This is a genomic window from Bacillus sp. AC266, from assembly GCF_979253805.1.
The window spans coordinates 101,956-159,626 of the sequence record NZ_CEEDEC010000006.1 but is presented as its reverse complement, the minus strand read 5'-3'; the positions used below and the strand labels follow the sequence as shown (position 1 = coordinate 159,626).

Sequence of the window (57,671 nt, the reverse complement as noted above, 5' to 3'; positions counted from 1 at the left end):
TCAATCTCACACTTCATGTAATTCACATTTTAACAAGGATTGATTTACTATCATGACTACATGAAATGAACATATCAAAAAATAGCTCTATTTTATTAACATAAAACTTATAAATTATCAATCCAAAACCTTGTGCATTTTATATATACACTTTGTATATACAGCGTACATTAAACAATATATATATCAATAAATTTCATTCTTATATATATCAATTTCACATCAACACTACAAAGTAAGCGGTACATATAAGTTGCATGTACAAGACTTATATGTACCGCTTATATAATAATGAGGGAAAAGTTCTGTATTTTAATAATTAACATTGCACTCATCTATTTATATTGATTAAAAGCTTCCATTAAGTTTCTTTAAAAATTCATACTTCATTTTTCCTTCATTAACAATTTGCTTTTACATGATTCATCTCTTGTTAGAAAAGGGATTGTTAATGTTATGTTAATGTATTTCTTCACTTAACTCTGTTATTAATTCGCATAACTGTGTATGCAGTAAAAACAAGGGTGCTGCATGTGAATCCAATTTCTTATCAATTTCTTATCAATTTCAGTCATTCCTAAAAATCTATTAGGGAAGATTGTTAATTTCATATCCACAAAATCACTCGATTATTTCGTTAAACACTTTGTAGGTTAAAATGATTGAGAAGTTTACTTCGATCGTTCTGACATTTTTACTCCATTATTTTCATATGAACAAAAGACGGTATCTCAAAATTTATTATGTAGTTTTATGGTTTAGTGAATGGGGAGTCTATGAAATCTATATTAAGGTAAAGAGCCCATGGACGTATTTATACCGTGCCGTTGATTCAGAAAGAAATAACATTAATTTTCATCTAAGTAAATTGATGATTCAACACAAAAGGAAAAGCCTAAAAAAAATGGAATCTCGCACTGAACCAGTAGTAGAAGTAGACACTCAATCACAAAAAAGAAATTAATAATCTAATAACGAGGAAAGAAAATCACTCTTTGTTATCAAAATCCTTTTTATAATTCTTGAATAATTTCAATCCATAAAAATCTTAATATTCCTATCTACGTCTTGTTAGGACGGTATAACATCACTTTATTAGTGATTTTTCTTTTGAATGCTTGTTAGGTATCTAGCAGTACCCCGTCCTAACAATCAGAACAATCTCGTAAATCCCATTAAATCAATAATTTTCTACAGATTTATAAAGCAAGTTATCATCCCAACTTTGGAGTACAAGAGTAGGTATCTCTAGAAGGCAAATCCACTCATTCATTTTTTCTTGTTTTACAACCAATATTTAGATGTACTAGTATATATAAAATGATACTTATTTAGTTTTAGTTTAATTTAAGATACGAGGTGTATATAGTGTTCAAAAAAGTGTATAAATATAAACGACCAGGTACCCAAAAATATTTTCATCTAAAAGAAGCAGACATATTTGTTTTTACAGTTTTATATTACAAAAGAGCCCTTACAACACGTCAAATCACTACGTTATATAGTGCATTTGAGGGGAGGGAATGTTCAGAAGCAAGCGTATTTACAAAACTCGACCGATACTCCCAATATGGTGCTATCCTAACTAAAAAAATAGATAAAAGGGATGACAGTATAACAAAACGCGCTTTATTTTCCTTGAAAGAGAAAATAATTGAATTCTTAAAAGAGATAGGGAAGCTCCCACCTGGCGCTTCAAAAAAAAGATATTCACGTATAAATTCACTTCACACTTTATGTTCACGTGAGGTTCTTGTTCGTACTCTACTAGCTACTACAGAGAAGACACAAAACAATGAGATATTATATAAATTAGATATCCGCTCTTATTACCTGAAGAAAAATATGAAAATTGAGGATGGCCAGTTACCGGTGATACCTGATGAACACATTTCATATCAAGATAAAAATATCTATATTGAAATGGATATGTGTAAAGAAACCAATTCTACCTTAGTTGAAAAAGTAGGGAAGTATGTAGAATATGCTCAAAAAACGAAGGACAATGTTTCAGTTATTTTTGTCATGTACGACAAATCAATGTTCCTTGCAGAAGAAGCAGAACCACCATACGTACGTATGAAGAATCTATTATTTTCTATGCGGGAGTATCACGAACTTTTAATGACAATACCTAATCTAAATATGTACGTCTGCTCACTTAAAGATGCTGGAGACCTTATTTCAGATATCATTCTTGGAAAAGATGACAACCAAAATTTCGAACAAGATATTCTTGTGCCTTTATCTCAACGTACAGTAGGGGATGCTGAGTGGCGTTATGCATTTGTTGAGAACGTACAAACATTTAAGGAACCAATAGATGGCGGTCTACGTCGAACTTATAGGAGAGACAAAGACGTTATACAAGATTTCTTCTTTATTTTTGGGAACGAAAATGATTACCGAATGATCGCTAGATTAGATGACGTCGTGTTTTCAAGAAGAGAAGGGGATGACGGTGTTCCACTTGTAGTTATCTATCCTAAACGTGAAAAGCCCAGAGATATTCTTCTGATGGACACTTATGAAAATGTACGACTGCTATCAATCCAAAATGAAAGTATCCATATAGACACGGATGAACAGATCATGGTACGTACTGCAAATAACGTTCATCCGAAAAGACGTAAACTTGTTGAGTTATATTAATCTATTATTTTTTATATAACACTATATAATTTTATTGATTTTCATTATTTAAAGTGGTAGAATAGCGTTTGAACATATAATTAAAACTACAATCAAATCAGAACATATGAATTAAGGCAAGCGACACACGCTGTTTTTACAGTGGGTGTCGCTTGCCTTTTTTTCATTTGGAGAAAGGTGGAAAATGAAAATGAATTTGCAATTTACAACTGCATCAACAGCCAATGGGGGAGTGCTTTCTGTGAGAGAGGCATTAGCAAATCCAGAACTAGTACTTGAACATATTACAGAAGAAGGTGCGGAGTTCAGCGTTTCACTACAAGATATTCAAATACCTGGTAAGCCTAATTATTATTGGTACGACGTATTGATTGAAACTGCAGCTGCTAAGAAAATAGAAGTGAATATTGCTGTACTTTCTCAAGAAGAATATGACAAGCTTTGTGAAAAAGCTAGTATCGACCTATATTTAAAACAGACTGAAGATACAGCGAAGTTCTTTCTAGAAAAATCAAAAGAGCGATTTAATCCAGAGTTACAAGATCGTTTTACATTCCGCCATAAAGCTCAGCTGTTTCTGTAAGGAATAGGTGAGCCTATATGGATACGTTTAAGCAAAGGTTACCTTTATTTACAACTATTACACTAATTAGCGCATTTATTATTTCTTTTGGAGTCGGTTTAATAAACTATATAAAGTTACTATACTATGCATTTGAACCACCGTCTTATCCTATAGAAATTACATATGTACCACTTATCTTAATGTTCTTCTCTTTATTTCTAGGAGAATTTAGTTTTCGTTTCTACAGCCGTATTCCAGCTCTACATGTGAAAAATGGGAAACTTTTCATTCTAATTGCTTCACACATCGCAGTTGATATCCAATTCTTATGGTTTTCAACTGCTCCAATTCACGCAAAAGTTATCCCTTATCTCACGGATAAAGCAACGCATGTTAATTTTGGTGAATATCAGGCAGTAGGCCAAGTATTAACGGGGAATTTCCACACATTAACCATGATATTTGTGTTTTTACCGACTGTATTTATGATCTTGTTTACTCTTTGGTATAGCGGGCATATTGTTCGTTACCGGGAAGAAATTTTAAAATGGGTACAAAAATATGAATACAAAAACCATAAGTTACAAAAATGGTTTAATAGTCAAGAACAACAAATATATCCTGATGTAGAAATTGGTCCTCATATTGAGCATAAAGAAATGGTTCGTATCAAAGGGAAAGATAGAACACTAAACGTAATCATTATTGGTCCGATTGGTTCTGGTAAAACATCTAGTTTAATCATTCCGATGATTAATCAAGATTTACACTGGATGGTACGTTTCATTAATAAGTTCGAAAATGCTTATAAAAAAAATGATTATGATACGGAAGAAGTAAAAGGGACCTTTTTAAATGGTGTTACTGTAATTGAACCTAGTAATGATTTATGTCAGAAAGTATACAAATTAGTTCAAGCACACAAAATTCCTGAAAGCTCTGTTTACTATATTGATCCAACTAATCCAGATACAAAAAACATAAACATTCTGCGTGGACCAGTTGATAAGGTAGCAGAAGTGTTCGCGATGGTTATTCAAGGTTTATCTGAATCAAACAATGCATTCTTTGAGCAAGCACAGCGTAACCACCTTAAGCAACATATCTATTTATTAAAGCTGCACAACCCGCAAAAAGATGTAACCTTCGATGACTTGATAGAGATGTATGATGATGTAGAACGTGTCCATCGTATGCATAAACTGTTAAAAGTACAGGTGGAAAAGTTATACGATTTTGTTCAAACTGGCGCTGCTTCGCGGGACCAGAACAACGAATATAAAATTATAAAAGGGATAGATGAGTGGTTTGATAATACCATTCGAGAAAAAACAGATTCTCAAGGCGAACCTGCGGTTTATAAAAAAGGGAAATACCGCGGGCACCCCATGCATTATGATAGAGAAGAAGAATATGTAAAAGGATTACGTAATATTTTAAAAGACCTTGCTTCGAACGTACTAATACGACGAGTTTTATTTGGTAAATCCGATTTCGATTTTGATGTACATTTAGAACAAGGTGGAATTTTACTAGTAAATACGGCAAAAGGGGAATTGGCAGACCTTTCTAACGTATTAGGAAAATTCGTCTTACTTAGTATGCAGAATGCTGTATTCCGCAGAGAACCAAACGTTTCACCATACCACCATATAATTGTCGATGAATTCCCAGATTACGTTGTCCGCCCGTTTAAAGAATTCCCTGCACAATCTCGTAAATATAAAGTAATCCTGACAATTGCAAGCCAAACACTATCTCAATTAGCTCTCGATTTCACAGAGCAGTACATGTTTACCTTACTGGGCTCATTCCGTAACAAAATGATATTTGGAGATGTTACGCCATATGATGCAAAGATTTTCTCTGACATGTTTGGCGAAAAAGAGGAATTTAAAGAATCTGAATCTGAACAAGGCATTTCTCCTATGCAAGAGAATCCCGTTAGTCGTTTAGGATCAACCTATCAAAAAACAAAAGAAGTGGTTATGTCGCCAGGGGATATTATGGCACAAGGTGCATTTATTTGTGCTGCTCGTATCGTACAAGATAATCATGTGCAGCCTGTACAACAAATCACAAGTAATTTTGTACCCAAAGAAGAGTTTGCTAAAGCGATTATTCAAGTTGACGAAAAACTAGGGCAATATTGGGGAAATGAGCGTCTCATTCTAATTAAGGAATCTATTACTAAAGCAAATCCAATGAAGCACGTAAATGCAGAGAATATGAAAACAATAGAACCATTACCACCTATACAGAATGATACGATGGAGCAGAACAATTCTATAGGAACAGACGAGGGACAACAGCACATTGTCTCATTGGATAATTATAAGGTGAATAAATCTGAACCTGAAACAAAAGAAGTCGAAGATATAGTTGTATCAAATACATCCATTGCTAATGAACAACAGACAAGCCACAACGAGAAAGATGAAGAGGACACTTCTCTATATGAAGAGATTAAAAGCTTCGTAATTGAATCACAGCAAGTCTCGCCATCCCTGCTGCAAAGAAAATTTAGGATTGGCTATATGAAGACAGCGCGATTAATTGAGAAGTTAGAACAAAATCTAGTTGTCAGCTCCTATACAGGAAAAGAACCTCGTAAAGTTCTAATTTCAAAAGACAATAGTAGTCCACTATCGCCAGAGGCGTCTGATATAAATTCTACCGTCTTGTACGAAACAAATTCCGATAAAAGTATTCCTCAAGTAGTAGCCATTCCAAGCGAAGACAAGGAGGCCGTGCTTGAAGAGACAAGCTTTTTTAAAGATATCTTATATGATGATGTTATAATTTTTGTGAAGCAATCCAGGGCGGCTTCCCTATCGGCATTGCAGGATAAATTTAATATTGGTTCTACACGTGCCTCACGCTTACTAGATGCCTTACAACGTCATGGAGTCTTAAATGACATAGACACGCAACAAAAGTTGGAATGTGTAACACCTGAAATACATGAAGAGGTAGTTGAAGAAATAATCACGGAAGTAATTGAGCTAAAGCCAGAGGATATAGTAGATTCCTATGAAATAGATATGGATGTGGCCGAACTTAACAAAGGTTTATCCATTTCTATAATGGAACAAGAGTGGAACACAGATGCTTCAATTGAGACGGAGCTTTCAATTAAAACCGAACCATTCCAAGAGGAGTTACAAGAAGAAGTAAATACACTGCAAATAGCGGAAGAATCAGAAACAGATATTGGTGAAAAGCTGATTCCAGTTATAGAAGCAGTAGATTTTACAGAAGAAAACAAACTAGATGACGAAGTTGCAAAAGTTTACGAATCAATTAGTGCTACTGTTCATAAAAACTTAGAAAAAAACATGGTAGAAAACACAAAAAACACTGAAGAGCAACAAGAGTATAGCCGTATGACCTATAAAGAACGTCAAGAACGTCTCAAGGCTCAACAGAAAAATAAGTATAGTGGTGCACAGCCACTGTCATATAGAAATGAACAACCTAAGAAAAATACATCTAACGTGATGAGTAAGGAATTAAACGATATATTTGATTAATATAGCCTTTCAATTAGAACAATACTTTGAAATTAATGAGAGATGTTGACTTGTAATAAAATCACGATGTTATTACAAAAGCTTTATTGCCGATTAATAAAAGAATTGTTTCTAAAAATGGTGTGAATTGGAATTTCACACCTGTACCTTTGAAATAAAATCGTACTGTTTATAAGAATGAGGTACCTTTTTTAAAAAAGTTATACCACTTTATCCCTTTGTATAAAGGGATATTTTTTGTGCGTATTTTTAATTACAAAAAACATTTTGTCAAAAATACTTTACGAATTGTAAGAAATAAATTACAATCTTTTCAAGAGGTGTTGCTATTGTTACATAATAAAATTGTGGTATGTCGAGCAGAAAAAAGTTGGACTCAAGAAGAACTGGCAAAAAGAGTGGGTGTTAGTCGTCAAACTATCGCTACTCTTGAAAAAAATAAATATAATCCTTCTCTAATTCTTGCTTTTAAAATTGCAAATATATTTGAAAAGTCAATAACTGACGTGTTCGATTATCAGGAGGAGTGAGACATATGTTGTGGTTAAAATCTTTATTTTTAGTTTTAATATTCATCAGTCAGATGTATGTAATAAAATTTCAATCAAGTGATGAAGCAAAAGACGAAAGAGGAAGAGAAATTCAATATAAAACAAATAATGTGTTGTACAACATCCTATCTTTAGGTATCATTGCCATTATTATTTTTCAATCGATAGATATTGTTCCTTCAGAATTTCTACCTGATTTATTGTTATATTTTGTACTTTCATTAAGTGTGCTAGGCAGTATTATTATATTTATCAACAGAAACAGGAAAAATTACTGATATATTGTACTAGTTAGTTGTTTTATAATGTTCTGTTAGACGATTGAACAGTATGTTTCTTTAAAAATGAATTTTATTAATATCCTTAAACCAACAGTTGCATTTGCTTAAGTGGACAGCATAAAATATTTGAAGTTGATCCAAATAACACTTGCATAAATCCCCTAATACCATTATATTAAAATTAATAATTATATAAACAAAACATAACTTACGTGAAGGACACACCTTACGTACCATTCCAACGGTACAGGTGTGTCCTTTTTTACATTCTAGGAGGAAAAATAGGATGACAGTAGAGAAAGAAACAACACACGTTGCAGAAGAACTAGGGATGGCTTTTGAACAAGAAATCACAGTAGGAGACACACAAGTAGAAACAAACTTTAATCAATTTGAGCGAGTACGTGAGCATGAATTAGAAGAGTTAGCTCGTATGAAACGTGAACGTATTATAGGTAAAGGCTTAATTACAGTAGTCTCTGAAAAGTTGTTCCCAACTAAAAATGGTAAATCAGAACGCATACCCGTACTTACGATGCAAATTGGTACCCATACAACTGCATACTGCCCAATTACAGAGGCGGGGATAACAATTCCTAAGAATCCTCAATGGCTAGTTGGTAGAACAAAACCTGTTATCATTGAGCATTTCCAAAAGACAGAGGAAGGGAACTTTGCTGTTGTATCAATCACAGCAGGAGAGCTCGCATTACAAAAAAGATTATATGATGAAGTAACCTCACAAGGTGGGAATAAAGTATACACAGGAACAGTTTCAGGTCATATTCCAACTGCACAAACCGTTCTGGTTGAAGTCCATGGTGTAACTATAGGAGTAAGGTACTCACATTGGTCACATTCATTTGTACGTCCGGAGGATATTATTATTGGTGATGTTGTAGAGCTCATTATCGATAAAGTAGTAGAAAAGAACGGCCGCTATGAATTTAGAGGAAATAAAAAGAAACTAGAAACAGATCCAATGGAAAAGCTATTAGATCTTAAGAAGCGACGTGACCGTTTTGTAGGTAAAATTGTAGGTGTAGATGCCATTGCTGGTATTTTCGTAGAAGTTGCACCTGGTATTCAATTTAAAGGATTAAAGAGCCGTAATCTTGCTAATCCAACTCCAGAAGATGCAATTAACCAAACAATCGTTACATGTGAGCTGCTTAATATTGATCCAAAAAATCGCAGAGGAACTGTACGTATTTTAAATTATCCTCAAGGCCAAAGTAAAAAATCTAGTTCTGCAATCTTTCAATTTTAATGAATGACTATGCGTACAATAGAGAATCAAATGTCTCCATATCTCCCTTCCGTCCCACATTTATCAAATGAGGACGCACAGGGACTTCAGGTATATCGGATACATAGTCTGGATAAAACCTATGTATTCCATTCCTATGACGAATTAGTTACGTTTAAGCAGCGTTTAACAGAAGAACAGCATGCAATACTAACTTTCATCGGTATTCATACATCTGTTCGTTTTAATCATTTATTATATCTATTCAAAGATAAGTTTTCGCGTAAGAGAATTAATGATGCACTTCAAGGACTACTTTACTATCGTCTCATTGAAAAATGGCAAGTAGAGATTTTTGATATGGAAATTCTTGAGGAGGCTTATACGTTATCCGATAATGGGTTTAAGCTCTTAAAGTACTGGCAAGGAAATATGTTTTACTTTGCTCCAGAGCGCCTTGATAATCACGGCAAATACGTTCACCTACGTTATTGGCATGATATAGACTTACTTTGCCATTTACGCTATGCTCCGTCCTTTGTGGGGCATATTATGCATCCATCTATAAGTAAAGGGGTTTTTACCCCTCCTTTAAGTTTTGTAGTAAGCGGTGGAGAAGATCGTAAGTTTAATTTTGTTGTATACTCCACCTTATTATCAGATACAAAGGATCGATTAAAACGGATTATTGCTAGATGGAAGACTTTTGTAGAGTCAGGGAAAGATGTTATTATGCAAGACCTGGGGAATAACCCTACAATCTTAGTTATTTATGTTTCTACTGAAAAACAGGCAAAACAAATTAATAATGATTTACTACTTGATTTAATTCCTGGTAAAGTATTGCTATGTATAGGAGAAACCTTACATTCTCAAGGATTACAACACGCTTTTTATCAGCCTCTTGCAGAAGGGGAGATGAAGCAATTAAATACAAAGTTATTCAAAACAAATTAAGCCACCCTTGCAAGCTATTGCTTTCTTTTAAAGGGTGGCTTGTTTACTTTTACAAATAGAGATGATTTGCGTGCTTTATCATTTGAAATCATCAAAAACCACGATGTTATCGGTATAGAAGATTTGCAAGTATCGAATATGCTAAAGAATCATAAGTTAGCAAAAGCAATTAGTGAGGTATCATGGTCACAGTTTCGAACCATGTTGGAATATAAAGCAAAATGGTACGGCAAACAAGTCATTATCGTATCGAAAACATTTGCTTCAAGCCAATTATGTTCTTGTTGTGGATATCAAAACAAAGACGTTAAAAATCTAAACCTACGTAAATGGGACTGCCCTTCTTGTAGTACACATCATGATAGAGATATTAACGCAAGTATCAATCTAAAGAATGAAGAAATAAAGCTTCTAACCGCAAGGACTGCGGGGATAGCCTAATAAATTAGAGTTCGATAGAACTCTTTACTTAGGAATCCTCCACTTCTAAACGAAGTGAAAGTGGGGGTAGTTCAATGCTTTGTATTCGCTGCTTAAACTCTTTCGGTAAACAGTTATTTTCTTTTTTAAACAACTTATAAAACTGTGACATGTTTGCAATTCCAACTTCGCATCCGACATCTGTAATACTAAGGTCACTTGTTATTAATAAACTCTCAGCTTGTTTGATGCGCTTATAATTCACATAATCTAAAAAGGAAATACCCATAATTCTTTTAAAGTATTTGATGAAATAATGATAGCTTAAATTTATTAATGCACATGCTTTGGTTACGGTTATCTTTTCTCCTAAATGATTTTCTACATAATCAAGTACTGGTTTTAAACGAGCAAAGTCGTCTTGTTCACTATAATTTAATATATTATGTGTGTCGTTTCTTACTAGTAATAAAAGTAATTTCTTAATGGCAGCACTAATTGCGATTTCATATCCGTTCATTTTCATTTTTGATTCTGTAAAGATTTCTGTAATAAGAACATAAGCCTCATGTTTCACCACTTCATTTTGTTCAAAAATATAGTTTAACTCATTTAAGGATTTTGTTTGTTCTGAAAAGCAATGTAAATATTGTATAATGCTTCGGTCAAAGTGTTGTTTTAAATTTACTTGAAACACAACGTAGTGTAACGAACCTGCAGAAGGTTTATGTGACCGATGCAACTCAGATTTCCCCAAAATAAAAACATCTCCAGGGCCAAGAACAATATACTTATCTTTATTTTGTATACCTAAATATCCTTCTATAATTGCTAGAAACTCAATCTCTTCATGATAATGCCAAGGGGCACTCTCAATTTGATTATTATAAGAGGTTTCCATAACAATGTCCCATACCTTTAAAAATAGTAATGGATTTTGATAAATAACCTTTTCTTCAATTGCTTCAGCAAGCTTATTACAAATTCCTTCTGACATAGACGTTTACACCTCCTTATTAGCAATATAACACCTTTATCAAAATGCAATAAGTAAGTTGCCTTATTTCTTATAGAAAAAGGCAACTTTTGATAAAAACATAACGATATATAGCATATTTTTTCAGTAAAAAAATTTCTATAATAATTTCAAATCAAGCAAAAGGAGGATATGATAGTGAATATTTTAAAAGTAGGTGTTATTGGCTGCGGAAGCATCGCGCAGTATCGTCATTTACCAGAATACGAAGCAAACCCATATGTACAGATTGTGGCTGTTTGTGACAGTAATAAAAAACGCGCAAAAGAAATTGCCAATAAGTATGGTGTAAATATGTACACTGACTATAACGAGCTTATCAATTGTGAAGAGTTAGATGCAGTGAGTGTATGTACACCAAATGATTTACATGCATCAATTTCTATCCTTGCTTTACAATCAGGTATCCATGTACTATGTGAAAAGCCAATGGCGACGTCAAAAAAAGATGCGGAAATGATGATTGAAGCTGCTGAAAAAAGCGGTAAAAAGTTAATGATTGGTCATAACCAGCGATTTGTTACTTCTCACCAAAAGGCAAAACAATTGATTAAAAATGGAGAAATCGGAAAAATATATAGCTTCCGTACAGCATTTGGTCATAGTGGTCCTGAAAATTGGAGTGTAGATGGAAAAGAGAGCTGGTTCTTTAAAAAAGATGAAGCGTTTCTTGGTGCAATGGGTGATTTGGGTGTACATAAGGCGGATTTAATTCGGTATATTCTTAATGAAGAAATGACGGAAGTTGGTGCCTTTGTTGAGACGAGTGCAAAAACATTTTCGAATGTAGATGATTGTGCAGTATGTATGTTGAAAACCGAAAGTGGCATTATCGGATCACTTGCAGCAAGTTGGTCTTACGTTAGCAAAGAAGATAATTCAACAATTATTTATGGTGAAAAGGCCACTCTTCGCTTAGAAGATGATCCAACTTACTCACTCATTCTTCAATATAAAAATGGTGAAGTTGTAAAATATGAGCTTGATAAAATTCAATCGAATGCTGCAGTTGGTCAAAGTAATTCACATGTGATTGAGCAATTTGTAGAGTCTATCCTTTCTGATAAAGAGCCGTTAATTAATGGTGTAGAAGGAATGAAATCGCTAGAAGTCATTTTAGCAGCCATACAATCTAGTGAAACAAAACAAATTGTTACAATCCCATTATGAGAAAAGGTGAAGACATGAAGAAACTACGCATTGGAATAATAGGGGCCGGAGGAATCGCACAAGGTCGCCATATCCCTGCATTTGTAAAGTTACATGAATATTGTACGATTACGGCTATACATGATAGAAACATAGAACGCGCAAAACAAATCGCTGAAACATATAACATTCCTTATGTATTTGAAACGTATGAAGAAGTCTTTAAAGAAGTTGATGCTGTTTGTATTTGTACACCTAATAAGTTTCATGCTGAGATTTCTATCGCAGCATTACAAGTAGGGAAACATGTATTATGCGAAAAACCGATGGCTTTAACAGCGGCAGAATGCGAAAAAATGATAGAATCTGCAAAAAACAACGGTAAAAAACTTGCTATCGCTTATCATTATCGTTACATGAAAGAGTCGCAAGTTGCAAAACAAATGATGATAGGTGAGATTGGCACACCTCTTGTTGTTCGTGTAAAAGCACTCCGTCGCCGAAAAGTACCAGGCTGGGGCGTTTTCACAAATAAAGAATTACAAGGCGGAGGAAGTTTAATAGATTACGGTTGTCATCTTCTTGATTTAGCACTTTGGTTAATTGGAAATCCAAAACAAACAGAAGTCATTGGTAGTGTCTATAATGCCGTTAGTAAGCAACCAAATCAAGTAAATATGTGGGGAGAATATGATTATAAAACGTTTCAAGTTGATGATCATGTTACCGCATATATAAAGTTTGAAAATGGGGCATCATTGTTATTTGAAACTTCTTGGGCAGCAAATATTAAAAATGATGAAGAACATGTGAGTATCTCCGGAGTAAACGGTGGAATAAATATTTTTCCAATTGAGTTATATACAATAAAACATAATATGATATTAAATAGTGAACCGGTTTGGATAGCAAATGACGGTGATCCTGGAATTTTGCAAGCAGAAAACTTTGTAAAAGCTTGCTTATACGATGAAGAATTAATTGTAAAGCCTGAGGAATCGCTGCAAGTATCGCAAATTATTGATGCAATTTACGAAAGTGGGAACACACATGAAGAAGAGACGGGAAGATAAATGAAATTAGGAGTATTTACAACACTTTTCTCTCACATGGAATTTGAAGAAATGCTAGATTATGTACAAGCAGCCGGTTTGCATGCAGTAGAAATTGGTACAGGTTGTTATCCTGGAGGTTCGCACTGTAACTTAGATGTATTATTAGAAAGTGAACAAGGCAGAAGCGTATATATAGAACATGTACAAAAAAGAGACTTAATCATTAGCGCTTTTAGTTGTCACGGAAATCCATTATCCCCAGATGCTGCTTTTGCAACAGAATCTCATGAAACATTGTTAAAAACCATTCAACTAGCTTCACTACTAGACGTACCTGTTGTGAATTGTTTTTCAGGCGTAGCAGGTGACCATGAAGACGCAAAATACCCGAATTGGCCTGTTGCACCATGGCCAAATGAATACAATGATATTTTAAAATGGCAATGGGAAGAAAAGCTCATTCCTTATTGGAAACAAGTTGGTGAATTTGCAAAAGAACATGGTGTAAAAATTGGTTTAGAACTTCACGGTGGTTTCTTAGTACATACGCCATATACATTACTAAAACTACGTGAAGAAACATGTAACGCGATAGGTGCTAACTTAGACCCTAGTCATTTATGGTGGCAAGGAATTGACCCTGTCGCCGCTATTAAGTTATTAATGAAAGAAAATGCAATTTATCACTTTCATGCAAAAGACACTTACATCGATCAAGATAATGTAAATATGTATGGTTTAACAGACATGCAGCCCTACGGTAAAGTGAAAACAAGAGCTTGGACGTTCCGTTCTGTTGGTTGTGGCCATAGCTTAGAAGAATGGTCGCAAATGATGAGTGCACTTCGTACATATGGATATGATTATGTTGTAAGTATTGAACACGAAGATCCACTCATGTCTATTCAAGAAGGATTTAAACGTGCCACAAAAAATCTTCAATCTATTTTAATTGAGGAAAATCCTTCACAGATGTGGTGGGTGTAACTTCCTTTAAAAAAAGCAATAAGTAACATTTTTTTCAGAGAAGCCATTCGTAAAAGAATATTAGCTTCTCTTTTTTTTAAAAGAAACGTTAAAAAAAGGACGAAATATTCAAAAATAAATTACAAAAACTAATTATCCTGTATCTACCTCTATACAAAGTACGGATTTTACGAAATAATATTGTTTGATAGCTCTTTCAACGATAATGATATATATAAATATAATTATTTTTAGGAAGAGAATATATAAGAAAGGAGTAATACATTGCTACGTATACAAAGAGGGTACATGTACGATCCAGATGATAATAAAGTAATTGTTAATGAAATTTTCTATGATGCTACATCTGAACAAAAGCTAGGAAGCAAAATGGGTGTGTTCGATGCAGTTAAACTACCTACTGCTATTTTTCAAAAAGTTCAAGAAAATGAAAGTATGTCCTACATGGAAAGTATAGAAGTAGAAGAGGGAAACCTAAAAGAAATACTTTGTTATTTAGAGAAGAATCAAAAGCCAGACAAACTCTATTTTGAACTGCAGTACATGAAGTAACACAAAGAACTGAAAATAAGAGGGGATTTATAGCAGGGGAAACAGGGGCATTATTAAACAATACATATAACAGCTGCATATAAAATTCCTTCTTAGCTTCATTCAATTAAAAACAATTGAATATAATATAAAAATAGCTTAATATAAACGTATATTTATTGTTTATTTGATTCCGTTTATTCCCACACCTTACGTGTTGTGGTTGAGTTGTAGAAACAAGTTGTGTTCTTGTTTCAATTGTGAAAGGGCTTCTTTGAGCCGATTAGTGTATATATAGCTTATTTTGCTATGCACATTTTAATCGACTTAAAGAAGCCCTTTTTGTGTTGTCTTCGAGTTCGGAATCACTTATACATAGACCCTCAGGGCTAATAATATGCTAAATGGAATAAGCACATCGATTGTGCTTTTTTTGTTTAATTTAGAGGAGAGATCATATGGAGTTTTACAGAGTATGGCATAAGAAAAAGAATATAAGAGTGATTTGTGCTCGTAATTCTTATGAAGCTGTAGGTTTTTATTTAATGGAGACGTACCACGATTGCGATTGTGTGGAATACTTAAACGTACAAAAATTAAGTACATCCGAACAAATTAAAGTTATGCATAATGGACATGAAGTGTTAAGAACATTACAAGACATATGTAGTGAGAGGAAATTTACTAACATCCCTTGTACCGTAGTAGAGATACTAAAATAATCAAGGGTGAGAGGGGTCTAGTATTTAGGTATTACAACTGAAAAAATAATGTGAATAAATAGCACATAATTTGTGCTTTTTTTATTTGGAAAAGGGGATATTTATAATGAAATATGAACATGCAATTACATTAGATAAACCAGTATTATCACTAGGGGAAATTATATCAATTTTTCAAAAGAAAGAAGTCACCGAACCAATTAGAAGACGTGAACTTATTATTTGTAAAGATACTGTGAGTATTATTGAGGATCGAATGAAAAACTTCGATATCAACTATTATGATTATAGGGACTTTATTATGGAATAAGAGTTTCATGATTGTGATGATGACTATGATTTCGAATTTCAAAGAAGAATTTTTGAATATATATATGGAAATCCGTGCGAAATAGAGGATTGTTTCCAAGAATGGGGGCACTTTCTTATTAAAGCAATGGAATCAAAGAAAGAAATAGTAAAATTTGAATATATAAGACCTTCATCTATACCTCCTACAGACAAAGAACTAGAGCGAGTAGAGCATTATAAAAGAAAAGCAATAGAATGCAGTGAACTATTTAATATTCCATATGAAACATTAAAAACTATATTAAAAGAATCCCCCCATACTGTTATTGAGATCATTCAAAACATAGAATTGGAGGAAACAAGGATAATAGAGAAACTACCTGCACATTTAGACGTACAATTTGCTTATAAAGAAGAATCGCAGGAATTCTATATATACTATGGAGAAAAACACTTACCAGGTCTTTATAGTCTCTTACAATTGTTAAAGATTTTTGAATTTGACAGCAAAGAAAGAGATTAATTTCTAATTTATAGTAAACTAGATAAAGAATGGAATATGAAAATTAAGAACTAGGGTATTTATATACGTAAGATACTTGTTGCAATGCTAAAAGCACAAGGGATTAGAATGTGAAACTTGAGAGGAGTACTTTAATATGATTACAGTTAACCGAGGATATATGTACGATCCGGAAGATAATGAAGTCTTAATTACTGAGATTTATTATGAAGCTGCTACAGATACTAAGCTAGGAAGTAAGATGGATAACTTATCTTACACAGTTGTACCTAATGAAATTAAAGAAAAAATAGAAGCAGCTGCTTCCTTATCCTATATGGAGAGCATTGAGATGTCAAAGCAACTAGCTGTTGTATATCAAAATGAAATTAACATGTATGGAAAACCGGGGAAATTGTACTTTGAGTATACAAATATTTAAGAGGGGAAAAGACATTGAACGTATTTGTTCAATGTCTTTTTTAATTATAAAATCTTCTTTTAAATAATTAATATGGTTTTAATCCAAAAAAATTATTGAAGTAGTATTTTATTTACAATATCAAATTCATCCAATCTCATATGTTTTAAATAGTTAGACGTAGCTGGATGATTTATTACTTCAGAACAAAAGTGACAATTATTAACATATTGTTTATCTTTAAACAATCTCTTAAGTTCGTTTGGTAATCTATCGTAAACTCCTTTTGGCCCTTCATGTTCAATTATTTTGTAGAGATCATTGTTCCTTTGATTAAGTAGTTCTTCAAAATTATTTTGATTTAAGTTACCTACAGACAGATTTTTACTTGTCCCAACTGAACAGCACGTTAACACTTCACCATTTGGCCACATAGTGAATATATTTTGTGCTGAACAGCAATTAGGTAAATCCTCAATTTTTTTGGTATCCGTTGTCTTTAATTTGGAGTTTCTAGGTGGTATTACCCATCTATACATAACCTTAAAATTAGTTTTACTTTGTAACTCTTTTATTAAAGCTTTCGTCTTCTGCTCCGTAGCCGTTGATAAAGAAGAATACATTACAACATCTAGCTCCAGTTTATTGCAAATCTTTATAAACATAAAAATATTATCAAGCGGAATATACTTCGAATGAAAATAGTCATAACTTATCGTGATTAGATCTAAATCATTAGCAATTAATTCAACTAGCCGTTCATATATTAATTCTTCGGAATCACACCACTTACAATTTGTAATCACTCTAGATTTTAAATTTAAACTCTTATTAAATTGGATAGCCTCTTTTAAAAAATCATATCTCAAAAATGGCTCTCCGCCTGTAAAATTAATATGTGTCAGCTTATATCTAGACGACATAAATTTAATGAGTTCCAATGTTTTATCAATAGATAAATTGTAATTTACATGTTCTTGAAAACAGTGAGCACATTTCGCATCGCAATCCCATGTTATTTGAAATGATAAATTCTTGTTTATCATTTTAATTGCCCCTTTCACAGCATTGACAAACAGAGAATCAATTACAACTGATTCTCTGTTTGTCAATTTTATTAATTGGATGGAGTTATGCCGGAGGATCTATAATAGGATCTCCACCACCTTCATCAGGAGGGTCAATACTCGAGGATATCTGATCCTCTGGAATTTCTTCTGATATTGCAAGTTGTATATTCGCTAGTAAAATAGGTGTTACTGTTACTTTATGTTCCCTCAAAAGTCTTGAAAGCATCGCTACAAACTCAACTCTTAAAAAACGATTTTCTCTAAATTCTTGTCTCAACTCCATGATCTCTTTCGGAAGATTATTATCCATAAACAAACGCTCCTTTCATCTGAATACAAGCCACTTAATACCATTAATTACCATTTTTTTTTTTAAAATCATGTTGATATGTAATCTAAGATTAAAATCTTGTTACAATAGCAAGTTGAACGTATAAAAAAGGTTTAAACGCATCATTTACAATACCTTCATATTTACTACGAAAGAGTGTGATTCTTGTTTCACTCTTTTACTTGCATTAAAAATAAAGATAGTATAATATACAGATATATTTATTGTTTAATTGATTCCGTTTATTCCCACACCTTTTTGTGTTGTGGTTGAGTTGTAGAAGCAAGTTGCGTCTTGTTTCATTTTTGAAAGGGCTTCTTTGAGCCGATTAGTGTATATATAGCTTATTTTGCTATACACATTATTAATCGACTTGAAGAAGCCCTTTTTGTGTTGTCTCCAAGTTTGGATTTATTTTAAAGCCAGCACTGTAGGCGATTATGTTATTACTTAGGGGGAACATCATGAAAATAATCATGGAAAAATCACAAGGATATTTACAAAACAATACTCATTTACATGGCATCATTGACGAAATTAAAGAACTAGCTAATCCATTATGGATCAGTTCTGTTGCAATGCTGCAAGCGCACAATCAAAATTTCAATACGAAAGCTACGACATTTAAGGATATTACCATTTCTGATTTAAGAGATTTGAAAGTAGGCTTAAGTCTCATTTATGCAGCAAGGAATATCAGTCGTGCAAGTATAGAAGAGTTGAATCAGCGCTTATCCATTCAATCCGGAAAGAATATTACTTCCTATGAGGATTGGCTGCTTCATGAAAACAGAGGAATTATATGTGAAATGATTGATGAATTTCGAAAGAAAGAGTGGATACACCCAGATTCGAAATAACAATTAATACAGGAGGATTATTATGACGAATATAATGGAAAGTTTACAAGCCGAATTTCCATTCGAACAATTAGGATGGAAAATTACACATGCATTCGAAAGCCAAGGGCGTTTTTTCGCGTATGTAGCTCCATTTGTTGACGCTCGCGCCATTCAGGACCGATTTGATGAAGTCTTTGGTATCGATAAATGGCAAGTGTCTTATGAAAAATGGGGTGAGAACGCAACGAAGTGTACCATCTCAGTGTTTTTGAATGAACGCTGGATATCAAAAGAGGATGGAAGTGAAGAGTCTGACTACAGTTCTGTAAAAGGCGGCTTTTCGAATAGTTTAAAAAGAGCTGCTGTACTTTGGGGCGTAGGAAGATATATCTACAATATAAAACCTTGTAAAGTAGAACTTACTACACGTAGTAATGGTCCAAATAGTATCTATGTTTCTTATCAAAAGAAAGGATATTATTTCACACCGCCTACTATGCTACAACTAAAGAATAAACAAGGAAGTTCACAGAAGGAACAATCAAACAGCCAAGCAAACCTAGAATTTTTAATTCAAGAAATGCAAAAGCTAGCCAAACCATTAGGAATCACATCTAAGGATATTCTGCGTGCTTATAATTATAATCATAATGCACAAGCAAAAACATTCGAGGATACAACGACTGGTGGATTAGAGGACATTATAACTCGTTTACGGTTGGTTCATGAGGCGATAGATATTAGTCATGGGAATGAGGAACAGCTTAATCGCTGGTTATCTACCTATATAACTGGCGATATCACGTCTTTTAGAGAATGGTTACTTCATAATCATGCAGAAGCCATTCATCAACTTATAGAACAGTTAAAAAAACAACAAAGCGCGTAAAGCTTTGTTTTATAGCAGGGAAACGAATGAACAGGATATGAGGTCTGTTCTTTTTTTATTACATTTTTGGAGGGAAACATTATGAAATTTACTATTAACCGTACTTTATTTATTGAAAAATTAGAGAAGGCTAGTGCTACTGTAGACGTTAAAAACCCAATGCCAGCATTACAAGGTGTTTTATTAGATTGTAACCAACAGGGAATGATTCTAATGGGTTCAGACGGTACAGAAACAGTGACATTAGTAACTCGCTTTAATGTAAACAGTGGGGATTGTACTGAACCGGGGAAAGTGCTTTTTTCAGCTGCTCCGGTCCTTAAAACGATTAAGAAATTCAAGAGTGAATTCATTGGTTTAGAACATAAAAACAACGAGCTGAAAATTGTAGAAAGTATGAAGAAACAGTTTAGCTTTTGTACCATGGATCATGAAGAATATCCTGAAATCAAAATTGAAGCAGGGGAAGACTGGATTTCACTTTCGCAAGAACAATTTGTATCAATGGCCAACGGAACATTACATGCTATTCCTGCAATGGATACACGTAAGATCCTAACCGGTGTGAACTTAAAATCAGTAGATGATAAGTTCTTTAGTACAGCAACTGATGCTCACCGTTTGGCCCGTTTACATTTTGATTGTACGAAGATCACTATCGCAAAAGATGGTGAAGTCTTGTTACCAATTAAGTCTCTTAAAACAGCTCTTAAGCTCTTTAATCGTGAAACAAATTTACAATTAAAGCTCATTAGTGATACACAGCTGTTAATACGTGGCGAAAGTATTATCTATCAGTCTAGATTACTAGCTGGTACATATCCCAATACGGCACGTATGGTACCCGACCAATTTAAAAGTGAAATACAACTATCACGTGAAGAATTTAAAAACACGTTGGAGCAGCTTTCAGCATTTTCTTCCCTAATCGTGCTTACGTCAGAAGGAAAAGAAAGTATCCATCTTAAACCACAAAATTCACAAGTAGGTACTGCAAGTGTAGAAATTCCATGTAATCAAGTAGAGTCATTTACATTGGCCTGTAATGTGGAATATCTGCTGCAAGCACTACAAACGATATCTTCTGAAACAATCGCGATAAAAATGATTAGTAATCAGAGACCTATCGTAGTAGTGGGAGCAGAGGATACAACTCACTCTAATCTGCAGTTAATTCTACCGGTTCGAGTGTAAGGGGGCATTCAAATGAGTATGGATCACAGTGACTTCTTTGACTTATTACAGTCAAAAGAAGTCCTTCCTAATAATCAAGAACTTCGTCAATCCTTTGAATCGCTTATAAATGGATTTATTGCGAACGAAATGCCTGATTTAGAAAACATATCATTAGAACATATAGATGAATTTGAAAAGCAATTTGAGCAGCTACGACATTATGTCACGTTTTATAGTGGTAATTCATTTCGGATAAGTGGCCCAGATTGTGTATTAAAGGAAATGCTACATTTACATCTTTTCACTGAACAACTTGAAGATGTAGAAAAGCAGGGGCTAGAAGATGAGATATTTATTTAATCAGGGAAATGAGATGAAAGTATACATTCGGATGCTACGCATACAAAAATTAATTCGCAAATATAACATCCCATTCTTAATCAATATCAATGATTTTCACAGGGACAGGTTGCATATAACAAGTGAACTATTATTCGAGTCGCTTGCGCGTTTTAACGAGCAAACACGTATATTTTGTCACTTTGCCTTCGGAACTGAAGAAGACCTGTTAGATGGGACGTTATTTAGCTCAGAAGACATGTATTCGAATTTCGCTTCGGATATTAGTTCTATGGCTGCGGAAGGATGTTACTTCGACACAGCTGGTTACTATCTATGTATAGGATCGAAACATATAACACAATCCGATTTTCAATTCGTGTTACATGAAATTTCGTTTAACACCTATCAAAGTGAAGCGTATCCCAGTCATATTTTGATTGAATTTCTAGAGGATGGTTATGAACAGTACTCATTTGATGAATGGGTACTTTCTTATTATGAAATTATAATCCGTCTTGCGGCAATGATCCGAGAAAAGACGAAGGGGAACCAGGTATGAAATTATTATTTACATACAATCAGCAGAAAGTAAGAAAGTATCTACTTTCGTTAAAAATACAAAAAAATGATCACTTACTGCATGAATTATTTGCAGATAAGAAACATCATGAAGAAATTTATATATTAGATTACTTAGAGAACTATAGAAAAATAGACTTCAGTAAAATTTCAGAACGCTCCATTCATCATGTAATGGCTGCTGTCTCCTATTTAGAAGAAGACTCAAATTTTTCAAATGAATTAATTGATTCACAATTACTACTAGAAATTTTTATGATTGTGCAAAATTCATTAGATATTGACCTTTCCTGCTTCTATTCATCGCAACTATATATTTTAGAACTTTTTATGCGTAAATATAGACTAGGAATTCCCGTATCTGAGTATTTTCCAACATATTTAGAACGAGATAATTTCGAAGAACACGATTGTGAGGAGTCATTTAACCGATGGGGTAATGATTTAATACAAGATATGAAATTAGGTCATGAAGAGGTAGACAACGATGATAAAAATCATCTAGCCAAATATTCGGATTTATTTCATACCTCCATGGAAGATTTAAACGGCATTGTTGCAAATGCTTGGAGTTCAATTGGAGAAATGTTTTCTAATATCAAGATAGAGGATCAAAGTTTCTTTCGTGCAATTCAAAATCAGTTTGATATACGTATGCTTTACCAAGCTGAAGAGGAAAAACTTTACCTTTTCTATGATGATGATACATATTTTCCAGCAATTAAACGAATTGAAATGTTACTTCGTATCTTTGAAGAGATACAGTTAGCAAAAAATATAGCAAGTTAGTACAGAGGGCCTGAAAATGAAGAAATTATTTGGATATTCATCTAATGTAGCGATGTCAAATTATTTACTATCACTTAAGTTAAACAAAACTTATAGCATCGTAAATTTGGAACAAATTAAGCAAAGATACCAAGAGGAAATATATATATTAGAAAGTCTTTCAAAAGATATAGAGATAGAGATAGAGATAGATTTCGACAAAATCTCTCATGAGGCAATCGGTAAAATCCTAACTTGTGTGGATTTTTTAGATGCAAATCAAACATTAAGTTGGGAGGACGTAGAATCCACAGATACGATTGTTATCTTCTTACTTTCTATGAACCTGTTACACATAAATCTATCTTGCTTTTATCCGTGTCAATTTCATTACTTACATTACTTTAAAAGAATGCATTCGCTTTCGATTAATGTAACACAGTATTCTCCTGTGTACTTAGAGCAAGAGAATATTTATGAATTAGACCATGAAGAAGAATTTGTGAATTTGGGTACGGACATGATCGAAGAAATGGGCTTAGAAGCTTTTCCTATTGAAGAGGAAGAAGAGTATGAAACGCTCTCTACACTATTCGACATACCATTAAAGGAAGTACAGAAAGTAGCAGAGGACACATGGGGTGCTATAGCTGAAACAATAGAAGGCATATCACCAAAACATAAAGAAAAAATTTCTAAATTACTAGATTGTTATCCAGTAAAGTATTCTTACCAAATTGATGAAGAATCTCTTTATCTCTATTATGGCGAGGAACCATTATACGGACCATATAAATTTGAGATGTTACTAGATTTATTGGAAACAATCTTTACGCAGGGGGAACCAACACATGAAGACAGTAGCAATATTTGATGCTTTAGAGCCAAAAGGAATTGTAACCATTCAACAATTTAACAATGAATTATCGCGTGGTGAAACTGCCGTTACTTTTAAGGACTTTTATTTAGCTTTAAAAGAAGTGATGGAGCAAGGTACACAAGATAATACCCATTACTCTAGTGGTGTACTCCCAAAAGGGTGTGTAAAACACGAGGTGTTGTCCAAGAGTGGTGATAAACAAGCTGTTTGGATTGAAGTACCAAAGGCTCAGTGGGATATTCAATTTTTTGAACGGCCGTTTCAACAAGTAGGCTTTCCACGTCTATTATTTCGTTATACGGTGTATCAAAAACGAGTTACGAATATCTCTGTCTTTGCTGTAAAAGAAGACATGGAATTAGAAGAAGGAATGAAACTATACCAATTTCCTTACTCTAATGTTCATGCTAATGGATCTGTATGTACGGGTAGAGTTATGATTCCTGAATTCCGGACTTTAAAAGATTTAGAAACATTTCATGTTTTATTCTTTGCAAGTTCATTCAACCATGACCTTACAAACACTCATACGGAACCAGTAGGAGAGTTATTTAAACGATTTGAAAACCAAAGTTTTTCTGATTCCATTCTAATAGAATCAGAAAAGACTTTTTAAAAAATAGCAGGATCAATTACAAGCAAATATACTAGGAGGATTATTTATTATGACAAACTTATTCGATTTTTTTGATATGGAAACAAAAGTAGAGGAAACAACAGTACCGGTGAAAAAAGCTGCATCAGAGCAAGCCACTGCTAAGAAGGAAGAGAAGAAGGAGAAAGCAAAAGATAAGACAAAGAGTGGTAAGAAACCTAAGGCTTCAAAAGCTACAGATTGTCTAGATAAAATCAATACAACAACGGTGGTTCGTCACGTAGTATTTGGAGATATACCGTTAGTAGATTGGTTTACAGAAGAAGAAATTACACATGGAATTGCTGTTCAAAATGGAGATTCCACAGATGTAAGAAAAATAGAAGCAGAGGACATTCGCGTGAAATTAGAGCAACGTTATCCTTCGTTCGTTAAAGACTTAACAGTCATTAAACATCACGAAGATACAAATGCATTAATTCCGATTTTAACTGTCGGTGCTAAAGGAGCAAGTACTGTAGAGGGACAATCCATTTCAGATTGTCCTTTTTCTTTTCTAAGTACTTGGCGTGATCACTTTTTACCTGAGGATTTTATTCCGAGGACTCTATTAATGGACTTTATTATTATTGCACAGTCCATTTCTCGTAAATGTGATTGCGAATTGCATGCTGATATCTATTTCAATAAAGAGCGTGGTTATTTTATGGACTTCCCACGCCAGCAGGTAGCGACTGAAATTGTAATCCCAGAAACGAATATAGAGATGCAGTCTATTGCTATGAAAGTAATGGAGATACACAGCCATCATCGTTTTACTGCTGAACCAAGTGATTTAGATGATCAAAGTGAACGGGCTCCTATTCTCTATGCAATAATCGGCAGAATAGAGGATGTTTTCCCTGAACTACGTGTACGCACTTGTATCGATGGGGAATTTCATTCTATTAACCCTAACTTTATTTTTGCAGGAGAATATGCAACGAAAGGGTTAAGCCAAAATTACGATCTAAGCGGGATTACACTTTTAAAATAAATACACAAGGGGGCGTAAAGGAGACATATTTTCATGTCTCCTTCTTTATTATGACAACATTAAAAACGTTTCACGTATCGATGTTTACAAAGATAAAACATTACATGTTATTTCTTACAAAGGATGAACGTGTTTTAGGGGAACCACATCATGACTATGAGCTATTTCAATTTATGTGCCAGTTAGAGATGAATAACATATATGAAGCACTAGAAGAACAAGGGAATGATACCTATATTGATTTAAACGCGCATCAAGTATATGTACATACACTTATTGAGCAGGTGAATTTACTTCAATATGCTGTATCCATTGTGCAAGAGAAAGGAGTCGTTCATGCTGCATCGATACTATTGATGCATTCATTTGACTTGTATACCGTGCATAGGATTACAAATTTATCAATTCCATTTCTACGAAATTTAGAGAATACACAATCAAAAGAAAATTAGGGGGATATAAAATGAGTATTGTTATTGATATTGCAGAAGGAAAGAAGATTGTACCGCATATTGTATTAGTAGGTGCTGGAGGAAACGGAGGCTTAATTTTACAACATATTGCTCAAATGATGAGTATTTTCCAACTAGATGGAGAAATTGTAGTTGCAGATCCAGACATAATTGAAACCAAGAACCTTGGAAATCAACTCTTTATTCGACCTGATGTTGGTAAATACAAAGCGGAGGTACTGGCTCGTCGATATAAAGCTGGCTATAACGTTCCTATCTCTTCCTATACGTCACAGTACATAGAAGACATAGAAACAATGCAGCAGTTGTTTGGTAATAAATACGATTTATTAAAAAAACAACATAAAGACGACTTTTTGTATCTGCCAATTGTGATTGGAGCAGTAGATAATATGTTTTCTCGTGAGGTCTTTCATCAATTCTTCCATCAATCGGATAATCTTATTTACATCGATATAGGGAATACAGCTGTAACCGTTCCTGATAATTGGAGAGAAGTAGATAAAAGACATTGGACATCTCAACAAATAGCCGATTATAAAAACAGTGGTTATAACGGTCAAGCAGTATGTGGGATTAAACTGAATGGCGAGGTCATTCTTTCTCCGCTTGGCGACTTATTCCCAGACGCTTTTATGAAGAAAGAAACGGCACCAAGTCAATTAAGTTGTTCCGAATTAGCTGCTTCAGAACCACAGCGCGTTATTACAAATAAATTCGCTGCCATGACTGTTGCACAATTCGTCAACGAACTCTTTGATGAAGGTACCGTATCGAATCACTATATCATTTTCCAAGCTCAAAAGGCTTTTATGAAAGCAGCACCAATTGGGGAGTAATGATATAGGAGGGGACAAAATGAGAGTGTATCAATTAGATTCCACTCAATTACAACGTACATTAACACCGACAAACATGTGTAATGGTGTTCTACAATACTACCAATATAAACAGTATACCGTTGTATCTGTACTGGATTTATCAAAGTATGATTCTGAAATGATACCATTGCTTCTGGCTTGTTTAGCAGAGGCCTTGATTCATTTCAATCCGGATTCTTTTTTTGCTAAGGATGAATCTAGCCTCTTATATTGGTGTAGAAAGAACTTCAAAGGATTTCATAGTATCTCTGACGATGGATTTTTACAAGATTTCAAGCAGGTATACGAATGTTATCAAGCATTGCAGAACGTTGGGAAACAAGAGGGAAATATAAAAATAAATATGTAATAGCAAGGAGAAGAGCAACGCATGTATAATGTAATCAAACGTCAATATAATTCAATTATCCAAGAGGTGATTCGGATTAACGAAGAAGTACAAAGGGAACTGGACCTATTAGTACAAAAAATTCGTGAAACCGTGTCTTCTGTCCAAAAAATCATCCTTTTTGGCTCTCATGCTTATGGCACACCAAATGAAGACAGTGATTTTGATCTTTGTATTGTTGTGGAAGGTGTAGGAGCAAGAAAAAGGGAAGTCATTAATCGTATCAATTGGGGTATTTACGATGTCATGGAAACACCAGTTGATATTTTAGTGTATGGACCTGAAGAGTTTCAAGAACGTGCTAACCGCAATGTAACCATGGAGCATAAAATTGCACTAGAGGGGAAGATTCTATATGAAAAATACTGAGGATCTAAAAGAGTGGCTATTCATTGCAAAATCTGATTTAGATTCTGCTAGTTACTTAACTCAGATGAAACCCTTCCCTACTGCAATTATTTGTTATCATAGTCAACAATGTGTGGAAAAACTTTTAAAAGGATTTCTTGCACTAAACGGTAGAACAGTCCCAAAAACTCATAACCTTTTAATGCTGCACAAATCGTGTCGTAAATTAGATGAGAAATTCTCATTGATTTTAGATCAGTGCGTGCAGCTGAATGGTTATGCTACAGACATTCGTTATCCGTATTTTGAAGCACTTACTGTTCAAGATGGATTAATGGCTATACAACATGCTCAAAAAGTCATGAGCTTTTATAATGAAAAGTTAAACAAGCTAAATATACATGAAATCGTAATTGATTAAAAATAGAGGATGTACATAAGAGAGAGTGCCTATAGAGAGGGACCCTCTTTTTCTATCTAAAAAAGAGGAGGAATGCTTCATAGTAGAATGAAATGATACTTTGCTATGGAGCTAACAATATAATGACGGCCATTTATACACAAATTAAAGAGGAAATGAAAAAAGTCTATTTATCACGTGAGTGTTGTTTTGTAGGGTACAGTGGCGGTAAAGATGGTTCTGCTATGTTGACATTGCTTTGGGATATGATTGCTCAGCTGCCGTTAGAGGATCGTAATTAGGTGTTTCATCATCATAAAGTTTTTTAACAAATTAAAGTTATTTGAAAATGACCATTATATAGTTCCACTAAAAGGCATATTTTTAAGAAGAAGTGGTACAATAGATGTGACAATATGTTCGGAGATTTATACGCTTAGTAACTAATAAGGGGGAAGTATGGAAATATTAAGTGCATCTAAATCGGATTTAGAAGAAGTATCACAACTTACCGGTCAAGCTTTAAATGAAGGGTCTGTAAACAGTTATACTGTCGATAATGCAAAAGCAACTAGCCTGATGGAAAAAGTATTAGCAAATAACGGTAAGCTCTTAGTGGTAAAAGAGTTGGAACAACTGGCGGGATGGGTGCTATTTGGCTCTCAAAAAGATAGCATCACTGATGAAGAAATTGGATTTATTTATGAGATTTATATTTTGAAGAATTATAGGAAAAAGGGATTCGCTAAAAGATTACTTGAAAAATGTATTACTGACCTAAAAACACAAGGTCTAAAAAATGTTCGTCTTGTTGTATATAAAGGGAATAAAGCAATTCAAATTTATAAGGAATTTGGGTTTATTGAGAATCGAATTGTCATGAATAAGGAGATTTAAGGTGAGTGTCCTTGTTGTACTGACGGAGGACATTATGGAATAACCCATAGAATTAAATGATTTTATTGTTATATTTTTAAGTTTGGTGAAATATTTTACATCAAAAATTTAATAACTTTTAACCTCATTAATCAACTTTAAAATCCTTGCTACACTTCATATGCAGCAAGGATTTATTTTTCCACATCCAAATTAAGCGACTTTGTTATTACTCTATACGACAAGAATATTGTAATTTCATAGTTTTTCCCTAAAAATGTAATTATTTAAACATCAGAATAATTATTTTTTTTTCGGTTGTATAGCTTTTAGAGTTTACCTTAAAGTCAATGATAATAGAGGAAACTAGAGTAAGGGTACATATACCCAACAAAACCATTAAACTTCTATACCCGATTTGATCTAGCAAAAATCCAATTAACACTAAACATAGTTGCATAATTGTTCGATCTAACATTGTTTTAAATGAAAAAAATCTTCCATGAATACTTGAAGGGACTTTTTGTTGAGCATATGTATATAAAAGGGGATTAAACATGCCGTATGCCAAACCAAATACACTAAAAGAGAAAATAGTTAGATAAAGGTTTGTCAATGATAATAAAATTTGAGCTATCCCCATCAAACAGCAAGCAAATAAAAGGATACGCACTTGTTTTTGATATCGTTTTATTACTCTTTTGATGAATAGTCCTGCAATTAATATACTTGTCCCTTCCATAAAATAGAGTATCCCCATGATTGAACCAGGTTGTCCCTTTCCAATCTCAATAACAAATAAATTAAAGCCAGAAATAAAGATTAGAGGGATAATGGATAATGTAAGAACTACTTTTATTGGATGATTATTTATAATGATGGGGAAAATATCCTTAAAATTAGTCTTGAGTTTTTTAGGATTCAATTGTATATCGTTTGGAATAACTAATAAAAAATTAATAAAGTATAAAATTACATAAGCGATGAGAGCAATGATAAATAATGTATATAAAGGAGCGACTGTTAATAAAAGGCCAGCTAATACAGCTCCAAAAATTCTTGACAAAGTGATAATATTTATATTAATAGCATTAACCGTAATTAAGTCATCTTCTTTAACTAAAGTTGGCAATATTGTTTGTATAGTAGGGTTAAAAAATGAAGCAGAACAGCCAATTCCTATGCTATAGATAACCATCCAATAAATTGACCCCGTATATATAGCAACTAACATTGATAAAACAGATGCAATTCTCATCAGTCCGACTAATTGTAATACCTTTAATTTAGAAGTAGAATCTATATAACGTCCTGCATAAGGACCTATTATAACCCCAAGGACACCACCAATAACAAGAAAAAAAGCCTGAAGAACATGAGATTTTATATGTATTTGTAAAAATTGCAAATTCCCAATTGTGCCGAACCATATACCTAATTGAAAGACTAGTTGACTTCCTAATACAATACATAAATTTTTGTTATGTATGATGTCTTTAAAGGATTTCATTTTAAGTCCTCACCTCTAAACCTAAAATCTCTCCCATGATTTTTAGCTTCATCACTAATATGTCCTATTCCAGATAGTCCGCAAACAATTTCTTTTTCCTTATCTATAAATAGCCTTTCTTCTACTAATTCGTCTTTAAGATGGCCAGTGAAAAAGGCACCTAATTTTAACCATGAAGCAACTAAATAGAAAGTCTGACTTAGATGCCCTACATCCATCATAATAATACGATATACCCTTGGACTCTTGTATTTCCACATAGGTCGTTCTAAACATGCTGTATAAAAAAAGAGGACAGATGCATTTTTTACATATTCTTGACCTGCGGCCATATCTATAATATCTGTAATTTTTTCTTTGTTAATCACATTCAATGAATGATTTTGAACATTGTAGTGATATAACCCTTCTTTTATCCCTGTTACATTAGTTATATAAGGATATACCTCAATAGGATGTCTAGCACCCCCAGAAGGACTTGTTTTAAAAAGATTGGCGCCAACTCCAAAATCTCTTTTACAAGACTGTGCCCCCCAAACAAAATAAAGAATTGTAGATAATTCAATTAGGGTAATAGGTTTTTCTGAGAAAGAACGTATAGTTTGTCTTTCTAAGAGAGTCTCTAGGAATTTTCCTTCTTTTTTAAAATCAGGAGTAGGTAATGGTATTTCTTCTACATTGTCATATATTTTATATATAGATGGTGCTTTTATATTTTGTTTCTTATTAACTAATCTTTCATAGTCCTGATTTACATCTAAATAATTATCTTTATGGAGTAATCTTGTATTAAAATGAAAATATTTAGCTGGGGTTCCCCATTCTTTCCAATTTACAAGCTTCATATCCTCTAGATTTTCTTTTTCTATTAATATATGAACTTCTCGAAGGCTTTTAATTATTTCCATCATTTCGTTTCTTGTTAAAGATGAAGTTCGATCTTTCTGTAGCTGTAGATACGCACTTTCAGGATCATTCCATTCTTTAAATAATCCTAAAATAGGGAAAACCGAAAGCTCTAAGCTATATTGTTCGTGTCTAATAAAATCATCTATCATGAGATGACCATTTTTCCAAAAATAAATCATATTTTCAGATATTTTCAACTGCATATCAATATCTCCTAACTTAAAAAAATATGTATCTCTTTTTTTAACGATAAATGACTGCCCTAGTAGGACAGTCATTTAAGCATTTTTAATTATTTTGATGGAGAAGTCTCACCGTGTTCTAAATCAACGCGATTTGTATACTCATTTTCACAAGGTTTAAAAATTTTCATTTCTCTCAACTCCTCTCTTTAATTAGAAAATTATTACAATCTATATTTTTCCATAAAAGATTACTTTTGTTAATCAGTAGTTTGAAAGTATTTTTTTTCTGAATATTTAAACCATCAAAAAAACAACTAGGTTATAAGAAAAGATGATTTATAAGTCTTTGGGAAAGAGGGCAAAATAGCATAAAGAGATGCTTATTCAACTGTTAATTCAATCTATGAAGAATGAACAAATGTTTAAAAAAGATGAACCGATTTTATCAACGTTAGTATAGTTCTTTTATCACACAAACATACAGTTGATCAAATTTCACAAGTAACCTTAAATTTGATCAACTTTTTTTCACAATAGGTGAGTTTCTTCTATTAAAGTATTTCTAGCAAACTGTATATGGCTCATATTTAGCGATACAAGCTCTTGCAAGGATAAACCATAGTTTACTACTAAATTTATTATACAAGCGTTTCTATCCATGATTAGAGGTCCATATTTAGCCTGTCTTTCAGTTAACTCCTTTGTCGAAAGTATTGTTTGCTTTAAAAGCTTTTCTTCCGCTTTAGTAATAAAATCATTGTCACTTAGTAATTGATCCGGAATTAAAGAGAGATGAATACCATTTAATGGGCTAATTGTCTCGTTCATTTTAATCACCTATTTTCTTTGAATATATTATAACAGAAAGTAGGTTAAAGACTTGCTACCGCCCTTTGCTACGCACGGTTGCTGGCATAACAAAAATACAAACGGACAAACAACCCTTTGCATTTTTGTTATGTTGATTATTATTTACAAAGCCAAATGAATACGGCTATTATAATACTCCAAAAAGGAACTACAAAGACTAATCCCCAGATAATCCCTTTGAAAAATTTAATCTCGTTATACGTATTCGTTTCTATATAAGTTGTATCTTTTAGTACAGCCATGTTTGATCCTCCCAATATTAATTGTTTATTAAAATGAAAAAAGGACAAACCTCGCCCTGGTAGGGATACGTAGGTTTGTCCTTTAGTATGTGGGTAATGATACATTAAATTACCATTATTATAACTGAATTAACAAATATTTTCAATTAGATATGACATATTATTAACAAGCATACTAGTAATAATAAAATCTATTATAAATATATATCTTATATATTAAAAAGAAATAAAGATAAAACTTTTATAGGTTATCAAAAATAGTGAAATGACTTACTCCGGCAAGGCGAAATTTGATGTAAGAACGTAAAAAATCATAAATAGCAGAAAATGTATCCGTAGATTCAATGATTATTAGACTTTCAATTCTACAAAAAAGCAGAAAGAAAATTATATGTTTCTACATGAAATCGGAAAGAAAATGATACAAATCACATTATATTTATTCAACCATGTAAATAGGACTTATTTCCTTTATTTTGGTAAATGGAGCAGTATGTAGCGTCCAATTATCCACAATTTGTTCAGATAATGGAGCTATTTGTTAACATTACTCAGTATTTACACATAACTCACATTATTATTGATGATTTTAATTAGATAAATGCAACGACACTAGTATTCTCAAGGATATTGGGGAAATATTATTCACATTTGATCATATTTGTCCTCATATCCACTATTTTTATAAATATCTTTCTGATTTTTTGTAGATATAAAATCGGATGTTTTACTACAGATGAAGAATATTCAATGTGTAGTGTGGAGATTCTTCTATAGGTAGAAGAAGATTTGTATAGAAATGTATAAAAAAAGACTCCATTTTACATGAAGTTCTTCTGATTTGGTAATTATAAATAGAGTAGTAGAAAAGGGGTGTTAATGAAACAAACACGAATAGCCCTCCACTTTCGATTTTTTCAAAAATAGAGAGCTCGTTGCTATTATTTTATTTCCATTGCGGTTAGCACCTGATCTGGAGCTGTTATTGTTACCCCAGCACGTACTAAACGTTCGAAGGTACGCATAAACTCTAGTAAATTAAACTGCTTTGGTAGCTCAATAACACGAAGTTTTTCTTGTGGCAGCTTATCAATTGCTTCGATAAACCATTCACGTACATCACTTGGAATCGTGCGTTCTTTATGGCCACGAACTTTTAATTTTTCACGCATTTCAATTTCTAAAGCGATATATGCATGGAGATTCACTCCCTGATCATATGCATATTTTCTAAATAACGTTTCTTCCTGGTATTTTAGATAATTACGGTGATAAGACTCTTCCGTCACTGGTACCGCAAACTTCTGCTTCAGTAGTGCATGCACATTTTTAAACATCTTCTTAATGTTGCGAAGAGAGTACATGGAATAATGTAGACCGAAATTAAAGACAGCTTGTTCACGGTCACTATTTCTCTTTTTTGGTACATGTTGCGCAATAAGAGGGTAGATGCCTTCTTTCGCCGCAGTATCAAGAATTTGATATTGAGATGTTTGATGCAATAATTTTTTCAATGTATATACAATTTTCGTTGGGTATCCTTCTTTTCGATCAACCATGTCACGAAGTCCACGAATTACACCACGAATTTGACGATGACAAGTATGCTTTAATACATGAATGAACTTATTCATGTCTGAAGACAGTTCACCGATATTCATTTCTTGTAGAACTGATTCGATGAATTTTGCTTTACGAGCATAGGTAGCTTTTGGTGTAAATGGATCCCTGTGTTGCTCTTCTCCAGATTCTTTCGTACATAAGAAGTCCGAATGGATAGATAGATATAAGGTTGTATATCGTTTTGTATGCCTTACACCTTTTTGCATTTTGCAAATTTTGAATAGGGGATTACCCGTACATGGTAAAGCAGTTGTTAATTCTTCGATAACCGCACGGATTTGGTGCGGATATTTTTTATGTAAGAAACGATACATCCCACCAAAGTGAGTTTTGTTGCCCCTTTCGTCCTGCTTGTCTAAAGAACGCTTTAACGTTGTTTCGGTATGTTGTTGCATAGAAATGTCTAAGAATAGTTTCTTAGCTGCTACAGATAGCTTAAAGAAAGCCTTTGTAAATACAACAGGACTAATATATACGTACGGATTTGCTTTTTCTGTTTCCTCATTCATAAAATGAGTGAGTTTGATTGTATATCGACCATCTACTCCATTTTCGATAGAGATTATGTTATGTATGCTTAATTTCTTTAGAGCAATATAGAACTGAGAATGCTGGATGTATGCAAATTCTTCTTTATATTGCTTGTAATCTTCCCACATCATATGTATCGTTACATTTGGAATGACACCATTAGTAAAGCATTTTTTATGTAGGTATAAGAACACTTCAAAATCTGCATTCGTAATACCATATAACTTATGTTTTCTTCCTGTTTTTTCTGCAGGTGCAGACATTGCTCGACGTGAAAAAGATGGTTTAGCTTTTTCGACAAAGCCTTCTACATCCGCAATACGTTCTTCGTATGTCATGTGCTGTAGAATATCTTCTAAATATGTATCTTTATAGCTGTAGTACTTCTCCTCAAATGTTTCCACAAACTTTTGCCAAGATTTTAGTGTTACCAAAACCGCGTTTGTCGTTTTTCCATTTAAGCTACGTTGATTTTGAATAACAAATGATTTTCCCATCTTTTTCACCTCCGTTCTGCAAATTCAGAAATATATGTCAAAATACTATAAAATATACCAATTTTGATTATAGCAAATCGAAAAATGGTGAAAGGTGCTCCTTTAAGAAGAAAGATAGCAACTTGCAACAGCTTATAAAGCTAGGTGTATCAAGGGATATGAGAATTCTATTAATTTTTTTTGTGTTAAGGATACCGCAAACGTGTTGCAAGTTGAATTATATGTATAAGAATAAGTAAAAAGTCATCTCCCCACTTGATATATAAGGGATTAGATTGAAAATGACAAAAAAGTTAGGGTAAGGATACCGCAAACGTGTTGCAAGTTAAGAAGTACGCTTATTAATCATGAAATATAACGATTATCGTTGATGTGATAGGTTTAATTAGATTTGTATGGATTACGATAGGGTGAGGATACCGCAAACAGTGTTGCATCTTATGCGAAAAATAAGGGTAAGGATACCGCAAACGTGTTGCAAGTTGAATTATATGTATAAGAATAAGTAAAAGCACCTAATTCCTTGATATATAAGGGATTAGATTAAAAAAGACAAAAAAGTTAGGGTAAGGATACCGCAAACATGTTGCATTTTATTTGAATAACTTGTTGTAAGTATAAAAAAATCACTCGAAAATTTAAAAATAGAACGATTTTTTGTGTAATGTATTAGGTTGAGAAAAAAATATACTGTTGCAAGTTAGACGAAATAGGGTAAGGATACCGCAAACATGTTGCAAGTTGTAGAGTAAAGGAAAGAAAAGCGCAAAAGGAATGCAAGTAAAGAGGAATAGGGAAAAGAAAGAGCAAACGTGTTGCAAGTTGTAGAGTAAAGGAAAGAAAAGCGCAAAAGGAATCAAGCAAAGAGGAATAGGGAAAAGAAAGAGCAAACGTGTTGCAAGTTGTAGAGTAAAGGAAAGAAAGGCGCAAAAGGAATGCAAGCAAAGAGGAATAGGGAAAAGAAAGAGCAAACGTGTTGCAAGTTAAGGAATTAAGGAGAAGAAACCGCAAAATCTTGTAAATATCTGTTACAATAAATTAAATATAATAGTAGTAAAGATTTTTATGATGAAAACTACTTTGTTGTGATCCATGGTTTAGGGAGGAATATAAAGTGGATAACTTATTACAAATGTTCCGAGATGCATTGCTAATCTCTGAGCCAATTTATAAAACGAACGAGCTATTATGGAATAAGTGGAATGCGTACTTTAAAGATGTTGAAAACAATAATAACAAAGTACTAACCTCACACTATGCTTCTCCATCATTTACTGCATTAGTATCTTGGTTAGAGAAAAAGCAAGAATCCGGAATTACATTAGTACAAATTTATGCGAAGATTGATTCTTATAAGGAAGAAATATATAAGGAAATTGAAGAGTATATAGAAAAAGAATTTCAGAATGTAGCGCATTCAAATTCCATAATATTAGAAAATGATCAAAATATAGATAAGACAAATATAGTGAACCATGAGGATTATTACGAAGTAAATAATTCTGCTGTTTATTATAAACTAAGAGATGGAATTGCAAAGAATCAATTTGAAGAAGATGAAAAAAGTAAAGTCCTACAGTATCCCATTGAAACGAAGTCTTCTAATGGGGTAGCTCAACTTTCTTCACACAAAGACGAGGATTTAAGACTTACAAACAATGAAGAATCAGCTCGATGGAATACCCTTGTTGATGATGTAATGAGTAATATGGATGATTTGACGGCAGACTGTTTAGATGCAATTACAATACAGTGGATAAATGAGGCGAAATCTCCAGATGAATTCATTGATTTTTCATACGAGCAAGTTTTAGAGATGTGCAATATTCCAAAGACAGTCGTCAAAAATAAAGAATATTATCGAGCGGAAGATAAAATTAAAATAGCAAAGAGGATTGCGGCTTTAGCAAGTATTTTTATCTATTTAAATGATGATAATGAGGTCGTAGTACTAAACGATCGTGATGACGAAGGAGAACGAGTAGAATTAAAGCGTGAGGTTATTAAAAGGTTATTTGTTTTAGATTCGGTTGTATTGTGGAGACATAGTGTTACAAACGAATATATGGGGATTGAATCTTGTCGTATTAAGCCAGGTAGTTTTTTAACGAATTATTTATACGGATCAAATAATACAACAGCATTATTGTCTAAAAAGGCCCTTGAATACAATAGTTATAGACATAAATATCATAAAAGGTTAATTCGATACTTAACATGGCAATGGAGAATTAGACAAATGTATTCATCATTGAAAAAGCCCTATTCTATAGGAGGGGACAAGGGGCTACTAGCAGTAATGGATATTCCAAAAGATTGGAAGCCGAATCGTATTAGAGAACAGCTAGAGAATGTTTTAATGGATTTAGAAAATGAAAAAGTAATCTCTCATTGGGAGTATAGTGACCCGCTTGATGAACAACAAATTGGGAAACGTAACTGGTTTAAAAATTATTACGCTAACTTAGGGATAACTATTTTACCACCTGAGGAAATGCTACAGTCAATGGATAGTGGAATAGGAAAGAAATTTATAGAGGAACCACAAGAGCAATTACCTGTAGTAACAGTTGTTGAAGAGGTTAGGGAGACTGTGGAACCAGTCGAACAAAGAGAGAAGAAAATTCGGGATCAAATACTGAAAGTGCATAATGAAAAAAATGTAAGTATTCGTGAAATAGCAGATGAAGTTAGTATTTCGCCATCTACGCTGTCTAGATTTTGTAATTATAAAACAAAACGATTGTCTAAAAAAGCATTAGAAAAGTTAACGAAATGGTGTGAGAGACAAGAAATACTAGAAAAAATGTAATGTAGACTAAAAACTACTCTTAGAAATAGCGAAAATGAAAATACACATACATTATGTATGTGTATTTTATCGTTTTCTGACAGAAGACTCCTTCCTCAAAAATGTGAAGGTGTGAAACATCAATTTTAGGTGGGAGATGAATGTCAGTAGGCGGAAGCCTACGTTTTTTTGTATACTGTAGATATACTATGAAAAAGTGAGGTGCAACCTATGTTAGTAAATAAAGCATATAAATTTCGTATCTACCCGAATAAGAAACAAGAAATATTAATTGCTAAAACTATCGGTTGCAGTCGCTTTGTATTTAATCATTTTCTTGCTCTTTGGAATGATACTTATAAAGAAGCTGGAAAAGGGTTAACCTATCCCACTTGCTCTGCTAAGCTTACTCAATTAAAGAAGCAACAGGATACGATTTGGTTAAAAGAAGTAGATAGTATCGCTCTTCAATCCACATTAAAAAACCTCGCAGATGCTTTTTTACGTTTTTTCAAGAAACAGAATGATATGCCACGATTCAAGTCTAAAAAGAATACAGTTCAATCCTACACAACTAAGCAAACAAATGGAAATATTGGAATTGTAGGCAACACAATAAAATTACCGAAACTTGGCCTTGTTCGCTTTGCTAAAAGTCGTGAAGTGGAAGGGCGTATCTTGCATGCAACGATTCGTCGTAACCCAAGTGGTAAATGCTTTGTATCTATCCTTGTTGAAACAAACGTACAAGAAATGCCTAAAGCTGAATCCACTTGTGGAATGGATGTTGGATTAAAAGATTTTGCCATTCTTTCTGATGGCACAACATACAAGAACCCTAAATTCTTCCGTACATTAGAAGAAAAGTTAGCGAAAGCACAGCGTATCCTTTCTAGAAGAACAAAAGGTTCTTCGAACTGGAATAAACAACGTGTGAAAGTTGCGCGAATCCATGAACATATTGCAAATGCAAGAGCTGATTACTTACATAAACTTTCTACTGAAATCATCAAAAACCACGATGTTATCGGTATGGAAGACTTACAAGTCAGTAACATGCTCAAAAATAGAAAGCTTGCAAAAGCGATTAGTGAAGTATCTTGGTCACAATTTCGAACTATGTTGGAATATAAAGCAAAATGGTATGGCAAACAAGTTGTTATGGTATCTAAAACATTTGCTTCTAGTCAATTATGTTCCAATTGTGAATACAAAAACAAAGAAGTTAAAAATCTAACAATTCGTGAGTGGGATTGCCCTTCTTGTGGCGCACATCACGATAGAGATCGAAATGCAGCGCTCAATCTTAGAAACGAAGCAATTCGTCTCTTAACCGTAGGAACTACGGGGATCGCCTAATGAATTAGAAACCGTTAGGTTTCCGTACTTAGGAATCTCCCACTTCAAACAGTCCGTGAGGATGTTAAGTGGTGAGTAGTTCAATTAGAATAATAGATGATAGAAACCACCTACTGCATTTTAAAATGACTGTTGATATTGTCTTGTGAGAATGAATTCATTTAATATAGTAGTTAAAAGGGGGATTATTGAAAATGAAGTTAAATAATTGGGATGAAATTAGTATTGAAAAAAGTACAAGCATTAGTAAAGGCGAAATGGAGTTATTATTACTAGCTGATCCTTCATCAGAAGTAGTTAATGGATACCTTAAACAAGGGGACTGTTTTGTTTTAAAAAAGGATACTATTACTGTGGGGATTATGATTTTAATTCCAACTCGTCCTGAAACAATTGAAATTATAAATATAGCAGTTTCTGAAAAAGAACAGGGAAAAGGATATGGGAAATATTTGCTTGGGTTTGCTATAGACTATGCTAAAAAAGAGAAATATAAAACCATAGAAATAGGAACGGGAAATTCTAGCTTAATGCAATTAGGCCTTTATCAAAAATGTGGGTTTAGAATAACAAATGTGGATAGGGATTTTTTCTTACGCAATTATGAAGATGAAATATATGAAAATGGTATTCAATGTATAGATATGATTAGGTTAACGCAATATTTATAAGAAATTAAAAAAATGATTATACATCAAAAATCGTAACTCTCAGTTAATTAATGAGATGTTGCGATTTTTTTTGAATAATTTAAACTTTAACGCTGCATTAAATTGATTTGTAAATTATTTTAATACAATTGTATCTTTAGAAAAGGTATATCTTTTATAGTTTTAATTTAAAAATATTTCAAAATGTTTTTATTATTCAGATAGATGTTTTTCTATTAATTTCAATAAAAAGTAAAAACAGTAAAATTCATTACAGTTAATAACAAGTTAATACTCTTATTAACAAATTGATGAGTTATATTTTTCGAATTAAAAGAGAGGAAATTCTTTCTTTTTTGAGGGAGGTTCTTAATAAATGCAGCTATAACAAGTGTTATGTTGTTTTAACGATATAAGAATATAGGTTTTTTTAGATTAATATTTTTATAAAAATAAAATTTATTCTACATTGAGAAAGTAAAAATAAGGAAAAAAATGATTGAATCCCATAAAATAACATGTGAATATTATAGATATATAAAATACATCGAAATTCTAGATCATTTTTATAAATCTAAATGTGCAACTAATGAGGAGGAATGATAGTGTTAATAATTTAGTTTGTTTCATTATTCAATCATTTACGTACATCTATGGGCTTTCATAACGCGCAATTATCTTTTACTGGTAAGAATTTTAATATCAAATTTCTAGGGAAGTGATAAGTAATGGTCACTGTATTAAATAATGAAATTAAAAAAACATTAGTTGAAAAAATTGTAAATAAAAGTGCGTGTATTGGGTATATTGGTCTAGGATATGTTGGACTACCATCGGCTCTTAAATGTTTAGAAGTAGGTTATACGGTAAGAGGATTCGATAAAAACCTCACTAAAATAGAAAAATTAGAGTGTGGAACAAGTTATATCAGTGATATTCAGGATACTGAAATTCAAGACGCTTTACATACAAATAGATTTTTTATTAGTACAGAAATGAATTATATAAATGAATGTGATGTTGTTGTTATATGTGTTCCTACTCCTTTAGAAAAAGATAGTAAACAACCAGATTTAACATATATTCATTCAGCAGTTAATGAATTAGTCAAATACATTAGAAAGGGTACATTAATTATTCTAGAAAGTACTACTTATCCAGGTACAACAAGAGAAGAGATTTTATATAAATTAGAACATGAAACTAATTTTGAAATTGGTACAGATATTTTTGTAGCATACTCTCCAGAGAGGATTGACCCTGCGAATAAGTCATTTTCAATCCAAGATATTATTAAAATTGTAGGTGGAGTTACGCCTAATTGTACAGATTGTGCTGCAGCCTTTTATAGTAACCTAATTAAGGGGATTCATAAGGTTAGTAGTCCAGAAGTGGCAGAGACAGCGAAGTTATTAGAAAACACTTACCGTTTTATAAATATTGCTTTTATTAATGAAATGACACAAATATGTAATGAATTAAACATTAATATTTGGGAAGTAATTGATGCCTCTGGGACTAAGCCGTTTGGATTTCAAAAATTCTATCCAGGTCCTGGTGTAGGAGGACATTGTATTCCAATTGATCCTATATATTTTAAGTGGATTGCAAATAATAAAGATTTGGCAACAAAAATGATCGATGTAGCACAAGAGATTAACGAAAACATGCCAAATTATATTATTAAAAGGGCATTACAGTTACTACAAGATGAAGATGGAAAGAATGTTCTTATGATTGGCGTAGCATATAAGAAAAATGTTAACGATGCTAGAGAATCGTCAGCTTTGGATATTATGAATGGTTTAATGCTAGAAGGGTATAACGTTGATTACCATGATCCATTTATTGAGGAGCTAATTGTGGAAAATCATAATGTGAAAAAATCTATCGATTTAACTATGAATGCATTAAATAAATATCATTTAATTATTGTTCATACGGATCATGATTGTATTAATTTTAATTTGCTCAATGAGGCAAATTGCTTAATTTTAGATACAAGAAACATATTTAAAGATGAGTCAATATATAAAAAAAATATTATATGTTTGTAGGTGATTATATGGTAGAATTTATTCCTTTTTATCGACCAGAAATAAATGATGAAGATGTTGAGGGAGTTATTCGTGCTCTTAAGTCTGGATGGCTTTCAAAGGGGCCAAAAGTGATAGAGTTTGAAGGGAATTTAAAAGAATATCTAAATACTGAACATGTAGTAAGTTGTAATTCAGGGACTGCGGCGTTACATTTAGCGTTATTGTCTTTGGGGATTGGATTAGAAGATGAAGTAATAGTTCCAAGTTTTACTTTTTGTTCAAGTGTAAACGTTATTATGCATGTAGGTGCAAAACCAGTATTTGTAGACATAGATGAAGAGGATTTATGTCTTGACCTCCATGATGTTAAAAGAAAAATCACGAAAAAAACTAAGGCTATTATTGCAGTTCATTTTGCTGGATACCCAGCCAAATTAAAAGAACTTCAAAAGATATGTAAAGAACACGGGTTATTTCTGATAGAGGATGCGGCTCATGCATTAGGAACTAAGTATGATGATACTTTGATTGGTACACATGGAGATATTATTTGTTTTAGTTTTTATGCTACTAAAAATATAACAACAGGTGAAGGTGGAGCGTTAGTCACTAAAAATGAGGAGATTGCTGAAAAAGCTAGATTATATGGTTGGCATGGCATCACCAAGAATGCATGGAATCGTTATGGCGAAAAAGGAAGTTGGCGTTATGATGTTCTATTACCTGGATTTAAGTATAACATGATGGATCTACAAGCTAGCTTAGGTATTAGTCAGTTAAAAAGAGCTGATGAAATGATTGAAAAACGAAAGAGAATAGCGGAAATATACCAGGAAGAATTAAAAGAAATCCAAGAGTATATAACATTACCTAACTATGTAAACAATCCAAGTATAAAACATGCATGGCATTTATTTGTTATAAAGATTAATCCTAATTCTCCTATCAGTAGAGATCAGATGATTCAAGAAATGAAAAAGAGAAATATTGGGCTTAGTGTGCATTTTATTCCCGTTCATATGCATCCATATTATCAAGAGAGATTTAATGTACAATTACCCAAAACAGAAGAAGTATTTGATCAAATTATTTCATTACCATTATATAGTGCACTTACAGAAAATGAGGTTGAACATATCATTACGTCTTTAAAAAGTTTATACCAATTAAAGGTAGGGAGGTAAATATTTATGAAGATTGGAGTTATTGGTGGCGGTGGATTTATTGGTAAACATGTTACAAAGGAGTTAATAGCAAGAGGTTATGAAGTAATTATATTTGATAAATTTAAACCAAGTATGGATGTTCCTTTTGAAGAAATTGATATCTTAGATATTGCTACATTAAGAGAAAAGCTTATTAATGTGGATGGGGTCATCCATTTAGCTGCATTAGTTGGTGTTGATAATTGCCGTTCAAATGAAGAAGATGTAGTAAGGGTGAATTTTGAAGGTACGAAAAATATTGTAGAAGTTTGTATAGAAAATGGAATAGATAAGTTATTATTTTCTTCTAGTTCCGAGGTGTATGGGGATGGTGTGAGTGTTCCGTTTAAAGAAAATGATGTTAAAATTCCCAAATCAGCTTATGGAAAAGCTAAATTAATGTCGGAAGATTTTTTGAAAGAATATGCTAATAATAGTTTTAAAGTCAGAGTGGTACGTTATTTTAATGTATACGGTTCACAACAAAATGATAACTTTGTGATTTCTAAGTTTTTAAAACAAGCTCATAACGGCGAAAATATGACTATTTATGGGGACGGACAGCAAATTAGATGCTTTAGTTATATTAGCGATATTGTTAACGGAACGATATTAGCATTTGAATATGAAGGAGAGAATTTTGCAGATTTTAATATAGGAAATAACAAGCCTATATCTATGGAGGAATTAGCGGGGAAAATCAATGAGTTAATGGGAAACAAAAGTGAAATTGAATTTCTTAATTTAGGGGATGAGGGAGTAAGAGATTCTGATATTGAAATATTCAGAAGAATACCTTCAATAGAGAAGGCTCAATTATTATTAAACTATCAGCCGGTTATTTCATTAAATAAAGGGTTAGAGAAAATAATAGAGGAGAAATATGGAAACACAGTATCTATATCCTAAAAATCCTAAAAAAATTAAGTATCCAATATATCCTTCTTTTTGGAGTGTATTTGATCATATATATTTTTTGAAAAGTATATATAGATCCAATCATTCTAATCTAAAAGAGAGTCTACAAAGCCTCTACCCTAATTCCGAAATTATATTAACTAATAGTGGTTCGTCGGCATTAGTAGCAGGGTTAAAGTATCTAAACATAAAAAAAGAGGATGAAGTAATTTTATCAAATTTTAATTGTCCTAATGTAATAGAGGCAGTATTAACAGTAGGTGCAAAACCTGTATTAATTGATTTGACTACTGATTACTCACTTTCTCTTAATAAAATAAAAAAATATTCAAATAAAAATACAAGAGCAATTATTCTTACACATGTGTATGGATGTCATGAAGATTTAGAAGTTATTAATTGGGCCAGAGACAATGCTATTTATATAATTGATGATGCAGCACAAGCAATGTTCTCTTATCAAAACGAAAAATTAATTGGTAGTTTAGGTGACATTGGAATTTTAAGTTTTGGGGGAACTAAACCCATCCCAAGTATAGGGGGAGGAGCATTACTTCTTAATCGTACGGTAAATGACTTGTGTGACATGGATGAAGAAAAGAAAGAAGAAGTGCTTTTAGATTATAAAAACCACCTGAAAACGCAATTAGCTTTAAGAATTAAGAAGAGTAGGCTACTGAGTTTATTTACTGATTATTGGGAAAGTTCGGGGATTCTTCCTTCTTATAATGATAGCAAATTGGATTCTTTGCCAGAGGAAACGGAAGTTATATATCCAAAAACAATGTCCACATTACGCTCATTGCTAATTGATAAACACTTAAAGAGAACGAAAAAGATTTTAGAAATTAATATATGTAATGCCAGTTTGTGTTATACGATGCTGCAATCAATTGAAGAAAAGTACGGGGTAAAGATTATATTTTCAGCTCAGAATGTTTATTTGAACTATTTCACTATTATTTTCAAAGAACCATCTGATAGATATGAATGTTCCGTATATTTGGCTGGAAAAGGAATACAAACTTGTTGGAATTATCTACCTCTAAGTGAAATTCCTATCTTTTCCAAGTACGCCACTGAGTCAGAAAATATAGAATTTTTATGGTCAAGAGTATTATCAATACCTTTTAAATATCCTTTAAGGAAAAAAGACCTTAAGTATATATGTAGTCAAATTCTAATATATTTAGAGAAAAAGAAGTAAAAGGTGATTATATGGAAATCGAAATATGTACTGATGCCCAATATTGGGATGCTTGTATGGAAGAATATAATGGTTCTGTATTCCATTGTTATGAATGGGGAAAATTAATGGAATTATTACCTGGTGTTCAATTTTTTCCAGTATTAATAAAAACAAGGGATACAGTAGTTTTATCTCCTATATATGTACAGGATGGTAGGGTGCTGGGAAGTTTAATTGGTTATGGAGGCCCTGTAATCATTGGCCAAGATAAAATAGATTTTGCATTTTATGAATCGATAATAAATAGGAAGTTTGAAAATAAAATTCAAAAACTTTTATTACCTATAACAATAAATCCTTTTCAAAGTTATAGTGATGAAAAGTGGGAGTATAAAGAAACTTATATGTTAGATCTACCAAATAATTTTGAGGATTTATGGACATCGTGTTCAGGAAAAGCTAGGACAAGTGTTAGATATGCCCGTAAACAGAATGTTGAAATTCGGCCTATAGCCTTAGAAGAATTAGATGAATTTTACAATTTATATCAGGAACATAATAACAGTATAGGAGCGAGTTATTCATTTAGTAGAGAGTTTTTTTATTATTTATTTATTAATTTAAAAGAAAGAATCCTTTTCTTAGGAGCATTCTTAGAAGAAGAACTAATTAGTTCCAGTATATTTATAATGGATAAACAAGTTTTATATTACTGGATTAATATTAATAATATCAAAGGGAAAAATACACAATCTTCATACTTACTACTAAATGGTGCGTTTGAATTAGCAATTCATAATAAATTAAAGTATGCGGATTTAGGATATTCACATAATAAAGGGATTGCTAGACCTAAGATATACTGGGGAGCAGCTTTGAAAAAATGTTTTTGTTTAAAAGAGAGGATTTAAACTATGATTATTAGTGGCCACCAACCAAGTTATTTACCTTGGTATGGTTTTTTTGAAAAAATTCATAAATCGGATGTGTTTGTATTTCATGATATAGCACAATTTGAAAAGAAAGGTTTTTTAAATAGAAATCGTATTAAAACTTCCCAAGGAGTATCCTGGTTAACGGTTCCGATGCAAATGAAAAATTATAAAGAAATCCCATTGAATAAGTTAAAGATAGATAATACACAAGATTGGGAGAGAAAGCATTGGAAGACAATAAGAATTAATTACTCTAATGCGCCCTATTTCAATGTATACAAGGATTATCTAGAGGGTTTTTATTCAGAAAAATGGGACAATCTTAACAGTCTAAATATGAATTTTATTCATTTTATTATTCGAGAATTAAATATTGATACGGAATTATATTATGCATCAGAGCTAGAGGGTATTACAGGGAAAAAAAGTGATTTTGTACTAGAGCTTTGTCAAAAGTTTAATGCCAATACTTATTATTCTGGAAGTTTAGGTCAAGATTATTTAATAGAAAGTGATTTTGAGCATGAAAATATAGAAATCATGTACCAAAGGATAAGAGAGTATTCTTACCCACAGTTATTTGGTGAGTTTATACCGCATTTATCTATGCTAGATGTTTTGTTAAATTGTGGTCCAGAGGAAACAGAAAAATTAATTAAAGGAGTTTAAAATCATATGAATGTACTAGTATTTGCTGCACACCCGGATGATGAAATTATTGGTGTTGGTGGAACAATAGCAAAACACGTGGAACAAGGTGATGATGTACATGTTGTAATCCTTGCAGAGGGGAAATCTTCGAGATCTAAAGAATACAGAGAACTAGATTTAGAGGTTAAGAGCCTGTCTTATAAAGAAACGGAGGGGGCATGTACTACACTTGGTGTAACAAGTTTTGCGAGATTAGATTTTCCTGATAATCGTCTTGATACATTGCCATTACTCGATGTTGTAAAAGAAATTGAAGAGCACATTAATAAAATAAATCCTACGATTATTTATACTCAATATGGTGGAGATATAAATATCGATCATACTGTTGTTTATAGAGCAGTGATGACAGCTACACGACCTCTACCAAATAGTAATGTTAAATGGGTGTTTGCATATGAAACCTTATCTTCTACTGAGTGGAATTATAATGAGAAAGATAAGTTTCTTCCTAATTATTTCGTAAATATTGAAGAACATTTGGAGACAAAATTAAATGCGATGAAACATTATGAATCGGAGTTAAGGGAATTTCCTCACCCACGTTCAATAGAAGCAATGAAGCACAATGCTTTTGTATGGGGAGCAAAGTCAGGATATAAAGCGGCTGAAGCATTTATGTTAGTAAGAGGAACATGGTAGGTGAAGAGAATATGTTAATACCACAGGTACCATTCTTTGGATTAGATAGCAAACAAATTGATTTAAAATGGGTTGAACAAGGTTATGGATTAGAAGCAAATATTTTTGATGGAGAATCTTTACATGATAAGTCATATACAACAAAGTTTTCAGATGTACTTTCTTTTGTTCAAACACTTAATCCATCTTTATTAACCTTGCATTTTCCAACTGATAATGCAGACTATTTAAATAGTGAATTTATAAAAAAACAGTTATATGAGTTTATTAATCTTGCTATAAAATATAACGCAGCAGGTATAACAGTTCATGCTAATCAATTTATGAACATAGCAGAATTTCAAAAGTATAATCTTATTGATAATAGAAAAAGAATTATAGAGTTCTTTAAAATGATAGATGAGGAAATAAAAGGAACCGATATATGGATAGGTGTTGAAAACTTACCCATCATTGGAAACTTAGGTGATGACTTTGATCCTATATTTGTATACCCAGAAGATTTTAATGACTTGGTAAATTTAGATTTATCTAATGTTGGAATAACGTGGGATATATGCCATTGGTCTATCACTTATCTTACACGTCTAGGTATTTCTAAATTATTAAGACAAGAGGAAATTGAGTATAAAGACTTTCATAAGTATATAAATTTAATGGATCATATCAAACATTTACATTTTAGTTCTTTTAAACATTTGACGATTCCTTATAGTGAGGTACGCTGCTTTGAGGGAGAAAGTCCGACTAATGGTTCTATTAGTGAAAATTTATTACATGAAACTTTATTAAAAGTAAATAATCAAGTGTCAAGTAGAAATATAGGAATTGTATTCGAAGTACAGGAGACTGATTACACAAATAGAGTGAAATCATGGGAGACTCTTAATTGGTTCCAAAAGAATATTAGTGGCATACAAGCAAACTCGAATTTTTTAAAGATATAAAAAGAGTTACTGCTTTAATATCATAACAAGTAATTTAAGTTAGAGATGATTTTAGTGAACCTTTTCTTCTAAATAAGTATGTTAGAAGGGAAGGTTTTACTATTAATGTTTTCTAATAAAAGGGAGGACAAATGAAAAAATTAGCTATTACAAAAAAAATCATTGTAAGTTTTGGAATTCTATTGCTTTTCTTTTTTAGCAATCCATATGGAGAACCAGTAAAAGTAAATGCTATGGTTAATAATAATCTGTATTCTCCTGTGACAGAACAAGTTCGTGCTAATCGTGCCATTGAGCATATACGTTTTCTTTCTGAAAAAATTGGTCCACGGCCAAGTGGGACTATGCAAGAACATAGAGCAGCTAAATACATTGGAAATACATTGCAGAAATTAGGATATGAGGTTGAGTATCAAGCATTCCCTGTACCTGATCAATATATTGGAAGTATTTCTTTTAGTATGTATGGGGAAAAAGATTGGCAGGTTGGGGCAGCATCTAATGCATTTATATCTACAAATCCAGTGGTTGGCTCGGTAGTTTTTATAGGAAAAGAAACCAATATTAATAGTTTATCTGAGTCGATCAATGGGAAGATAGTATTATTAGAACAAGCCGATACTATTGAAAAATATAATGAACAGGTTGAGCAGGTAGTGATAAAGGGAGCAAAGGGTGTGTTGTTATATAGTACGATTGGGGATAGAGGGAACTATGGAGAAGCTTTTAATCCAGTTTTAAAAAAGAAACAATCGATACCTGTATTTGGGCTTGCCTATAATCAGGGGATTAGAATGAAAGAAAAGTTATTACATAATCACAATGTAGTCAGTTTAAAGGCAAAGCAAGAAGTAAATTTACGCTCATCAAATGTTATTGCGAAAAAAAAGCCTAAACATACGACAGGTGATGAGGAAGTAACAATAATGAGTGCTCATTATGATAGTGTTATTGGGGCACCTGGAGCAAACGATAATGCTTCTGGAGTAGGGCTTTTATTAGAGTTGGCTTACAATTTTAAGGATATAGAGACTAATAAAGAAATTCAATTTATTGCTTTTGGAGCGGAAGAAAATGAATCTTTAGGAGCTTATCATTATGTTAATCAGTTATCAGCTAAAGACAAAACACGTATTCGAGGAGTGTTTAATGCAGATATGATTGCAACAAGTTATCATCAGGCTAAGGATTTATATGCAATGACGTTAGATGGCTCTCAAAATGAAGTAACAAATACTGCTGTAGCTACTAGTAAAGAATTGAGGAAATCGGTTGTGTTAACTGGAAAGTTTGATTCTAGTGATCATGTACCATTTAATCAAGCTGGAATTCCCTCTGCTTTATTTATATGGATGGATGTAGAGAGTTGGGATCCTCTTATTTATCATGTTGAAAGGGTTTTCCATACACCTCAAGATACCGTTTTAGAGAACATCTCGGCTCAACGTATGCAAGATGCACTGGAGATTATTGGTACGAGTTTATATTATTTTATCAAAAGATAAGTATTTTCATGAATTGGTAGCTTATTTTGCTAAATTTAGATTTTGGTAAAAGTGTTATAAAGCTCTTTACGTAATAAAAAATATACAGTGAGCATAGGTGAGGTATATATGAGAAGTACATGGAAAGAGTTCAAGGGGATGGACCTTAATGTATGGATCCGCTTTATTGGAGAAGCTTTAAATGGTATTGCAATGATGATGTTAATGCCATTTTTCGCATTATATTTAAAGGATAAAGTAGATTCTTTGCTTGAGGTAGGTGTGATCATAGCTTTATCTCCAATTGCAGCAAGTATAGGCTCGTTAATTGGAGGACATATAGCAGATACTTATGGCCGGAAACCAACTATGGTACTCTCTATGGCTAGTAATGGGTTATTAATGCTGTTTTTTTTGTTCATAGATGGTTTTATAGCATATGCAATCTTATCTATCGGTTTAGGGTTATGTAACTCTTTTTTTGAACCAGCCGCATCTGCAATGGTTACGGATGTAACAGAACCAGAAAAAAGAACTGAGGCATATGGATTACTTAGAATGGCTCATAATATAGGAGCAGCGATAGGTCCTATAATTGGCGCAGCAGTTGTAGTTGTATCAAAAGATGTTATCTTTTTGATTACTTCTGGAACCATGCTGTTTTATACAATATTAATGGTACTATTTTTAAAGGAAACAAAACCTAAAAATGTCATGATACATGAAGAAACACCTGGAAATTCAATAAGATCCACATTAAGAGTTGTTATGAGGGATAGGATATTACTTTTCTATATAGTTACAGGAATCATTATATTTATGGGATTCTCGCAATCGGAAGGTATGTTACCGCTTCATTTTAGTAATGAGAAGACAATGATTTTTGGAAATAGTAATCCATTCCCATATTTAATGACGTTAAATGGCCTATTAGTTGTTTTTTTTCAATTTCCCATTTCAAAATGGTTAACTCACAAATCGATTGGGAAATCAATGCTATATGGCGCAATTCTTTTTGGTATTGGTCTTTTGGCAATAGGATGGTTACCAAAGTGGTTTCAAGTAATAAACACAAACGATTTAGTTATTTTGGTTTCGTTATTAATAGCTTATACAGTTTATACTTTAGGAGAAATGATTATGTCACCTGTCCAAATGACTTTCGTTGCTAATTTAGCTCCAGAACATTTGAGGGGTACTTATATGGGAGCCGCTAATCTGCAGTGGATTACAGGTAATATATTAGGGCCTCTTTTAGGCGGTTTATTACTGGAGCATCTTCTAGGGCATATATTATTTACAATCTTAGGTGTGGGATGTGTTATGTCTGGATTTGTTTACTTATTATTAGATAAACTTGTTGAGAATAGAAGTAAACAGATACCTATAAAACAAACATCTTAATTTTAAAAGTGTTATCAAGTTGAAAAATATTTCTATTTTATGAATTAAGTAAAGCGCACGTTTATTAACAATAAACGTGCGCTTTGCTTATTATCATTTATAATGTATTGAAATTAATTCATACATAGTAACTTTGATAGGCTACGGTTTTAATATGATAAAAATTAATTTGATTCTTCTTAGTCGACTACAATCAGATTTCTTGTCTTATCGATATGGTTAATTAACATACGATACTCTTCTTCGTATGTAGTTAACCGTTGGAGAAGGGATTTATTCTCTGCCGTTAAATATTCAATTTGCTGTTGTAAATCGTTCACTTCACTCACTGCTGTATAATTTTGTAGAAAGATAATAATGTCATCTAATGTAATAGATAAAGAGCTTGTTTCTTTTGTTTGTTGGATGGGGGACTTGTTATTTCCAGTTTTTTGATTTTGTTTCGCCTGTTGTATTTCTTCTTCGTATTGCTTTCGTACGCATGAGTTCCAACGAAATCCGCAAGCAGCAGGTGTCCTAGCTAATTGCTTAGCTACCTCTTTAAATGCAGCTAATTGTGTTCCACCGTCACGAATATTTTGAAGTACTATTGTTGCGAGAAGTGAATCGTTATCGTTAGTCCAGGAATCTTGTCTTGAAATTACCATTTTTCAATCCCCCTTATATGCCTTTAATTACATATATGCAATTACTTAAAATGATAGAAGCCCAACTTCTCTTAAAATGTAAAGGTTTTATACTTAAATAAGAGATCGGTTTAATATGAGGAGTAAGTTGATAGAAGTATACACTCTTTAAAATGCGAAATTGCATAAAAAATAAGGTTGACTATTTATTAAAGATGTAACTATACTGGTTACAGTAATACAACTAAATTAATAGATTTGATGGCATGAACTAGTTGTATTAATGATATATAAGTGAATATAAAAAAATGAATGGAGTTGAAAATATAACCCTAAATATAAGACGCTTGTATAAAAAAGAAGTTAGGTAATCTATAGTTTTTTATAATCATATATAAATTAAAAGAGGTGCACGATTTGAAAATTTTTAAGGGAATTCTAGTTTCTTCAATTGCATTAACAGCATTTAATGGGGTGGGCGTACTCCCAAGTGAAAAATCAGAAATTGCCTACGCAGCTAGTTACGATTATTCAAATAAGCAATTGAATTCTATTGTACATAAGCAAGTTACTAAACAATTAATTTTGAAATTTAAAAATGAAGCAAATTTGCCATATCAGGATGGGATAGAAAAATTCATTAAAGAAGAAAAACAAGACCCTGAATTAATTGGAATTTTAGCCGAATATCCAAATGTAACTATAAATCGACTTTTTAGTTCTTTAAATCCTAAAGAAATTAAAAATCTAGGTAAAGAAATAAAAGACTCTGATCATATTTCTTCTAATTTGCTAAACTATTATATTGTAGAAACCCAAGGTGATATTGATGTACAAGCATTGCTTGTAAAATTTGAGAAATCATCTCTTGTTGAAACGGCATATTTACAGGAAGAAGAAGCTCCACCTGAAGAGCGTTTATCCAATTTATCAGTTAATCCATATGATGAGCCTAGACTTACAAGGCAAGGTTACCTTGAACCAGCACCATTAGGAATCAATGCACCTTATGCCTGGAGTATAAAAGGTGGAGATGGAAAAGGAACAACTTTTGTAGATATGGAGTATGGCTGGTTATTTAGTCATGAAGATTTAGTGAATCAGAAGATCGAATTGATGTCCGGACAGAACAAGAGTGAACATCATGATCATGGTACCTCAGTCTTAGGAATTGTTTCTGCAGAAGATAATAACATAGGTGGAATTGGGATTGCACCAAAAGCTAAGGTAAAGGTTGTATCTCAGATTAGAGACAACGGTAGGTATAATACAGCTGATGCTATATTAAGTGCGGTTAACAATATGCAAGCTGGAGATATTCTTTTATTAGAAGCTCAAGCAACTTATGAAGGATATGGAGATAAGAACTATCTTCCTGTAGAAGTAAAACCGGATATATTTGATGCAATTCGTCTGGGAACAAATAAAGAAATTATTATTATTGAAGCAGGTGCAAACGGCGGAAATGACTTGGATCAATTTAGAGACCGTAATGGTAAACAAGTTTTAAATCGTAATAGTCCTGATTTCAAAGATTCAGGGGCGATTATGGTTGGGGCAGCTTCTGCAAGGGTTCCTCATAAACGTTCATATTTCTCTAATTATGGTAGTAGAGTAGATGTGTATGGATGGGGAAATGCAGTAGACACAACAGATGCTAAACCACGTGAATTTATGACAAATCTTTATACTTCTAGCTTTGGCGGAACGTCTAGTGCATCACCTATCATTGCTGGTGCTGCTGCATCAATTCAAGGAATTACAAAAACTAATCTGGGAAAAGTATATACACCAAGCCAGCTTAGAGATATTTTAAGTGATCCTAGTACAGGAACGAAATCCAATGATCCAGCCTCTGATAAAATTGGTGTTTTACCTGATTTAAAAGCCATTGTATCTAAACTTGGCTTTTTGCCAAACTTAAGCAATGATTCTTCCATTGTATTTCCAGAGGAACAAGAAATAAATAAAGGGAATGAAGGAACTACTATTACATTCCCGAAAGAGGATTCCGCTAATAGTGAAGGGAACTCTAACTTCATTTTCCCAGAATAATTGTATGAATTTCTTTTATTTACTATAAAGGAATATTATATAACTAGTTGTTTATGATACTAGTCAGATAGGCCCTTATGCTATTACGCATAAGGGCCTATCTGTTGTACTTTTAACTAAAAAAGAAAAAATTTGTAATCATTTTTTTAAGATGGCTTTTATTTATTTTCATAAAAGCTAGTTCTTTTTAAGAATATAAGTTTAAGTTGTTATAAACCGTATCAATGCTTAAGTAAATGCTGTTTATTATTTCAGAAAAACTTAAGGCTAGTGTCACGTTAACAAATTTTGTAGGAAAGAGGAATAGGACATAATTTTGATACTCTTAATCTATAATTTATAATCTATAATCTGATATCCTTAACAAAACCAACCTATAAGTTATTTAACATAATAATGGATTCTAAAAAATGATTTAAAGAAAACGCTTGCATTAATTGTGATTTTAATATTATCATATATTGTATAAGGAAATAATTACAAGTTAAAAAAAGGGGGAAGTTAATATAAAATTTGTAACGTTGATGCTAATACTCGATCTTAAGGTTGGTGAATAAAGTAAAAGATAATGGTTTGTTAATCATTTACAAAAGGAGTATATAATTATTAAGGGGTATTTTTAACTTTTAAAAATTAAGTTTATTTAAAAGAATTCTATTGTATATAAACCTTAATTTTCTGTTGTTTTTCGAACACACATTTAGGATTTCATTGAATAATATAATTTTTCTCTCAATCTCAATATATCATGGAGGAATTATTATGATGTTATTTTTCAGTATAATTTTGATAGGAGTAGTAATTAGTTTAAGAGTAATAGCGCTAAATATGATACATCGTCAGGAAATTGAGGCTAAGTATGTTTATTGCTCAAAATGTAATAGGAAAATTAGGAAAGGAAATTCTGCACCTTATTGTTCCAAATGTAACCAGTTTTTTTGATACAAAAGACGCATTTTAAAATTTAATTGTTTTGATAAAATAAACTTTTTTTTGAAAAAATGGTATAAAAAGGTTGATAAATATTATCTGATATTATATTATTGGGATTAAGGAATGATTTTAATATGATTCTAATTTTTTAAAATTGAATCTCGATGTTAGAATTCGGTCTTTCATGCAAACGTTTTCGCTACTAGTGGTTTTTACCGTTAAATTTGAATCCAGAAACTCCAACTTTAACAATTTATCCAAATCATGTGCATAGTTTATTCTAATTCAAACCATAAAAGTAAGCGCTTTCTATTTTTGGTTTTAATATTATACTCTTAATAAAGGAGGTAAATCTTTTGGGATTGTGAGATTTAAAAATGGTATAGAAATTCTTAAAGATTGGGTGTTGGGGAATTATGTATTATAAATATCTTAAAAAGAATCATCTCTATAAATTCTTTATAATGGCCGCGATTGTAACACTCTTTACCATGGCAAGTAGATTAATTATGCCGATGTCCAATCAATTGCTTATAGATGAAGCACTTTTAGATAAGAACACAGACAGTTTAACAAAGGCGGTTTGTATATTTTTAGGTGCAATGATCTCAATGACTGTACTTGAAAATATAAAACAGTACTTTTTAGCTGTTGGAGAGAATAACTGGGCGGCTGAGTTGAGGTTGTCAATGCATAAATTTTATAGAGAGAATTATATAAACTACAACGATGAAAACAGGGGGGAATTACTTTCTAAATATACTCAGGATGTAGAATGTTTAAAAGATAAATTAAGGCATATAATCAATATTGCAGTTGATGCCATTCAGTTGCTAGTTATTATTATTTTATTTTTTATCGTTAATGTAAAAATGGGAATGATAGTGTTAATATGTATGCCATTATACTTTATATTACCTATTTTTGTAGGTAAAGTTATTAAAAAAAAATCAGATAAAGTCCAAAATCAAAAAGGGATTTTGATGAGAGAGTTAAATGAAAGCTTCCGTATCTCAAAAGACATTAGAATTAATAATAAAAATAATTGGGATATTAGTAATTTAGGCAATGTTTTTTATGGTTTAGTCAAGCCTATTGTATCTTTAGAAGTATGGAAAACTTCGATGTTGTATACAAGTATACTATATTTCATTGTGAATGCTGTTTTTCTAGTAGTAGGTGGAAATATGGTGATCGCTGGTGAATTAACTCCAGGATATCTTATTGCAATGGTTACCTATATAAATTTTATGAATGCTCCTGTTTCTAATATGATGAACAATTTGGCTCTTTACAAAGAATGTATGGGGGCAGATAAACGTATAAATGAATTTCTGAATATCCAGAAATTTGAGGACGGTACAAATATTTTTGATTATAGTAAGCCGTTTGATATATTACTTCAAGATGTCTCTTTACAGAAAGAACATAAACTCATTTTAAAAAACATTAATCTCGCTATTCATTCAGGAAGTTTTATATTTTTAACTGGAAAAAGTGGTGCAGGAAAATCATCTTTAGCTAAAATACTTTCTAGATTAGTAAATCCAACTGACGGGAGGATTTATATACAAAATAAAGAATCTTCAAACTACGAAATGAAACATTTTTACGAAGCTGTAAGTATTGTACAAATAGAAAATGAATTACCGAATTTATCTATAAAGGAAAACCTTTTCTTTCATCTTAGTAAAAAGGAAATAAATAAAATCTATATAGATGACTATAAAGAAATTATGATTTTATTAAAAATCCCTGAATTTATAACTAATTTCGAGAATGGATTAGACACAATAGTTTTTAGTAATAAATTATCAACAGGGCAAAAACAAAGAATCAACTTATTTAGAGCTATAGTGAAAAATTCGCCGATTTTAATTTTAGATGAGGCAACTTCGGGTTTGGAATTCGAACTTGAAAAAGAAATATATGAGTATTTAAAAGAACATCGAAAAAATTTAATAACAATAATTATTACTCATAGAATCAACTTAATTACCCCTGAAGATTTAGTGATTAATGTAAATAATGGAGTAATAGAAAATGAGAATGAATATGAGAGGGGAAGAAAAAATGGATAAATCTTTAATTGGAGAAAAAGTGGATGTATTGTTACAGGAATTCAATATAGATGTGGAAAATGGAGATGATATTTCCGACTATATAGATTCATTAATATTTATGCAAATTATATTAGAACTAGAGGATTCATTTAATATTACCGTTAAGGATGAAGAGCTAGATTACAATATAGTTTTAAGCAAAGTAACAATTATTGATTTTATTATACAAAAACAACTTGAAAGGGGGTGAAAAAATGAAAAAGGCATTAAAAAAACCAACAAAAGTAGGAAAAGAAGTAGAAGAAACAAAAGTTACCTTATATATGGGTGAACTTGGTTGTGGTACTGGTTGTACTGGTGGGGTATTAGGACGCACAAGAGGCTGGTAAAGTTAAATGTATTTTTGATAAATAAAAATACATTAACTTTGTTTCACAAAAAATTTGAAAGAGGTAAAACAATGAAAAAAACTTTAAAAAAACCAACAAAAGTAGGAAAAAAAGTAGAAGAAACAAAAGTTACCTTATATATGGGTGAACTTGGTTGTGGTACTGGTTGTACTGGTGGGGTATTAGGA

General features: G+C 32.4%; 55 protein-coding genes and 5 pseudogenes. 51 read left to right on the top strand and 9 right to left on the bottom strand.

What is annotated here, in order from left to right; translation table 11 throughout:
- Window positions 1–609 precede the first annotated feature (609 nt).
- The 10 genes and pseudogenes from AC0IXC_RS22870 to AC0IXC_RS22825 form a co-directional block, all read left to right on the top strand.
- Window positions 610–773 (top strand): annotated as a pseudogene (locus tag AC0IXC_RS22870) (replication-relaxation family protein); the annotation flags it as partial.
- Window positions 767–868, top strand: a pseudogene (locus AC0IXC_RS22865) (DDE-type integrase/transposase/recombinase); the annotation flags it as partial. The pseudogenes AC0IXC_RS22870 and AC0IXC_RS22865, both read left to right, overlap by 7 nt.
- 500 nt (window positions 869–1,368) lie before the next feature.
- Entirely contained in the window at window positions 1,369–2,652 is a 1,284-nt protein-coding gene (locus AC0IXC_RS22860) for a replication-relaxation family protein (RefSeq protein ID WP_326996326.1), read from the top strand.
- 190 nt (window positions 2,653–2,842) lie between these two features.
- Entirely contained in the window at window positions 2,843–3,235 is a 393-nt protein-coding gene (locus tag AC0IXC_RS22855) for a hypothetical protein (RefSeq protein WP_002166827.1), read from the top strand.
- A 17-nt stretch (window positions 3,236–3,252) separates the two neighbouring features.
- Window positions 3,253–6,750 carry a DNA translocase FtsK gene (locus tag AC0IXC_RS22850; protein WP_326996325.1) on the top strand — a complete coding sequence of 1,166 codons (3,498 nt, stop codon included), beginning with the start codon at window positions 3,253–3,255 and terminating at the stop codon, window positions 6,748–6,750.
- A 329-nt stretch (window positions 6,751–7,079) separates the two neighbouring features.
- Window positions 7,080–7,280, top strand: coding sequence for a helix-turn-helix transcriptional regulator (locus AC0IXC_RS22845; RefSeq protein WP_002166831.1), 201 nt, complete (start codon window positions 7,080–7,082; stop codon window positions 7,278–7,280).
- Between the two features lie 5 nt (window positions 7,281–7,285).
- A complete protein-coding gene (locus AC0IXC_RS22840; protein ID WP_002166832.1) occupies window positions 7,286–7,579 on the top strand; it encodes a hypothetical protein in 294 nt (97 codons plus the stop codon).
- 289 nt (window positions 7,580–7,868) lie between these two features.
- On the top strand, window positions 7,869–8,852 hold the full coding sequence (locus tag AC0IXC_RS22835; protein ID WP_471653383.1) for an RNA-binding protein: 984 nt from the start codon (window positions 7,869–7,871) through the stop codon (window positions 8,850–8,852).
- Between the two features lie 3 nt (window positions 8,853–8,855).
- Complete coding sequence (locus tag AC0IXC_RS22830; protein WP_326996323.1) at window positions 8,856–9,788, top strand: hypothetical protein; 933 nt, start codon at window positions 8,856–8,858, stop codon at window positions 9,786–9,788.
- Window positions 9,789–9,827: 39 nt separating this feature from the next.
- Window positions 9,828–10,229 carry an RNA-guided endonuclease TnpB family protein gene (locus tag AC0IXC_RS22825; protein WP_326996322.1) on the top strand — a complete coding sequence of 134 codons (402 nt, stop codon included), beginning with the start codon at window positions 9,828–9,830 and terminating at the stop codon, window positions 10,227–10,229.
- A gap of 28 nt (window positions 10,230–10,257) precedes the next feature.
- Here AC0IXC_RS22825 and AC0IXC_RS22820 read toward each other — a convergent pair whose 3' ends face one another.
- Window positions 10,258–11,205, bottom strand: a complete 948-nt coding sequence (locus tag AC0IXC_RS22820) for an AraC family transcriptional regulator (RefSeq protein ID WP_326996321.1) — start codon at window positions 11,203–11,205, stop codon at window positions 10,258–10,260.
- A gap of 177 nt (window positions 11,206–11,382) precedes the next feature.
- On the opposite strand from AC0IXC_RS22820, the gene AC0IXC_RS22815 reads away from it, so the two are divergent.
- The 7 genes and pseudogenes from AC0IXC_RS22815 (at window position 11,383) to AC0IXC_RS22785 (ending at window position 16,923) form a co-directional block, all read left to right on the top strand.
- Window positions 11,383–12,414: a Gfo/Idh/MocA family protein gene (locus AC0IXC_RS22815; RefSeq protein ID WP_471653382.1), complete on the top strand. Its 1,032-nt coding sequence runs from the start codon at window positions 11,383–11,385 to the stop codon at window positions 12,412–12,414.
- Between the two features lie 14 nt (window positions 12,415–12,428).
- Window positions 12,429–13,466 carry a Gfo/Idh/MocA family protein gene (locus tag AC0IXC_RS22810; RefSeq protein WP_471653381.1) on the top strand — a complete coding sequence of 346 codons (1,038 nt, stop codon included), beginning with the start codon at window positions 12,429–12,431 and terminating at the stop codon, window positions 13,464–13,466.
- Entirely contained in the window at window positions 13,467–14,435 is a 969-nt protein-coding gene (locus AC0IXC_RS22805; RefSeq protein ID WP_471653380.1) for a sugar phosphate isomerase/epimerase family protein, read from the top strand.
- A gap of 264 nt (window positions 14,436–14,699) precedes the next feature.
- Entirely contained in the window at window positions 14,700–14,987 is a 288-nt protein-coding gene (locus AC0IXC_RS22800) for a hypothetical protein (protein ID WP_427328113.1), read from the top strand.
- Between the two features lie 437 nt (window positions 14,988–15,424).
- The gene (locus AC0IXC_RS22795; protein ID WP_471653379.1) at window positions 15,425–15,688 is read left to right on the top strand and encodes a hypothetical protein; all 264 of its coding nucleotides are present in this window, start codon (window positions 15,425–15,427) and stop codon (window positions 15,686–15,688) included.
- 106 nt (window positions 15,689–15,794) lie between these two features.
- A pseudogene (locus tag AC0IXC_RS22790) lies at window positions 15,795–16,502 on the top strand (hypothetical protein).
- A gap of 136 nt (window positions 16,503–16,638) precedes the next feature.
- Window positions 16,639–16,923, top strand: coding sequence for a hypothetical protein (locus AC0IXC_RS22785; RefSeq protein ID WP_471653378.1), 285 nt, complete (start codon window positions 16,639–16,641; stop codon window positions 16,921–16,923).
- 92 nt (window positions 16,924–17,015) lie between these two features.
- On the opposite strand, the gene AC0IXC_RS22780 is transcribed toward AC0IXC_RS22785, so the two are convergent.
- Window positions 17,016–17,948 carry a radical SAM protein gene (locus AC0IXC_RS22780; RefSeq protein WP_367633349.1) on the bottom strand — a complete coding sequence of 311 codons (933 nt, stop codon included), beginning with the start codon at window positions 17,946–17,948 and terminating at the stop codon, window positions 17,016–17,018.
- Window positions 17,949–18,033: 85 nt separating this feature from the next.
- A complete protein-coding gene (locus AC0IXC_RS22775) occupies window positions 18,034–18,282 on the bottom strand; it encodes a hypothetical protein (protein ID WP_471653377.1) in 249 nt (82 codons plus the stop codon).
- 485 nt (window positions 18,283–18,767) lie between these two features.
- Between AC0IXC_RS22775 and AC0IXC_RS22770 the strand changes: the two genes are divergently transcribed.
- The 16 genes and pseudogenes from AC0IXC_RS22770 (at window position 18,768) to AC0IXC_RS22695 (ending at window position 28,797) form a co-directional block, all read left to right on the top strand.
- Window positions 18,768–19,163, top strand: coding sequence for a hypothetical protein (locus AC0IXC_RS22770; RefSeq protein ID WP_471653376.1), 396 nt, complete (start codon window positions 18,768–18,770; stop codon window positions 19,161–19,163).
- Between the two features lie 22 nt (window positions 19,164–19,185).
- The gene (locus tag AC0IXC_RS22765; protein WP_471653375.1) at window positions 19,186–20,034 is read left to right on the top strand and encodes a Rad52/Rad22 family DNA repair protein; all 849 of its coding nucleotides are present in this window, start codon (window positions 19,186–19,188) and stop codon (window positions 20,032–20,034) included.
- A gap of 81 nt (window positions 20,035–20,115) precedes the next feature.
- On the top strand, window positions 20,116–21,228 hold the full coding sequence (dnaN, locus tag AC0IXC_RS22760) for a DNA polymerase III subunit beta (RefSeq protein WP_471653480.1): 1,113 nt from the start codon (window positions 20,116–20,118) through the stop codon (window positions 21,226–21,228).
- Window positions 21,229–21,240: 12 nt separating this feature from the next.
- A complete protein-coding gene (locus AC0IXC_RS22755; RefSeq protein WP_016095219.1) occupies window positions 21,241–21,570 on the top strand; it encodes a hypothetical protein in 330 nt (109 codons plus the stop codon).
- A complete protein-coding gene (locus tag AC0IXC_RS22750) occupies window positions 21,554–22,111 on the top strand; it encodes a hypothetical protein (RefSeq protein WP_471653374.1) in 558 nt (185 codons plus the stop codon). Before AC0IXC_RS22755 ends, AC0IXC_RS22750 begins: the two co-directional genes overlap by 17 nt.
- Window positions 22,108–22,920, top strand: a complete 813-nt coding sequence (locus AC0IXC_RS22745) for a hypothetical protein (RefSeq protein WP_471653373.1) — start codon at window positions 22,108–22,110, stop codon at window positions 22,918–22,920. The genes AC0IXC_RS22750 and AC0IXC_RS22745 overlap by 4 nt, the downstream gene beginning before the upstream one ends.
- A 16-nt stretch (window positions 22,921–22,936) precedes the next feature.
- A complete protein-coding gene (locus AC0IXC_RS22740; protein WP_471653372.1) occupies window positions 22,937–23,773 on the top strand; it encodes a hypothetical protein in 837 nt (278 codons plus the stop codon).
- Window positions 23,751–24,395 carry a hypothetical protein gene (locus tag AC0IXC_RS22735; protein WP_471653371.1) on the top strand — a complete coding sequence of 215 codons (645 nt, stop codon included), beginning with the start codon at window positions 23,751–23,753 and terminating at the stop codon, window positions 24,393–24,395. The genes AC0IXC_RS22740 and AC0IXC_RS22735 overlap by 23 nt, the downstream gene beginning before the upstream one ends.
- A gap of 49 nt (window positions 24,396–24,444) precedes the next feature.
- A complete protein-coding gene (locus AC0IXC_RS22730; protein WP_471653370.1) occupies window positions 24,445–25,410 on the top strand; it encodes a hypothetical protein in 966 nt (321 codons plus the stop codon).
- Between the two features lie 50 nt (window positions 25,411–25,460).
- Window positions 25,461–25,862 (top strand): hypothetical protein, encoded by a 402-nt coding sequence (locus tag AC0IXC_RS22725; RefSeq protein ID WP_341308394.1) that lies wholly within the window; start codon window positions 25,461–25,463, stop codon window positions 25,860–25,862.
- A gap of 11 nt (window positions 25,863–25,873) precedes the next feature.
- Window positions 25,874–26,722, top strand: a complete 849-nt coding sequence (locus AC0IXC_RS22720; RefSeq protein WP_471653369.1) for a ThiF family adenylyltransferase — start codon at window positions 25,874–25,876, stop codon at window positions 26,720–26,722.
- Between the two features lie 19 nt (window positions 26,723–26,741).
- Window positions 26,742–27,113: a hypothetical protein gene (locus AC0IXC_RS22715; RefSeq protein WP_471653368.1), complete on the top strand. Its 372-nt coding sequence runs from the start codon at window positions 26,742–26,744 to the stop codon at window positions 27,111–27,113.
- Between the two features lie 21 nt (window positions 27,114–27,134).
- Window positions 27,135–27,521 (top strand): nucleotidyltransferase domain-containing protein, encoded by a 387-nt coding sequence (locus AC0IXC_RS22710; protein ID WP_471653367.1) that lies wholly within the window; start codon window positions 27,135–27,137, stop codon window positions 27,519–27,521.
- A complete protein-coding gene (locus AC0IXC_RS22705; protein WP_471653366.1) occupies window positions 27,508–27,921 on the top strand; it encodes a HEPN domain-containing protein in 414 nt (137 codons plus the stop codon). Before AC0IXC_RS22710 ends, AC0IXC_RS22705 begins: the two co-directional genes overlap by 14 nt.
- Window positions 27,922–28,043: 122 nt before the next feature.
- Window positions 28,044–28,196: pseudogene (locus AC0IXC_RS22700) on the top strand (phosphoadenosine phosphosulfate reductase family protein); the annotation flags it as partial.
- A gap of 163 nt (window positions 28,197–28,359) precedes the next feature.
- Complete coding sequence (locus AC0IXC_RS22695; RefSeq protein WP_471653365.1) at window positions 28,360–28,797, top strand: GNAT family N-acetyltransferase; 438 nt, start codon at window positions 28,360–28,362, stop codon at window positions 28,795–28,797.
- Window positions 28,798–29,059: 262 nt separating this feature from the next.
- Here the strand turns inward: AC0IXC_RS22695 and AC0IXC_RS22690 are convergent, their stop codons facing one another.
- From AC0IXC_RS22690 to AC0IXC_RS22670, 5 genes and pseudogenes are all read right to left on the bottom strand, one after another.
- Window positions 29,060–30,286 carry an MFS transporter gene (locus AC0IXC_RS22690; RefSeq protein WP_471653364.1) on the bottom strand — a complete coding sequence of 409 codons (1,227 nt, stop codon included), beginning with the start codon at window positions 30,284–30,286 and terminating at the stop codon, window positions 29,060–29,062.
- Window positions 30,283–31,398, bottom strand: coding sequence for a SagB/ThcOx family dehydrogenase (locus tag AC0IXC_RS22685; RefSeq protein ID WP_471653363.1), 1,116 nt, complete (start codon window positions 31,396–31,398; stop codon window positions 30,283–30,285). The genes AC0IXC_RS22690 and AC0IXC_RS22685 overlap by 4 nt, the downstream gene beginning before the upstream one ends.
- A gap of 531 nt (window positions 31,399–31,929) precedes the next feature.
- Window positions 31,930–32,196 (bottom strand): annotated as a pseudogene (locus AC0IXC_RS22680) (integrase); the annotation flags it as partial.
- Window positions 32,197–32,348: 152 nt separating this feature from the next.
- Window positions 32,349–32,492 (bottom strand): hypothetical protein, encoded by a 144-nt coding sequence (locus AC0IXC_RS22675; RefSeq protein WP_471653362.1) that lies wholly within the window; start codon window positions 32,490–32,492, stop codon window positions 32,349–32,351.
- A gap of 941 nt (window positions 32,493–33,433) precedes the next feature.
- Window positions 33,434–35,143, bottom strand: coding sequence for a hypothetical protein (locus AC0IXC_RS22670; RefSeq protein ID WP_471653361.1), 1,710 nt, complete (start codon window positions 35,141–35,143; stop codon window positions 33,434–33,436).
- A gap of 1,114 nt (window positions 35,144–36,257) precedes the next feature.
- Between AC0IXC_RS22670 and AC0IXC_RS22665 the strand changes: the two genes are divergently transcribed.
- The 13 genes from AC0IXC_RS22665 to AC0IXC_RS22605 all read left to right on the top strand — a co-directional run bounded on the left by AC0IXC_RS22665 (window position 36,258) and on the right by AC0IXC_RS22605 (window position 51,417).
- Window positions 36,258–37,955 (top strand): helix-turn-helix domain-containing protein, encoded by a 1,698-nt coding sequence (locus AC0IXC_RS22665; protein WP_078205758.1) that lies wholly within the window; start codon window positions 36,258–36,260, stop codon window positions 37,953–37,955.
- A gap of 210 nt (window positions 37,956–38,165) precedes the next feature.
- Window positions 38,166–39,293: an IS200/IS605 family element RNA-guided endonuclease TnpB gene (tnpB, locus tag AC0IXC_RS22660; RefSeq protein WP_471653479.1), complete on the top strand. Its 1,128-nt coding sequence runs from the start codon at window positions 38,166–38,168 to the stop codon at window positions 39,291–39,293.
- A gap of 194 nt (window positions 39,294–39,487) precedes the next feature.
- Window positions 39,488–39,964 carry a GNAT family N-acetyltransferase gene (locus AC0IXC_RS22655; protein WP_471653360.1) on the top strand — a complete coding sequence of 159 codons (477 nt, stop codon included), beginning with the start codon at window positions 39,488–39,490 and terminating at the stop codon, window positions 39,962–39,964.
- 707 nt (window positions 39,965–40,671) lie between these two features.
- A complete protein-coding gene (locus AC0IXC_RS22650) occupies window positions 40,672–42,000 on the top strand; it encodes a nucleotide sugar dehydrogenase (protein ID WP_471653359.1) in 1,329 nt (442 codons plus the stop codon).
- Window positions 42,001–42,008: 8 nt separating this feature from the next.
- A complete protein-coding gene (locus tag AC0IXC_RS22645) occupies window positions 42,009–43,166 on the top strand; it encodes a DegT/DnrJ/EryC1/StrS family aminotransferase (RefSeq protein WP_471653358.1) in 1,158 nt (385 codons plus the stop codon).
- Window positions 43,167–43,172: 6 nt separating this feature from the next.
- A complete protein-coding gene (locus AC0IXC_RS22640) occupies window positions 43,173–44,096 on the top strand; it encodes an NAD-dependent epimerase/dehydratase family protein (protein WP_471653357.1) in 924 nt (307 codons plus the stop codon).
- Window positions 44,071–45,312, top strand: coding sequence for an aminotransferase class V-fold PLP-dependent enzyme (locus AC0IXC_RS22635; protein ID WP_471653356.1), 1,242 nt, complete (start codon window positions 44,071–44,073; stop codon window positions 45,310–45,312). The genes AC0IXC_RS22640 and AC0IXC_RS22635 overlap by 26 nt, the downstream gene beginning before the upstream one ends.
- An 11-nt stretch (window positions 45,313–45,323) precedes the next feature.
- Entirely contained in the window at window positions 45,324–46,205 is an 882-nt protein-coding gene (locus AC0IXC_RS22630; protein ID WP_326996827.1) for a peptidoglycan bridge formation glycyltransferase FemA/FemB family protein, read from the top strand.
- Window positions 46,206–46,208: 3 nt separating this feature from the next.
- A complete protein-coding gene (locus tag AC0IXC_RS22625; RefSeq protein ID WP_326996828.1) occupies window positions 46,209–46,898 on the top strand; it encodes a WbqC family protein in 690 nt (229 codons plus the stop codon).
- Window positions 46,899–46,904: 6 nt separating this feature from the next.
- On the top strand, window positions 46,905–47,582 hold the full coding sequence (locus tag AC0IXC_RS22620; RefSeq protein WP_002068796.1) for a PIG-L deacetylase family protein: 678 nt from the start codon (window positions 46,905–46,907) through the stop codon (window positions 47,580–47,582).
- Window positions 47,583–47,593: 11 nt separating this feature from the next.
- Window positions 47,594–48,529, top strand: a complete 936-nt coding sequence (locus tag AC0IXC_RS22615) for an endonuclease (RefSeq protein ID WP_471653355.1) — start codon at window positions 47,594–47,596, stop codon at window positions 48,527–48,529.
- A gap of 131 nt (window positions 48,530–48,660) precedes the next feature.
- Window positions 48,661–50,034, top strand: coding sequence for a M28 family peptidase (locus tag AC0IXC_RS22610; RefSeq protein ID WP_326996830.1), 1,374 nt, complete (start codon window positions 48,661–48,663; stop codon window positions 50,032–50,034).
- Between the two features lie 108 nt (window positions 50,035–50,142).
- Window positions 50,143–51,417: an MDR family MFS transporter gene (locus tag AC0IXC_RS22605; protein WP_326996831.1), complete on the top strand. Its 1,275-nt coding sequence runs from the start codon at window positions 50,143–50,145 to the stop codon at window positions 51,415–51,417.
- Window positions 51,418–51,596: 179 nt separating this feature from the next.
- On the opposite strand, the gene AC0IXC_RS22600 is transcribed toward AC0IXC_RS22605, so the two are convergent.
- Window positions 51,597–52,064, bottom strand: a complete 468-nt coding sequence (locus AC0IXC_RS22600; RefSeq protein WP_471653354.1) for an RsfA family transcriptional regulator — start codon at window positions 52,062–52,064, stop codon at window positions 51,597–51,599.
- A gap of 396 nt (window positions 52,065–52,460) precedes the next feature.
- Between AC0IXC_RS22600 and AC0IXC_RS22595 the strand changes: the two genes are divergently transcribed.
- The 5 genes from AC0IXC_RS22595 to AC0IXC_RS22575 all read left to right on the top strand — a co-directional run bounded on the left by AC0IXC_RS22595 (window position 52,461) and on the right by AC0IXC_RS22575 (window position 57,483).
- Window positions 52,461–54,098, top strand: a complete 1,638-nt coding sequence (locus AC0IXC_RS22595) for a S8 family peptidase (protein WP_471653353.1) — start codon at window positions 52,461–52,463, stop codon at window positions 54,096–54,098.
- Window positions 54,099–54,860: 762 nt separating this feature from the next.
- Window positions 54,861–55,040 (top strand): hypothetical protein, encoded by a 180-nt coding sequence (locus AC0IXC_RS22590; RefSeq protein ID WP_252188854.1) that lies wholly within the window; start codon window positions 54,861–54,863, stop codon window positions 55,038–55,040.
- Window positions 55,041–55,447: 407 nt separating this feature from the next.
- Window positions 55,448–57,112 carry an ABC transporter ATP-binding protein gene (locus AC0IXC_RS22585; RefSeq protein ID WP_215586244.1) on the top strand — a complete coding sequence of 555 codons (1,665 nt, stop codon included), beginning with the start codon at window positions 55,448–55,450 and terminating at the stop codon, window positions 57,110–57,112.
- Window positions 57,105–57,344, top strand: coding sequence for an acyl carrier protein (locus AC0IXC_RS22580; protein ID WP_033707354.1), 240 nt, complete (start codon window positions 57,105–57,107; stop codon window positions 57,342–57,344). Before AC0IXC_RS22585 ends, AC0IXC_RS22580 begins: the two co-directional genes overlap by 8 nt.
- Before the next feature lie 4 nt (window positions 57,345–57,348).
- Window positions 57,349–57,483: a hypothetical protein gene (locus AC0IXC_RS22575; RefSeq protein WP_002068805.1), complete on the top strand. Its 135-nt coding sequence runs from the start codon at window positions 57,349–57,351 to the stop codon at window positions 57,481–57,483.
- Window positions 57,484–57,671: the final 188 nt, after the last annotated feature.

Excerpts from the sequence above, each read along its gene's own strand:
- AC0IXC_RS22855 (WP_002166827.1), top strand. The coding sequence starts at position 2,843 with ATGAATTTGCAATTTACAACTGCATCAACAGCCAATGGGGGAGTGCTT.
- AC0IXC_RS22850 (WP_326996325.1), top strand. The coding sequence starts at position 3,253 with ATGGATACGTTTAAGCAAAGGTTACCTTTATTTACAACTATTACACTA.
- AC0IXC_RS22840 (WP_002166832.1), top strand. The coding sequence starts at position 7,286 with ATGTTGTGGTTAAAATCTTTATTTTTAGTTTTAATATTCATCAGTCAG.
- AC0IXC_RS22835 (WP_471653383.1), top strand. The coding sequence starts at position 7,869 with ATGACAGTAGAGAAAGAAACAACACACGTTGCAGAAGAACTAGGGATG.
- AC0IXC_RS22830 (WP_326996323.1), top strand. The coding sequence starts at position 8,856 with ATGACTATGCGTACAATAGAGAATCAAATGTCTCCATATCTCCCTTCC.
- AC0IXC_RS22820 (WP_326996321.1), bottom strand. The coding sequence starts at position 11,205 with ATGTCAGAAGGAATTTGTAATAAGCTTGCTGAAGCAATTGAAGAAAAG.
- AC0IXC_RS22810 (WP_471653381.1), top strand. The coding sequence starts at position 12,429 with ATGAAGAAACTACGCATTGGAATAATAGGGGCCGGAGGAATCGCACAA.
- AC0IXC_RS22805 (WP_471653380.1), top strand. The coding sequence starts at position 13,467 with ATGAAATTAGGAGTATTTACAACACTTTTCTCTCACATGGAATTTGAA.
- AC0IXC_RS22795 (WP_471653379.1), top strand. The coding sequence starts at position 15,425 with ATGGAGTTTTACAGAGTATGGCATAAGAAAAAGAATATAAGAGTGATT.
- AC0IXC_RS22785 (WP_471653378.1), top strand. The coding sequence starts at position 16,639 with ATGATTACAGTTAACCGAGGATATATGTACGATCCGGAAGATAATGAA.
- AC0IXC_RS22780 (WP_367633349.1), bottom strand. The coding sequence starts at position 17,948 with ATGATAAACAAGAATTTATCATTTCAAATAACATGGGATTGCGATGCG.
- AC0IXC_RS22775 (WP_471653377.1), bottom strand. The coding sequence starts at position 18,282 with ATGGATAATAATCTTCCGAAAGAGATCATGGAGTTGAGACAAGAATTT.
- AC0IXC_RS22770 (WP_471653376.1), top strand. The coding sequence starts at position 18,768 with ATGAAAATAATCATGGAAAAATCACAAGGATATTTACAAAACAATACT.
- AC0IXC_RS22765 (WP_471653375.1), top strand. The coding sequence starts at position 19,186 with ATGACGAATATAATGGAAAGTTTACAAGCCGAATTTCCATTCGAACAA.
- dnaN (WP_471653480.1), top strand. The coding sequence starts at position 20,116 with ATGAAATTTACTATTAACCGTACTTTATTTATTGAAAAATTAGAGAAG.
- AC0IXC_RS22755 (WP_016095219.1), top strand. The coding sequence starts at position 21,241 with ATGAGTATGGATCACAGTGACTTCTTTGACTTATTACAGTCAAAAGAA.
- AC0IXC_RS22750 (WP_471653374.1), top strand. The coding sequence starts at position 21,554 with ATGAGATATTTATTTAATCAGGGAAATGAGATGAAAGTATACATTCGG.
- AC0IXC_RS22745 (WP_471653373.1), top strand. The coding sequence starts at position 22,108 with ATGAAATTATTATTTACATACAATCAGCAGAAAGTAAGAAAGTATCTA.
- AC0IXC_RS22740 (WP_471653372.1), top strand. The coding sequence starts at position 22,937 with ATGAAGAAATTATTTGGATATTCATCTAATGTAGCGATGTCAAATTAT.
- AC0IXC_RS22735 (WP_471653371.1), top strand. The coding sequence starts at position 23,751 with ATGAAGACAGTAGCAATATTTGATGCTTTAGAGCCAAAAGGAATTGTA.
- AC0IXC_RS22730 (WP_471653370.1), top strand. The coding sequence starts at position 24,445 with ATGACAAACTTATTCGATTTTTTTGATATGGAAACAAAAGTAGAGGAA.
- AC0IXC_RS22725 (WP_341308394.1), top strand. The coding sequence starts at position 25,461 with ATGACAACATTAAAAACGTTTCACGTATCGATGTTTACAAAGATAAAA.
- AC0IXC_RS22720 (WP_471653369.1), top strand. The coding sequence starts at position 25,874 with ATGAGTATTGTTATTGATATTGCAGAAGGAAAGAAGATTGTACCGCAT.
- AC0IXC_RS22715 (WP_471653368.1), top strand. The coding sequence starts at position 26,742 with ATGAGAGTGTATCAATTAGATTCCACTCAATTACAACGTACATTAACA.
- AC0IXC_RS22710 (WP_471653367.1), top strand. The coding sequence starts at position 27,135 with ATGTATAATGTAATCAAACGTCAATATAATTCAATTATCCAAGAGGTG.
- AC0IXC_RS22705 (WP_471653366.1), top strand. The coding sequence starts at position 27,508 with ATGAAAAATACTGAGGATCTAAAAGAGTGGCTATTCATTGCAAAATCT.
- AC0IXC_RS22695 (WP_471653365.1), top strand. The coding sequence starts at position 28,360 with ATGGAAATATTAAGTGCATCTAAATCGGATTTAGAAGAAGTATCACAA.
- AC0IXC_RS22690 (WP_471653364.1), bottom strand. The coding sequence starts at position 30,286 with ATGAAATCCTTTAAAGACATCATACATAACAAAAATTTATGTATTGTA.
- AC0IXC_RS22685 (WP_471653363.1), bottom strand. The coding sequence starts at position 31,398 with ATGCAGTTGAAAATATCTGAAAATATGATTTATTTTTGGAAAAATGGT.
- AC0IXC_RS22675 (WP_471653362.1), bottom strand. The coding sequence starts at position 32,492 with ATGGCTGTACTAAAAGATACAACTTATATAGAAACGAATACGTATAAC.
- AC0IXC_RS22670 (WP_471653361.1), bottom strand. The coding sequence starts at position 35,143 with ATGGGAAAATCATTTGTTATTCAAAATCAACGTAGCTTAAATGGAAAA.
- tnpB (WP_471653479.1), top strand. The coding sequence starts at position 38,166 with ATGTTAGTAAATAAAGCATATAAATTTCGTATCTACCCGAATAAGAAA.
- AC0IXC_RS22655 (WP_471653360.1), top strand. The coding sequence starts at position 39,488 with ATGAAGTTAAATAATTGGGATGAAATTAGTATTGAAAAAAGTACAAGC.
- AC0IXC_RS22650 (WP_471653359.1), top strand. The coding sequence starts at position 40,672 with ATGGTCACTGTATTAAATAATGAAATTAAAAAAACATTAGTTGAAAAA.
- AC0IXC_RS22645 (WP_471653358.1), top strand. The coding sequence starts at position 42,009 with ATGGTAGAATTTATTCCTTTTTATCGACCAGAAATAAATGATGAAGAT.
- AC0IXC_RS22640 (WP_471653357.1), top strand. The coding sequence starts at position 43,173 with ATGAAGATTGGAGTTATTGGTGGCGGTGGATTTATTGGTAAACATGTT.
- AC0IXC_RS22635 (WP_471653356.1), top strand. The coding sequence starts at position 44,071 with ATGGAAACACAGTATCTATATCCTAAAAATCCTAAAAAAATTAAGTAT.
- AC0IXC_RS22630 (WP_326996827.1), top strand. The coding sequence starts at position 45,324 with ATGGAAATCGAAATATGTACTGATGCCCAATATTGGGATGCTTGTATG.
- AC0IXC_RS22625 (WP_326996828.1), top strand. The coding sequence starts at position 46,209 with ATGATTATTAGTGGCCACCAACCAAGTTATTTACCTTGGTATGGTTTT.
- AC0IXC_RS22620 (WP_002068796.1), top strand. The coding sequence starts at position 46,905 with ATGAATGTACTAGTATTTGCTGCACACCCGGATGATGAAATTATTGGT.
- AC0IXC_RS22615 (WP_471653355.1), top strand. The coding sequence starts at position 47,594 with ATGTTAATACCACAGGTACCATTCTTTGGATTAGATAGCAAACAAATT.
- AC0IXC_RS22610 (WP_326996830.1), top strand. The coding sequence starts at position 48,661 with ATGAAAAAATTAGCTATTACAAAAAAAATCATTGTAAGTTTTGGAATT.
- AC0IXC_RS22605 (WP_326996831.1), top strand. The coding sequence starts at position 50,143 with ATGAGAAGTACATGGAAAGAGTTCAAGGGGATGGACCTTAATGTATGG.
- AC0IXC_RS22600 (WP_471653354.1), bottom strand. The coding sequence starts at position 52,064 with ATGGTAATTTCAAGACAAGATTCCTGGACTAACGATAACGATTCACTT.
- AC0IXC_RS22590 (WP_252188854.1), top strand. The coding sequence starts at position 54,861 with ATGATGTTATTTTTCAGTATAATTTTGATAGGAGTAGTAATTAGTTTA.
- AC0IXC_RS22585 (WP_215586244.1), top strand. The coding sequence starts at position 55,448 with ATGTATTATAAATATCTTAAAAAGAATCATCTCTATAAATTCTTTATA.
- AC0IXC_RS22580 (WP_033707354.1), top strand. The coding sequence starts at position 57,105 with ATGGATAAATCTTTAATTGGAGAAAAAGTGGATGTATTGTTACAGGAA.
- AC0IXC_RS22575 (WP_002068805.1), top strand. The coding sequence starts at position 57,349 with ATGAAAAAGGCATTAAAAAAACCAACAAAAGTAGGAAAAGAAGTAGAA.